The following is a 57671-nucleotide window of genomic DNA, read 5'->3' as shown; positions in this document are numbered from 1 at the left end:
ATTAAATTCTGTTTTCTTAACAGCTAACCCTTTATATCCTAACTTAATAAAAGGCTTTACAGCCTGTAAAAATTCTAAAGTGGCAGTAAACTTGGTTCTTTGGTTTACTTGACCAACAGTTCTTGGATTGGCTACACTTGAAGGCTTAATTCTAATGTAATCAATTCCTTTCCAGCTTCCACCGATAACGTTACCAACCTTACCTGAAAGACCTCCTAAAATACCTTGAGCAATTTTACCCATAACATAAATAATTTAAATGAAACATAATTTTCTTCGGACTTGGTACGGACTTAACACGAAGTTGTACCTTCCGCTGAAATATATGGCAAGTTTTATGCTATTCTTTTGATATGGATTTTGTTGCTTTAGATTGCTTCTTTTTGCATTTTAGAAAATAAACTTTGGATATATGATACTTTCAAATCTGCCATTTTTGAAATAATTTTATGAAGCTCCTTTTCCTTTTTATTAATTGCTGACACAATATTAATATGTTTTTGCAACTGAATTGCATCATAAAACAATGAGCTGTAGCTGTTTTTCAAAGTGTTCCTACAATCATCTATTGAAATAAACGGAATAACACTACCTTTTAAATAGTAAGCGTAAAAACCGCCTATTTGCAACATCATAGATAAGTGAAAAAGTGTGTGTTTTACCTCTTCTGTTGTAGTAGTGACAACGAAACAGTTAGCACAGGATTTTAAGAGTGGTTTTCCGCTGTTTAGACCTTTGTTTAGAATGAAAAAATGAGGGTTCGAGTAAGTCTTTCCGACTTGGTGTGTTTTTAGTTCAAAAGTTGACATAGCTATCCAATTTAAAATTGCTTCGCTACGCTTCGCGCCATTATTTTTTTTGAAAAGAAAAAAGATAGCCATAGTTGTTGTGGCGTGGGTAAGGCTGTCAAGGTTTTTGGATAAAAGTTTTTTGAGTTGAATGTCTAAATCAAAAGAAAAAGGGTATTGAAAAAAAGTTTTATTCAAAACCCGTAGGGCTTGACCTTTATAGCCTTGTGCGGTTGGCAGAGGTAGCCACATATATTTGCCATTTTTTTTTATTTTAATATTTCAAATCGGTTTAAACTTGATTCAATTTACTTTTAACTTTTCTGGGGAATTAACACTTAAAAAAATAGGTTTCAGTTCGTATTTGAGCGTTGGATGAAGCGTTTGTATATGTAGCGTTTTAAATAGTTGTTTGATAAAACAGCATTTAAACAAGCTACTTATACAGGACTTTTAGACAATAGCTTATTGCTTTTTTGAGGCACGATAAAAAGTAATGTGCTATGGCGTATTACTACATATTCTAAACCTATTTTTTTATATCCTATTTCTTGGGTGGTGGGGAAAAGTGGACATTAATATTTGTTAACGAAATGAAACAAACAAAGACTTGAGGTAAGGAATACTTGGACTTAACGATGGTTTTGTGCAGTTGAATGAGATAACGAATATTATAATAAATTAACGTTACCCTTTTGAATGTTCGACTGTTTAATGTTTGTTGAAAATGTAGTTAGAAGTTCGGATGTGAGCGTTGGAATAGCGGATATTTTACATAATAGCAGTTATAGCGACGAAAATATAATAAAACGCCGTAGGCAACCATTGAAAGGATTTTTGCTCCTATAACTTCTATTATGTAACATAGCTTGGGATTGGTTTTGTGGCGTAATAATTGTTTGAGCGTTGGCAATGGCTCTTTGCTTTTTTATTGTACCAATTTTATAAAATAACGACGTTTAAATAAAACAAGCAATGTGCCATTATAGCGTTGGCTACAAGTATTATGACATAAAACCAATTATGCATTGGCGCGCGGAACAATACAAAAGACAGAGGATTTTGAGGTACGAAAAAACTGGGTTTTGGGTTGTGGGGAATAAAAAAAGAGCCTTCCGAAAAAGACTCTTTCATTTTTGTTTAATGGTCGTGATTTGAATGGTCATCACTTTTTTCTTCACCAGATTGATTCATCATCATTTCGTGGTCGTATTTACAACAACCTGGTAAACCATCATATGCTTCTTCATCACCTGCTACTTTTTCGGTATCATATCCTGAAGCTGCGATTGCTTTATGGATTGCCATTGCATCGGTTTTTGTATCATCAAAAGACACATCAATCTTCTTCTTATCGACATCCCAATTAGCACTTGCTACACCTTCAACACCGTTAGCTGCTTTTTCGATAGTGTTTTTACACATTCCGCAATTTCCTCTTACACCAAAAGACAGGTCTGTCATTGCCATATCTTTAGACATTTCAGTAGTTGTGGTTTCTGTTTCTTTTTTGGTTTCGTTTTTACAACTTGTTAAACCTAATGCTGCTATTACAGCTACACTTAAAATTACTTTTTTCATTGTTTAAAAATTTAATTGTTATTATTCTATTACTTGTTTTACTTCTCCACAGGTTAGCATTGCTTCACCAAAATATGGGTTGATTACTTTTTCTTCTTTGCTCAACCAATATGCACCATTATTGTTATCTGCCATTGGACAAAATTCCACATAAACCTTTTCATTGACACCAAATAGTTGTACAGCATTGATTAGATGTGATGATAAATGTTTAAAATGGTCTCTTTGTGATTCTATATCGGACGTTTCAGAAATTGAAGTTGCAGAAGATTTTATTTCGCCTTCTAATGACATCCAATGGTTATGCGCCTTATTATCTGACAACAATTTCATATCTACTTTGTTCAATTCATTTAATAAAGTTTTTGTGCTTGTTGAAGTACTTTTTGAATCTTCTTTTACTAAAGCATCTTTTAAATTGATATACGCATTGAAAACAGCTTTTAACTGCTCTTGAAATTTCGCTGATACTTCCAAACGCTCATTCATATTAGTGTGGTCACTTTCTTTGTTAGATGCATTGTTATCCATACCTAAATGACCTTCGTGTCCAGTCATTACTTTACCACCATCTTTATTCATCATAGACTTTTTCCCTTGTAATTGTGCTGCTGCATCAACCGTAAATGTACCGTTAGTCACTATTTCATTTCCAACAAATAATCCTTCTACAACTTCATATTCATTACCAATTTGATTGCCTAATTTAATTTCACGCATTTCAAAAATAGGTTGGTCTGGATTTGTTTTAAGGTACACCACAGAACGTTCACCTGTCCATAACACAGAAGATGAAGGAATTGTTAATAGGTCATCATTATTAGCTGTACTGCCTTCAATATTTGCGGTTACAAACATTCCTGGTTTAAATACATCGTCCTTATTGCTTAAAACAACACGTAAGGTTACAGTTCTTGTTTTCGTGTTTAAAACTGGGTCAATGAAATCTACTTTACCTTTAAACTCTTTATTAGGATAAGCATTGGTTGTTATCATCACTTCCTGTCCTTTTTTAAAGCGGTCAATCTGATTTTCATACACATCAAAATTTCCCCAAACCGTGTTTAGATTAGCAATTTTAAGTAAGGGTTGTCCTTGTTTAATGTAATCGCCTTGCTCTACCAATTTTTCTGTAACAGTACCCGAAACGGTTGCATAAACAGGAAAGTTTTCTTTTACTTTCCCTGTTTCTTCAATCTGATTGATTTGATTTTCAGAGAGCTTCCATAATTTCAATTTATTACGGACTGCTTTGTATAAAGCAGGTTGTGATTCTTTTAAAGATGCTGCTGTAATTAATTCTTGTTGTGCTGCATAGAGTTCTGGTGAATAAATGGTTGCCAATAATTGACCTTTACGAACTTCTTCACCTGTAAAACTCACATTCAAGCGTTCAATTCTACCTGAAAAGTAACTGACTTGTACTGCATTAGCTTCTTCGTTTTCAGCAATTTTACCAGATAATTTGATAGTATTGCCTTCAACATTGCCTTTACCAACAATAGATGTTTGAATATTAGCTAAAGCCATTGCGTTTTCAGTCAATTTGAATTGGTCTGCTAATAAACCATCACTTCCACCATCAGCAGGAATTAAATCCATACCACAAATAGGACAATCGCCTGATTCTGGTTGCATAATTTGTGGATGCATAGAACACGTCCACATTTGATTGGTTTCTGAAATGGCATCGTGATTATGTTCTGTATCTTTTTTTGATGAACCACCAAAAAGCAACCAACCCAATAACACACCTACTACGAGTATGCCAATATATATGACTATTTTATTATTTTTCATTCTCTAATCGTTTTATCATTGCTTTCATTTCTCCTATTTCTTTACGTTGTGCTTTTATAATGTCTTCTGCTAATTTCTTAACTTCTGGGTCTTGAATATCTGCTCTTTCACTTGTTAAAATAGCGATAGAATGATGTGGTATCATTGCTTTCATCCAAAGGACATCACCAATAATTGGTGCTTGTGTTCTTACCAACCCTAATGCACCTACAAACAGAATAAAACTACCTGCGAGTATGGCGATATTCTTCTTTTTATCATTATACATTTTTCGCATAAAAAACCACATTATTACTGCCATTGTTGAAATTCCTAAACACGTCATGTAGAATCGTGTTAAACTAAACCATACGTGGTCTATGGAATAGGTGTTTAAATACATTGTGATGTACATTGCTACAAATGAGCAAGCCAACATTATAAAGAAGGTTTTGTAATTTCCTTTGTTTGAGTGTTCTTTTGGATTTTTCATAATTATTTGATTTTATAGTTATACTTTAATTGTTCTTAATCGTAGTGCGTTACCTATTACCGAAACCGAACTAAAACTCATTGCTAAAGCTGCTATCATTGGCGAGAGTAGTATTCCGAAGAATGGAAACAACACACCTGCTGCAATAGGTACACCTAAAGTGTTGTAGATAAGTGCAAAAAATAGGTTTTGCTTAATGTTCTTCATTACAGCATTACTCAAATTTTTTGCTTTTACAATACCGTGTAAATCGCCTTTTACTAAAGTTATCATAGCACTTTCTATCGCTACATCTGTTCCTGTTCCCATTGCAATACCTACATCACTTTTTGCCAATGCTGGTGCATCATTAATTCCATCACCTGCCATAGCAACTACTTTTTCATTTTTTTGTAGTTTCTCTACTTCTTTGAGTTTGTCTTCTGGTAGCATACTGGCTTTAAAATCTGCAAGATTTAGTTCTGATGCTACTGCTTGTGCTGTATCGTGATTATCACCTGTTAGCATTATTACATCTATCCCTTTATCTTGAAGTGCTTTAATCGCTTTAGCACTTGTTTCTTTTATCTTATCGCCTATAACTACATATCCAACTACGGTTTTATCTATTGACAAATAAGAAACTGTTTTACCCTGTTTTTGGTAAGATTTAGCTTCGTCTTTCATTTTAGAGATAATATCTGCTTTGGCATATTCCATCATTTTAGGATTACCTAATGCTACTTTTTTATCTTTTATGGTCGCTTCAACACCTTTTCCTGTGACTGCACTAAAATCTTCGGACTTTAAAATTTCTGCGTTGTGTTCTTTGCCATATTTAACTGTCGCTTCTGCTAAAGGATGTTCGCTATTGGTATTTAATGAAACGATGTATTGTAACACTTCTTTTTCGCTTAAAGCATCATTAAAAGCACCAACGGTTTCAACTGTTGGTTTTCCTTCGGTAATTGTTCCTGTCTTGTCAACGATAAGCGTATTTACCTTATCCATTTTTTCAAGAGCTTCAGCATTTTTAATCAATACACCATTTTGAGCACCTTTACCCACACCAACCATTACAGACATTGGCGTTGCCAAACCTAAAGCACAAGGACAAGCAATGATTAGAACTGCAATTGCATTGACCAACGCATAGACGTAAGCAGGTTCTGGACCCCAAATTGACCATATAATAAAAGTGATTACCGAAATGATAACTACAACTGGTACGAAATAACCCGAAACTTTATCTGCTAAATTTTGAATTGGCGCACGACTTCTACTGGCATCATTAACCATATGAATGATTTGTGATAAAAGCGTGTCACTTCCTACTTTTTCAGCTTTCATTAAAAAGGTTTGATTCCCATTAATTGTTCCGCTACTTACTTTATCTTCTTGAGATTTGTTTACAGGAATAGGTTCTCCTGTAATCATAGATTCGTCAATAGTTGTTTCGCCTTCAGTTATCACACCATCCACAGGAATTTTATCTCCTGGTTTTACTTTTAGAATATCATTAAGTTCTATCTCGTCAATACTGACTTCAACTTCTTCGCTTTCTACAATTTTTATAGCCTTATTTGGCGCTAACTTTAGTAACTCTTTTACTGCCGAATTGGTTTTACTATGCGCACGAGCTTCTAACAATTGACCTAAAAGCACTAACGTTAGAATAACTGTTGCTGCTTCAAAATAGACGTGAACTGCGCCTGATTCAGTTTTAAATTGTTCAGGAAATACATCTGGAAACAACATCCCAAATACACTAAATAACCAAGCCACACCTGCACCGATTCCAATGAGTGTAAACATATTGAGATTCCACGTTTTTATGCTACTATAAGCACGCTCAAAGAACATCCACGTAGCGTAAAAGACAACTGGAATGGATAATGCAAATTGAATCCAATTCCAATTTTTCTGTTCCATTATATCATACAATGGATTGTTATTAAGCATTTCGCTCATTGCAATTAAGAAAATGGGTAATGTGAATACAGATGCTATCCAAAATTTCTTTAATAGCTTTTTATACGTTTTTTCCTCTGCTGAACTATCTGCTTCCATTGGTACTAAATCCATTCCACAAATAGGACACGAACCTGCTTCGTCTTTGACAATTTCAGGATGCATAGGACACGTCCATTGTTCCTTTGAAGTTGCTGATAGATTTTGTTCTTCCACCAAATCCATTCCGCAAACAGGACAATCGCCTGGTGCATCATAAGTTTTATCGCCTTCGCAATGCATAGGACAATAAAATGTCCCTGTGCCTTTACCTTTGGGTTGCTCTTTCTTTTTATCTTTTGAATGTTGATGCTGTTCACCTTGTTTATGAATACTGTATCTATCACCATCCTTTTTTAAGGCTTCTTGAAACTTTTCTATAGGAATATGCGGTTCCATTTCGATGGTAGCTTCTGCCTTTTCTAAATTGACTGTTGCTTTTAAAACACCTTCTATTTTAGAGAGCGTTTCTTCAACGTGACTGCGACAACCGTTGCAAGTCATTCCGTGTATGTGATATGTGTGTTTCATTATTGCTGTGTTAAATAATTAATGATTGTACTTTGCACATAGTAGGTCTTCACAGATTCTATTTGGTTCATTTGAAACTTTAGCTGCAACTCTTGAATATCCAAAACATCATTAAAATCAATCGTTCCTGTTTCGTAGCTTTTGATTAAAATGTCTTCTGCATCTTTAGCTTGCTTTAGGTTTTTGGTTTGGGTAGCATAACTTATTCTTGCAGAAATGCGTTCGTTAATCGCTTTATCTAAAAGCGTTTCCAAAGAATTTAAACGTTCCTGTTTTTGAGCTGTTATTTCTTGCTGTTGCAAATCATTTTGTTTGGTTTGCGATTTATATTTTTTATTGAAAATTGGGATAGATACCGAAACCATTGGCATTACAATATCCTTTCCATTATCACTGAAATCCATATTTGGTCTTTCGGAAACATTGATATAATCTAATCCAAAACCAATCATTGGACTGCTTTCTTTTTGATTTAATAATTCTGATTGCTCTATGGATTGATAGAGTTTATCATATTTCAGTAATTCAGGATGTAATGCTAAATTTTCAGAAGTAATATCAAAGTCTTCAGAAGGTATCATTAAACTATCTACCACATTCACGGTAACATCATTATCTCTATTCAATAGATTATTGAAGTTAGTTTGTTCTGCTAAAAATTGTTGTTGCAATACGTCTTTTAGTTGTTGCATTTCGTTTTGACGCATTTGCAATCGCAACACATCTACTGCGGATGCTTTACCAACCTCAACAGAAGTTAATGCCAACGTCTCATAAGTTTCTAATAGTTTAATGTTTTCAGTTATGACCTCTTGCTTTGCTTTGTTGGCGTATAGATTATAATAGGATTGTGATACCGAAGCCATTAGTTTTCGCTTTGCGATAACAATGTCCTCGTATTTAGCATCTGCCAATGAACTCACATAATTTTCCCTCGATGTAATGGTTCCGAACCACGGTAACATTTGTTTAGCAGATACTTTAAAGCGTTGTGCTCCTGTTCGTGTTTCTGGTTCACTTACAAAGTAACCAACACCAAATTCGGTATTAGGAATGGTATTGACTTCGTTTACTTTTTCAGAAGCTCTTTTGTATTGTAACTCAAACTTTTGAATCTCTGGGTTGTTCGCTACTGCTTCATTGATTAACGTTTCTAATTGCTGTGCATTTGCAATGAGACCCAAGAAACAAGTACCAAGAGCCAAGACGAATTTTATTTGTATTATTCTATGTTTCATTTTATAGTTCTTTTAAGTTGAACTTCCGCTTTCCAGCTATATAATACTGGAACAACAAATAAGGTTATTAAGGCTATAAGCATTCCACCAAAACTTGGTATTGCCATTGGTATCATTATATCGCTTCCTCGTCCTGTAGAGGTTAATACTGGTAATAATGCCAAAATTGTTGTAGCTGTAGTCATTAAACAGGGTCTGATACGTTTTTCTCCTGCTTCCACTATGGATGCTCTAATTTCCTTTTTATTCTCTGGTGTATTTCTATCGAATGTTTGGGTTAAGTAAGTTGCCATAACCACACCATCATCGGTTGCAATACCGAAGAGTGCAATAAACCCAACCCAAACTGCAACACTTAAATTGATTGGGTGCATTTGGAATAAATCGCGTAGGTTTTCACCAAAGAAATTGAAGTTTAAAAACCAACCTTGACCATAGAGCCAAATCATTATAAAACCACCTGCAAACGCTACTGCGATACCCGTGAATACCATTAGTGATGTCCCTACAGAACGGAATTGGAAATACAGAATTAAGAAAATGATGGCTAATGCTAACGGTACAACAACCGATAAGGTTTTTTCTGCGCGTAACTGATTTTCATACGTTCCTGTGAATGCATAGTTGATTCCTTTTGGAACTATCAATTCACCAGAATCTATCTTTTCTTGGATTAGTGCTTGTGCATTTTCTACGACATTGACTTCTGCAAAACCATCCATTTTATCAAACAAGACATAGCCTACTAAAAAAGTATCTTCACTTTTAATGACTTGTGGACCTTGTTCGTATCTTATAGTTGCCAATTCGCTTAATGGCACAGGACTACCCTTTTCAACTGGTACATAAATCTGTTGTAAGTCTGTTGGGTTTGCACGTAATTCTCTTGGGTATCGTACTCGAACACCATATCGCTCTCGACCTTCTACCGTTTGCGTTAATACCATACCGCCAACTGCTACTTTTAATACATCTTGAACATCTTGTATCGAAATGCCATAACGTGCAATTTTCTCTCTATCAATATCAATTAACAAATAGGGTTTACCAACAATACGGTCTGCAAAAACAGCTTCTTTTTTAACACCTTCAGCTTCCTTGATGATGTTTTCTAATTGCACTCCAAACGCTTCTATTTGCTTTAAGTCTTGACCTTTAACTTTAATTCCCATTGGTGCTCGCATTCCTGTTTGAAGCATTACTAATCGGGTTTCAATAGGTTGTAGTTTTGGTGCAGATGTAACACCTGGTAACTTTGTAACTCTTACGATTTCATTCCAAATATCGTCTGGTGACTGTATTTCTGGTCGCCAATTACGATAGTACTCGCCATCATCATCTGGAATGAGTTGTTCTTTTGCATTAAGAGATTGCCACGCTTCACTCTGTTCCGCTCGCAATGACATTCCATTTTTTAACACATATTCACCATCATCATTGACTTTATAGCGTTGACGCTCTCTGTTTTCATTCAGCATATATTCTGGTTTGTACTGAATGATATTTTCATACATTGATAAAGGTGCTGGGTCTAAAGCTGATTCTGTACGACCTGCTTTACCAACTACGGTTTCAATCTCTGGAATACTGGCGACAGCCATATCCAATTGTTGTAAAACCCTTTTATTTTCTTCTATACCAGAATGAGGCATCGAGGTTGGCATTAGTAAAAATGAGCCTTCATTTAATGATGGCATAAACTCTTTACCTGTGTTTTTCATAATGAAAAAACCTGCAATCACAATTGCTGTTGGAACAGACAAAAAGAGCAACTTATTATCTAAACACCACTTTAAAATGCGTGTGTAATATTTGATGAATAATGAGAAAACACCCAATAAACCAAAGCAAATAACACTAACAAAAATGAGATTCCAGAAAATGCTTTTATCAACGCCTAACGGTCTCCAATATTCGGCTAACAAGAACACAATAGCTGATACAGAAATGATAATATTAATAAGGTTAGCTTGCTTGTCTGTTATCTTACTTTGAAGATTGAAAAGTGCTGTAATTCCAAACGCAATTAAAATTAATCCTAACCAATATCCATAGACTGTGGCTACGATTCCCAATGCTATTAAAACAACATTTAAAACATATTTAAAAGTGTTTTTGATGTTTTTCTTTCTGAATAAAAATGCAGCAAACGGTGGAATTAAAAACAACGCTACTATTATAGAAGCTGTTAGTGCAAAAGTTTTGGTGAAGGCTAATGGTCTGAATAGTTTTCCTTCCGCTCCAATCATTGTAAATACAGGAATGAAACTGATAATAGTTGTCATAACTGCGGTTACGATTGCGCCAGACACTTCAGCTGTTGCGTTATAAACTACCGTATTAATGGATTGAGTTCCATCATCTTCATCTAAATGCCGAATAATATTTTCTGATAGTATGACACCAACATCGACCATTGTACCGATAGCAATAGCAATACCTGATAAAGCGACAATGTTGGCATCTACACCAAAGAGTTTCATTGCAATAAATACCATTAAAACTGCAACAGGTAATAGTCCAGAAATTAATACGGAAGCTCGTAGATTAAACACCATAATGATTATAACCAAAATGGTAATCAATATTTCAAGAGTTAAGGCTTCGTTAAGTGTGCCTAATGTTTCTTGTATCAATTCTGTTCTGTCATAAAAAGGCACTATGGTTACTTGTGAGGTTCTACCATCCGCTAATACTTTCGAAGGTAAACCTGCGCTTAACTCGTTAATTTTCTCTTTTACATTATTAATGACTTCCATTGGATTTGCGCCATAACGAGCCACCACAACAGCACCAACAACCTCTGCACCTTCTTTATCTAATAAACCACGTCTTGTTGCAGGACCTAATGAAACTTTACCAATATCCTTTATCCTAATTGAAGTATAATCTTCTGAAGTGACTACTGCATTTTCGATGTCTGAAATGGATTTCACATAACCCAAACCACGAACTAAATATTCGGCTTGGTTAATTTCCAAAGTCTGTGCACCAATATCCTTATTACTTTCCTTAACCGCTTTTACAACGTGATGCAATCCAATATTATACTGACGCATTAGTTCTGGATTTACGTCCACTTGATACTCCTGAACATAGCCACCAATAGAAGCAACCTCTGAAACACCACTTGCAGAGGACAACGCATACTTCACATAGTAATCCTGAATACTGCGTAACTCTTGCAAATCCCATCCACCAGTTACATTTCCGTTTTCGTCACGACCTTCTAAAGTGTACCAAAATATTTGTCCTAATCCTGTGGCATCTGGACCCAAAGCAGGATTAACACCTTCGGGCAATAAACCACTTGGTAAGGAATTAAGTTTTTCGAGAATACGACTTCTACTCCAGTAAAATTCTATGTCTTCTTCAAAAATGATATAGATACTTGAAAAACCGAACATAGAGGAACTACGAATGGTTTTTACACCTGGAATACCGAGTAAAGATGTTGTGAGTGGATAGGTGATTTGGTCTTCTATATCTTGTGGTGAGCGACCATCCCATTTAGTAAAAACGATTTGTTGGTTTTCGCCTATATCTGGTATGGCATCTACAGCAACAGGATTGCTTGGTAAGAAACCAGTATCCCAATTGAAAGGTGCATTAACCGTTCCCCATCCTACAAAAAGGACGAGTAGCAGAACTGCTACGAGTTTGTTTTCTATTAAAAATTTGATGCTTTTATTGAGCATTGGCTTTGATTATTAAACAGTTAGACATTGGTGTAAGAAAAACACCGAATACAGCAAATTATCCTTACGACATTGCAGTCATAGGATAAAAAAGTCTATTGTTTAAAAATCAAATTAAGTATGTTTCGTCAATCTTGTAGAGTTGCCTTATGACGAGTGGCGGTTTATATTCTTCGTAAGTAGAAACGTTATTTTCTAAACCTTCAAAAAGGTTAATGTAAGTGTAAACAAATGAAGCTATAAATACTTGTTGCTCAAACGTGATTTTGTCAACTTGCAATTGCAATTCGTCTTGACCTTCAATTGCTAATTGTTCATCATCACAACAATTTTTCTTGGTAATAGAACATCCTTCGGTTGAAGGCTTTTCCATTTCCATACCGCAACCTTTAGCTTTATGGAAAATAGCAGTTTCTACTAAAGTATCTCCGCAATAATGCATATTCACAGTAAATGACATTGTAGAGAATAACACTACAAAAACCATTGCTAAAGACATTATTTTATGGAAAAATTGCTTCATATTGATTGCGAAGTTACGAAATTTTAACAACTATTGATTTTGTTTAACAGAAGTTTAATTGACTAATCTGCTTAATCCCAACTCATTCGTTGTAATCTAACTGCATTTAAAATTGCTAATAATGCTACTCCTACATCTGCAAAAACTGCTTCCCACATTGTAGCTAAACCACCTGCTCCTAAAATTAAGACAATAACTTTAACACCAAATGCTAAAATGATATTCTGCCAAACAATTTTACGTGTAGAACGACTTATTTTAATGGCTCTTACTACTTTTGAAGGTTGGTCTGTTTGAATGATAACATCTGCTGTTTCAATAGCTACATCGCTCCCTAAACCACCCATTGCAATACCAACGTTACTTGCTGCTAAAACTGGTGCGTCATTAATACCATCACCTATAAAAGCTACTTTGTTTTCAGGATTTTTCTTTAAAATTTCAACTTCGTTTAATTTATCTTCTGGTAGCAAACCACCTTTAGCATTTTCGATGTTCAACTCTTTAGCGACTTGTTGCGTAATGGAATCTTTATCACCGGAAAGCATCATAATATTTTTAATGCCTACTTTATGTAAATTAGTAATTGTTTCTTTTGCATCTTCCTTTAATTCATCTGCTATTACTACAAAACCTGCAAATTGATTATCGATTGCTACCAACACTATCGATTCTACAATAGATTCCGTTTCCGTTGGAACATTAATATTATTCGCAGTCATTAAGGCTTTATTACCTACTAAAACTGTTTTACCATTTACAATGCCTTTTAAACCTTTACCTGCAACTTCAGAAACGTCTTGTGCTTCAAAATCTTCACCTTCAGCTTTGTACTCTAAAATGGCTTTAGCAATTGGATGCGTGGATTGTTCTTCCATCGCCATTAAGTATTGCATAAATTCGGTTTCATTCCAACCAATTGCTTTTACTTCTTTGATTTTAAAAACACCTTTGGTAACGGTTCCTGTTTTGTCCATTACCAAAGTATTTATCTTGGTCATTGCATCTAAAAATGAAGCACCTTTAAATAAGATTCCATTTTTTGAAGCTGCTCCCAATCCACCGAAATATCCTAATGGAATTGAAATCACTAACGCACAAGGACAAGATATTACCAAGAAAATTAATGCTCTGTATAACCAATCTCTAAACACATAATCATCTACAAAAAAGTAAGGTATAAAAGTAACACCAATAGCTAAAAACACTACAATTGGTGTGTAGATACGAGCAAACTGTCTGATGAATAATTCTGTTTTAGATTTACGTGCTGTTGCATTTTGAACCAAGTCTAATATTCTCGCAATAGAACTGTCTTCAAACTTATTGGTTACCTCAACTTCAATAACGCTTTCCAAATTAATACTACCTGCGTAAACCTTTGCTTCTTTTTGAATGGAATCTGGTTTGCTTTCTCCTGTTAACGCAGCTGTATTTAAAGATGCTTTTTCGGATAATAAAATGCCATCCAATGGAATTTTTTCACCTACACGAATTTGAATTTTCTCTCCAATATTGACAACTTCAGGCGAAACACTTTTATAATCTCCCTCACGAAATACATTGGCTTCTTTAGGTCTAACATCTAATAATGCTTTTATATTTCCTTTTGCACGATTTACAGCAGCACTTTGAAATAATTCGCCTACTGCATAAAATAGCATTACTGCAACACCTTCGGGATATTCACCAATAACAAATGCACCAATGGTTGCTATAGACATTAAAAAGAACTCTGTAAAAACATCACCTTTTTTAATACTAATCCAACCCTCTTTTACAACAGGAAACCCTACAGGAAGATATGCAATACCATACCAAGCAATACGAATCCAATCCTTAAAGAATGAAACATCAAAATAATCTAAACCTATACCAATGATAAGCATTGTAAAACTTATTATTGCAGGCACGTAGGTTTTGAATGCACTTCCATTACCGTGATTATGACCATCATTATGCGTGTGTTGCACTTCTGAATTTGGTTTTAAATCTCTTAAATTGACTTTCTTTTTTTTCATTTAATATCTAATAATTTTTCAATGTCATTGGGAATAGGCATTCGTTTTAATGGTGGCACGTTTGCTCCACCAGTATTACCAAGTGGAACGTGATTTATAAATGATTTCCAGCCACCCACAAGCAACCTAATTATTTGACCTATTACTTCTTTCGTATCTTTTTGTCTAAATCCAAACTTTAGCATAAGCCAATGTGAATAGGTATGTTCTATAGGATAAGATTGTCCTATTATATGACTACGTTCTAAATGATACCAAGCATTACCAAACTGCTTATTTTCTAAACAGAAACTGTATTGTTTTAATTCTTGGTTATACGCCTGTTTTAGATGTTTAGGTATTTTAGTATTAAACTTCATATCCTCTAATTTTGGATAAATGTACTTTAATAGTAAGTGCAATGGAAGTGCAATAATTAGACACTACACTTGTCGCAAATACCTTTTACCACCAAATTTACATTCTCTGACACAAAACCATCTGGCACTTTTATTTGAGGTATTTTATGTTCTGTTAAGCAAATGGTTTCATTGCAATTATTACAATGGAAATGTAAGTGCAAATCGGTTTCAATTTCACAATTACATCCCTTTTCACATAATGCATATTTTGTAATCCCTGTACCATCGTCTATTTGATGCACAATAGCCTTTTCTTCAAAGGTTTTAATAGTTCTGTATAAAGTGGTTCTGTCTGCTTTTGAGAAAGCATTTTCAATATCACTTAAAGTAACAGCGACCTCTTTTTCTGCAAGAAACTTATATATAAGCAAACGCATTGCTGTAACACGAATATTTTTTGACTCTAATACTTGTTCTATTGTTTCCATAATTAATGTGCGTGTTCTGCTTCTCCTTTTTTCATTTCTGCGTTAAGATAATAAGCATTGTTATAAGCAAATTTTGTATTACTTTCTATGTTTTCAGTAAATTGAACCGATACCCAATCACCATCTTTAGTGCCTAACACAACTTCGATAGGTTTAAAGCTCCAATCGTCATTTTCTTTTTCTACTGAAAACACATAATATCTTTCGCCTTCTTTTATAATTGCACTTTCTGGTAAAGCTTTTGTTTGGGTATTATCTACTTGAATTTTACCTTGAATATACATACCAGGAATTAAGTTACCTTTTTTGTTTTCTATTTCTGCGTGAACGTGGACTGCTTTTGGGTTGTCCTCAAAGGTTTTGCTTACGGAATAGATTTCTGCGATAAGCTCTGCATCTGGTATGGATTGTACCGTAAAGTTAACTTTCTGACCTTTCTGTACTTTATAAACATCTTTTTCAAAAACCATTAAATCGGCGTGAACGTGATGCGTATTTACAATTTCAAATAATTCGGTTTGTGGCTCTACATATTGACCTGTTTTTACTTCAACTTTTTGCACAAAGCCTTCTATTGGACTTCGCAATGCTATGCGCTGTGCAATTGTTCCATTGCGAACTGATGTAGTGTTAACGTTGAGTATTCTTAATTGCGCTTCTAAACCATTAACCATTGCTTTTGATGCTTGATATTCTGCTTCTGCTTTCTGGAAATTAGCACCAGAACCAACACCAGCATCGTATAATTTTTGTTGACGTTCATAATTTTTCTTTGCAAGCTCGCTATTGCTATAAGCGTTTAAATAATCCGTTTGCGCTTGTATGATATTTGGGTGCGATAGATAAGCCACAACTTGACCTTTATTAACCTTATCACCTTCAATCACTTCAATTGAAACGACATTTGCACCAACAACAGTAGTAATAGCTGCTTCGTTTTGTGGTGGTACTTCTAACGTTCCGTTTGCTTCTACATAGCCGCTCATATTACGTAATGCTAACGTATCTATTTTCATTTTCAATGCATCGAATTGCTGTTGTGAAAGCATTACTTCGTCTTCATCGTGATGCTCTTCGTTAACTTCTGTTTTTTCTTCCTCATCGTGGGAATGACCATCATTCTCGTTATGATTTTCTTTATTTCCGCAAGCTGAAACAAATATGGCTAACACCATTACGGTAAGGATTTTATATATTTTGTTTTTCATTGTCTTATTTATTAAAATATTGTAATTGAAATGTGCTTTCTAAATAGTTTACTAATGCAGTCTGTGCTTCCAGTTCCGATTGAATTGCTTCTTTTATCAACTGCGTAAATGCAGTATAATCAATTTCGCCTTCTCTATATGCCAGTAATGCACCTGTTTTTTGCTCTTTTGTTAATGGTAAAACTTGGTCTTTGTAAAACTCCCAAGATGTTTTCCATTTCATATAATTTTCTTTAGCCTGAACAAACCTTGATTGTACTTCCTGTTTTTTGAACGCTACATTGGTTTCCGCTATTTCTTTATCAATTCTGGCACTTCTAACTTGTGCTTTGCTAGAACCTGATAAAAACGGAACTGAAATTCCTGCTTGATAGGTGTAAAATCCTGAATTGCCATTTACTTTTTGTAAACCACCTTGAAGATTGAACTTTGGCAAATTATCTGCTTTTGCAGCTTTATATTTAGCTTCCGCTTCATCTACAATGTTCTGCGACATACTGTACAATGGATGACTTTCAATACTGAATGTTTCCATATCACTATCTATCGCTACCTCAAATTCATCTGAAACTGTAAAAATTTCTTCTGATACCAACCACAAATTGAATTGCTGTAAGGCAATAAGATAATTACTATAGGCTTGCGCTTTTTTATTCTGAATTTGAAACGCTTGATTTTTTGCTGCCGAATATTCTAATTTAGAAATAGCTTCGACTTCATAATTTAAAGCTACTGCTTGCTCGAATTTGGAATAAATGGAATCCAATTCCTTATACAAATCATAGTTTTGTTTCATTTGATAGCAATTAGACCAAGCTTTTTTAACTTCCAATTCTAATTCCAACTCGGAAAGTTGAAAGGCTTTTTGTGCCAATTGAATGCGTTGTTCTTGTAGCTTCTTTTTAGAACCAATGCCAAATACATCGATATTTGATTGACCAATACCAATGGTTGTATAGATGCCATTTCCATTATCAATTTCTTCTCCACCTGTAAAAATTTGAGTCGTTCCGAAATCATAGGCAGTCGATTTTAATTGTTCTTGTTTTGTAATTTCCAACTGCTTTTGCTTCAATAATGGATAATTACTTTTTGCGAGTTTAACAGCTTCCTGTAATGAAATTTCGGGAATTGTATCATTCAACTCTTGTGCATTACTTTGTGGTGAAAAGCCAAATAGTAATAATACAACTGCTGTTGCTGTTACTAACTTTTTATTTGGCTTAAACGTAAAAGATTTGTTTTCTACCCAATGATATAAAATTGGTAAAACAAATAAGGTAAGCAAAGTTGAAGTTAATAATCCACCAATAACAACCGTTGCCAATGGACGTTGTACTTCTGCACCAGCTGATGATGAAATAGCCATTGGTAGAAAGCCTAATACATCTGTAAAAGCAGTTAGCATAATAGGTCTGATTCTTCGTTTAGTACCTTCAACTATTCTATCCTTTAGATTGGTTACACCTTCTTCTTTTAATTCGTTGAGTCCGCTTATCATTACCAAACCATTTAAAACTGCAACACCAAACAGCACAATAAAACCAACACCTGCCGAAATACTAAATGGCATATCACGTAACCACAACGCCACAACACCACCAATAGTTGCCATTGGAATAGCTATGTAAATCATTAAGGTCTGTGGTAAAGATTTTAATGCAAAATATATTAGTATAAATATGAGTAACAATGCAATAGGCACAACGGTTTGTAATCGGTTGCTGGCACGTTCTAAATTTTCAAATGCACCACCATAACGAATAAAATAACCTGATGGTAATTCTAATTGTGCATCTAATTTTGATTTAATTTCAGTTACTAACGATTTTACATCACGTCCTCTAACATTAACACCTACATAGGTTCTTCTATTGGTGTTATCTCTACTGATTTGCATTGGTCCTGCTTTATAGCTTACATCTGCAATTTCACGTAAAGGAATTTGAGCACCCGAAGGTAAATTGATATACAGGTTTTGAACATCTGAAATATCCTTACGGTTTTGATCGCTTAATCGTACTACTAAATCGAAGCGTTTTTCACCTTCAAAAATTACACCTGCTGTACCACCTGCAAATGCAGATTGTACGGTTTGATTAAGCGTATTTATTTGAAGACCATATTGCGCCAATTTATTCCTGTTGTAATTGATTGTCATTTGTGGCAAACCTGTTGTGGCTTCCGCTTTCATATCACCAATACCTTCAGTACCTGCGATAATTTTAGATATTTCTTCGGCTTTTTGAGATAGAATATCAATGTCTTCACCATAAAGTTTTATAGCAATATCTTCACGAACACCTTCTAATAACTCGTTAAAACGCATTTCAATAGGTTGTGTAAACTCATAATTAACACCAGGAACCATTTCAACTGCTTCTTTCATTGCTTCAATCAATTCATCTTTTGATTCTATAGTAGTCCATTCACTTTTAGGTTTCAGAATTACAAAAACATCGGCAATATCCATAGGCATCGGGTCGGTTGGAATTTCGGCAACACCAATACGACTCACAATTTTATCAACTTCTGGAAATTTTGCTTTTACTATTTGTTCTATTTTGGTAGTAGTTTCAATAGTTTCTGTAAGTGAACTACCTGGTTTTAAAATAGCGTGAAATGCAATATCACCTTCATCGAGTTGCGGAATGAACTCGCCACCCATTCTTGAAAACATAAAAACGGTTATTCCGAACAACACAACTGCAATACCAATTACCCATTTCCCTTTTCGCAAGGCTCTAACCAATAAAGGTTGGTATTTATCTTCAACCCAATGCACAAATCTATCTCCATAAGATTTTTTATCGTTTTTAGGTGCTCTTAATATTAAAGCTGACATCATTGGCACATAGGTTAAACAAAGTACCATTGCACCAATCATAGCAAAAATAAAGGTCAAAGCCATTGGTTTAAACATCTTTCCTTCAATACCTTGTAAGGCTAAAATGGGTAGAAAAACGATAAGGATAATCAACTGACCGAAGAAGGCAGCATTCATCATCTTTTTTGAAGCATTAGAAGCAACTTTATCTCTTTCTTTAGATGTAAGTTGTTTCTTTTTCAAAACTTGTGATGCTATAAGAAAAACAGTGCTTTCAACAATAATTACAGCACCATCTACAATGATTCCGAAATCAATTGCTCCTAAACTCATTAGGTTTACCCAAACATCAAAAACATTCATTAAAATAAAAGCAAATAATAAGGATAATGGAATAGTAGAGGCAACTATTAAACCTCCTCGCCAATTACCTAACAAAAAGACCAACACAAAAATGACGATTAATGCACCTTCAATAAGATTAGTTGTTACTGTAGAAGTTGTTTCGCCAATTAATTTACTTCGGTCTAATAATGGTTCAATAATTACGCCTTCTGGTAACGACTTTTCAATTTGAGTCATTCGCTCTTTTACATTGGCAATAACATCATTGGAATTAGCTCCTTTTAGCATCATTACCAATCCACCTACAACTTCTCCTTCACCATCTTGGGTTAATGCACCGTAACGAATTGCAGAGCCAAATTGTACCGTAGCAATATCGCCAATAGTGACAGGTATATTATTAATATTCTTGACAGTGATTTTTTTAATGTCCTCTAAACTTCTCACCAAGCCTTCACCACGAATAAAATTGGCTTGATGGTTCTTTTCAATATATGCACCTCCTGTATTTTGATTATTGGCTTCAAGTGCATTAAACACATCTGTAATGGTAAGGCCAATAGCATTTAAATCGTTTGGGTCAACCGCTACTTCGTATTGTTTTATTTTTCCACCAATAGCGTTTACTTCTACCACACCAGGAACCATTGCCATTTGACGCTGTACAATCCAGTCTTGCATTGAGCGTAAATCTGCAATGTTGTATTTGTCTTTAAACTCTGGTGCAACTTTTAGTGTGTATTGGTAAATCTCTCCTAAACCTGTTGAAATAGGACCCATTGTAGGTTCGCCAAATCCAGCAGGTATTTGCTCTTTGACTTTGTTTAGTTTTTCGGCTACTAATTGGCGAGGTAGATATGTTCCCATATCATCATCAAATACAATAGTAACCACAGATAAGCCAAAACGAGAAATTGACCTTATTTCCTGAACATCAGGAAGATTGCTCATTGCCACTTCAATTGGATAAGTAACAATTTGCTCAATATCTTCAGTACCTAAATTGGGGGATTGTGTAATAACCTGTACTTGGTTATTGGTAATATCTGGAACAGCATCTATTGGCACTTTGGTCATACTCCAAATACCTGTTCCGATTATGGTAAGCGTAAGCAAACCAATAATGAATTTGTTATTGATTGAAAAATCAATGATTTTATTAATCATAGAAAATGTATTAATTCAGTTAAACTATTCGATACAATTCTGATATAAGAAAATAGAATTACACAAAATGAAATGAACCCTTTAGGCTCAAAATTGGATATAGCTATCCATTAAAAAACTGAATTATACTTTAGGTGGCTGGAAAAGTGATTCCAAATATCTGGAAGTGAAGTTTACTTTATGTAAATTATATTGTTTTTTCTCTTCAAACTTTAATAGATTGGTTAAAGCCAAATTATTGTTCGCAATAATTAATACCAAAGGGTGACAACATTGATTATGGGAATGGACTGGTGTATTCTCCTTATCTGGGTTATGATGATGCTCTTCATTTTTAGCATCGCTCTCAATGTAATCTTCAACTACATATTCAAAGAAAGAGTCTCCATAAACTTTATGGTCTTGATAATGGGTAATTACATTTGAAATTTCTTTAATTGGACCACAAAAGTCCATATCTATGCTTATCCCTTGAAAAAAGAATAAAATAGACATTGATATGGAAACAAATATTTTCATATAATTTATACAAATATACAAATTATTGAATGCAATGGTGTTGCAAATAAATTGATTGGTAAATTACAAAAACCATAGAGCATCTTTAGCATCGTCTGGAACGCCATTATTAAAATGTGGTGCTATTTGTGCTACCATTTCTGGATATTTTATTGTGATTGGTACATTTTGTTGTCGAAGCGATTTCCAATATAATCTGCTAAACTGATACACTTGTGTTAATAATTCTAACACTACATCTGCATCTTCAAAAGCATCTTCATCTGGACTGCTTACCTTAATTTTTATTGGGAACGGATAACCATCTGTATCTGCATACCGCTGTGAATTAGGGTAACGTGCATTATTAAACAACAAAAAATGATTTTCGCTAATACGTATGTATGTACCACTTACAGGCATTAACTTTTTGTTCCAATTAAGGTCGTAAGCAATAATATCTTCTGCTTCTGTTTTATTGATATTTAGAATGTAGAGCGGAATTTTTAACCCTAATGTATGCATCCCTCTAATAATTGGTTTTAGTTCCTCGTAACTCATTTCCTTATAGAAGTGAATGACTACTTTATCTGCTTCTGCAACCGATGTAAAATCTCTAATGGCTTTACATATACTTCCTGCCAATAGGTCTGTTTCGCTTTGGTCAAAATATTCGAACTTTCTAAATAAGCCATTGTTTTGAAAGCTAAAAGCACTTGCTATATAACGTCTGTTTTCGCCTTGATTGGTAAATGCACCAACACCTATTACTAATTCTTTTTTATCGGTTACTGCAAGTTTCCAAGGTGCGCCACCTAATTTGGCGTGAATAGCTAACGCCATATTTTGCAATGAAAATTGGAAGTTGTATTGATTCTCGATATTGACCACCATTTTTTCATAATCTACCACTTGTGTAACAATGCCTTCATTTAAAAACAGTTCTTTGATTTGAATATAGATTTCGCGGTCTTCGGGATTTTGTGTGAACTTATCGAAAGGACTTAAATAAAAAGCTGCGTAAAGCACATTATCGTGGTCGAAGGTTAAACTCTCTAACTTTTCAACTATTTCTGGTATTGGGTTGTTTTCGTTAGTAAATTCAATAAAATGTTCTTTAGAAGTTGAAGCCTTAATATTTACATAAGCCTCAATCCCTTTAAAATACTTTTTATCCGCAGTAACACCAGTTTTGAGGTTATTGTAAAAGGTTTTAATTGCTTCTTTATGTGAGGTATGGTATACAAAGAAAAACTTAATGTTTTGGTTGTTGGGTCTTTTGTAAGGGTTGAGGTTATTCATTGCCAATTTAGGCACTAAATGTGTTTTTTTATTACCATATTGGTCTTTACCAAATTCTAATAAACCTACTTGTGGGTCGATATGGTTGATACGATTGAGAGGCACATCTATAAAAGCATCATTCTTAAATGGAAATATGGCTTTAAAATCTTCTGTAAACAGATAGTTGGTTGCAAAATTATTGATAAGTGCTACATATTTTTGGTATTTATTAATTGGTCTTACAGGTTCTTCAATAGGTATATTTAATGCTCGTGCTAATGGTAAACTAAATATTGGGAATGCTTGGTCAAACTCAATTGCATTATAAAATTCTTCTTTCTCCTCTGTATCGAGTTTCATTTGGTAATTAAAAGTCTTTTGTCCATATACACAACGCTTAATATTCTCTGTTTCCTCTATATCCTTAACAGATGTTGTAAGGACTTTTGATGTGCCATCATACGATACAATAAGCTCTGGTAAGTCTGTGAGTTTTGCAAATTGTACCTTAAATGAGAATTTGTAATACAAATTATAATGTTCTGTATTGCCTTTAAGAGAAGGCATCCACACTTGTACATCACCAACAAAGTTTTTTACTACTATATAGTCTTTTGATTGAAAATAGCTTCTTAATTGGTGTTTAAGGTATTGTTTATATATTCTCAATTCTCTACCATTTACTAAATTCAGCTTAATGCTTGGTGCATTAGGTGTTTCTGTTGTAAATGTTGTAAATATTTGGTCTGTATTAGATAGGTCTGTGTCTGGAAACACCTCTTTAATCTGTCTTGAAAATTTAGATTTATGAATGGGATGACTGCCTTCAATATCCTCTAATGATAAAAATATTGTAGGCGCACTATTAGGCCATTTAAAATTAAGTATGTTGGTTTTGAGGTGTTCTTGCATAAATGAAATTATATTGTAATTTTACATAGAAGGTTGAACTTTATTATTGTTATCAACTAATAAATCTTTGTTTAGTAGTCTATTTACAGACTGCATATCTTGGTATGTAGATTTAGCACGCTCTATTATTTTTTCAATAATTTTATCAGAAACTTCCATTTGTTTCACCAAGCCTAAACCAACCAAATAATCTAATAAAAAGGATATATACAATAGTTCAAACTGTGAAAAAATATTGTTTTTTGTTTTAGTGCGATGTATTAAATAATCTCGATGACGAACAATCTTTGATACATATGTTTTAATATCATCTTCTGGAATATTAGTTATATCGACTAATAATTGCTTTTGTTCTAATAAATCTTTGGCAAAAGATGAGTTCTTAATCTTATTACCAAATTTCAAACTATAAGCCTCGAAAGCTGTATAGGAATTTGTAAATCGCCTACTATGACTCGTTTTAACCGAGAGTAAATTTTCGATAATAATATCAGCACAATAACTTATGCCTTCATTGTTATACCAATGCTTAATTATATTGGACAAATCATCTTTAATAGTATCATAGTCAAGCGCTATAAAACCAGATATGTTTTCTTTGTTGAAATCATCCTTGTAATATAACGAAGCCCAATTACCACAGCTTAAACATTTAAAATTAAAAGATTTAAATTGTACAGACTTACCGTATAAAAAATGAAATAATTTTTGAAATGAATTATATAAATCTATACTCTCAAGAATACTCAATTTTTTTTCTGATATAAAATCGACATATCCAACATTGTCCATTCTAAAAAAGTCGTGGTTAGAAGTATATGATGTTGATTTTGTGATTTTAATAGATAAGTCTTTAGTAATATTCGTATTGTGGACTACGTCATCCTCTTTTTCAAGTTTGTCTTCTAAAGAATTATACCAATGCATTTTTCTAACCCAACTCACTATTGCTAAATTGTCAATTTGAAATTCATTAATTTTCAAACCTATAGGTTCAATTAAATGATATGCACAAGCAAACGTATATTTAGGCTTATAAGTTTTAGTCTCTACTATTCCATTGCTACTGTTTTTAATCTTGCAGTTTACAAAAGTTAAATAGCCTAAACCTGTAAAAACCCCATAAATTAACTCTATTTGATAGGCAGGTAATCTTTCTGACAAATTGGTCGTTATGTGCACTTCATCATTAATTAACTCTAATACACAAAAGCACTTATTATCCTCTGCAGATTTAAACCATACCTCGCCATAATATTTATTCTCTTTAAACATAAATTACTTTAAATCCTTACCCTTTTTAACAATCTTACTAATTTTTTCTTCAGCTATTTTGAGGATTTCCGTACTCTCTTTTTCATTTTTGAGCATTAGTACAATTTGTTCGGACATCCATAGCTTAATTAATTCGTTTTCGTCTTGTTTTAATGCTTTAGCGAATGCAACTACTTGTTCGCGTCTTGCCATCCGATTTCCTCGTTCTATTTTGCTTAAATAGGCAACGTCCATATTTAGGTTTGCAGCCATTTCTCTTAATAGCAAATTGCGGTTTTCACGCAATGAGCGTATGTACTCTCCAAACTCCATAATAGAATTATTTAGACTTGTCAAATTTTGTCTAATTTAAGTAAAGGAAACTAAAGGAAAAGAAAAAGATATTAGTAGTTATTAACAGATAATGAGGATATTAAGGATTTGAGGAAGTCATTTAATCATATCCCTAAATCCTTAAAATCCTTAACTACGGCTTTGCAGGATTTGAGTAGTTATTGTGTGCTTCTCTGTGTATTAATCCTGCTTCTACAAATTTGGTAATATATCCTTCTGCGGTTTTATGTGGGATGTTCTGTTTTGTGGCTAAATCTAAATACACTTGTCTGATAAATTGTTTTGGTAAACTTTCTAAAAAGCGTTCTTTTCTATTTGAACGTTTTGTTGCTTTCTGCTCTATTGGTAAATCATTAAATACTTTACTACTGTGCTTCACTAAAATTGAAATTATGGTTATAGCGTTCTCAAAATCTATATCCTCACATTCTTTAGTTCCATTTACATCACCATCTTCCATAATGCGGAATGCTGTGAATAGCATCATTACCCTAAATGCAATTAAGCCTAATCTCCTTATTGTTGCAATATACTCTTCGGGTTGTAGGTTGATGTATTTGGTCTGTAAGGATTCAAAAAAGGTATTGAATTGCTGTTGTTGAGTTGTGGTTAATCGTATTTCAATCTCTGGATTGTTTTTTAGCGTTTTGTACAGTTCTAAAAACTCACTACCTAATTGGTTATAGTAATCATCTAAACCTACTTTATTGCTATTTTGAAACACGTTTTTCCAAGTTGGTTTTATATTCATATAGTAAAACATAAAGCGACTAAATAAGCCATTTTCTGCATTGGGTATTAGAGTCGCCACTTGTTTAGGTGTACCTGATAATACTGTTGATAAACAGGGTTTTTCAATATCTACGTATTCTCTATCCGTTCTGCGATAATAGCTTATAGTTTCGTGATGAAAGGCTTTCCGAAAACCATCGGAATAATTACCATAATCGCTTTTAAAGGCTTGTGCTAACGTATCGCCTTCGGTTTCAAAAATTAATCCTCTGCCTTTATTATCAGAAATTAATTGATATACGCCTGTTACACTATTGTTAGCAGGAATGAATAGCATTCGCTCTGGCGGTTTACTCGGTTTTTCTAAGTTTTCATCTTTGCCTTTGTTCATATTGTAAGTAGCGGTTTCTGATTGAAATTGCTGCTTTAATACTTTGGCTTGTTCTCGTTTTAATTTGTGAACGGGCTCTACCAAATTTTTAATTTGGTTAAGCCTTCCTTTTCCTGCAGAAGCAGGTGCGGTTACAAATAAATATAAGTTGCTGAATACTTTACGTTGGTCATAGATTCCGAAGAGTTTAGGAAAGCACGCACTAAATGCTGTTAATGCGCCTAACAATAAAATGTCCTTTTCTTCCTGTCCATTAGCAGGGTTTACAACTTGTTGTAAAAACTGTGGCAAATTCTCATATACCGTTTCTGGTATTGTAGGCATTGCTTGGTTGGGTGTATCGACAACAGTTACAACGTTTGTTGCAACTTCGTTGTTATACTGTTGTTTAGTCGGTTTTATACCTGACTGATGTGTGTAATGGTAAAAGGTAGCAATTGTAATTCCGTGTCCTTTTGCGTTTAAGCATTTATCGAATTGTGCATCACACTCTTTAGCATCGTAACCTGCATAATTTTTACTTATTCGGTGGAAATAATCTCTTCCTGTTTCTCTGTATTCTTCTGCTAAAGCAAAGCCTAAATCTCTCCAAGTGGCATAACTTCCTGTTATGTCTGTACCTGATTGCTCGATTGCTGAAATGTAGGATTCAATGTCGTTATCAGCAACAGCAACAACATTAGTTGTTGCTGTGTTGCTTTTTGGTTTTGTTGGCTCTTTAGGAACTTCTAACCAATCTTTTGGGTTAAATATTTTAGTCATAATGCTTGATGTCTTTTATGTAAAAAGGCTGTTGGGTCATATGGTAAAAAACACGCTCTGGAAACGTCTTTACCTGACTGGTCAACCTCAATGTTATAATTGTGTTTAATGTAATTTGCTACTGCTGTGAAATATTCTGAATGCGATACTTCTGAAATATCTATTCTAATAATCCATTTTAGGCCATCGCCAGATGGTGATATGAATAGCATTTCGGTTTCAAAATATTCATCATTTAAGAGCTGTGTTCTTAACTCTTGTAGATTCTCTAAATGGTCAAAATCAATGGTTAATAAATTAGAATGCTTTAGCAAATTGTTATCGCTTCGTTTTTCAAATGTTCCTGAAAGTGTTACGTAATCAAAGCGATTCGCTTTGAATTTACGTGCTTCTTTTACATTGGTAATTGCTCTTAATTCTTCAGTAATCTTTTTGTATTTATTACTTGTGATTAATGCAAATACTTGATGTAATCGCAAGGTTTCCGAAGGAAACACATTGCGAACAGGTGCTTTAAAAAAGCTACAGTTGGCATACCACGTATCGTCTGGTTCATTAAGCCATTCCAATTCGTCTTTTTCCTTGACTTCTAAATTTAGATGTAGCTCTTGATTTATCTTCTGGTACAAATCTTCTTCATCGGTTATTCTAAAATGATATTGTGCAAAATCGAATACATCACCTTTAAAGGCTTCTAATTCTGTATCTCGATGTGTTGCTATAATACCATCAATATGAATCCGTAAGGTTTCTTTACCACCATTAAAAGGGTTTCGAGTTATCCCACAGTCCCTTCCTTTTACAGAAAGGACTGTTTGATTAGGATAATACTGTCTCAACACATAGGCATAGATTTTTAAACCATAATGTGTTTTGTCTAAAATTGCTTCTCTACTTATTTCCATCTTGCTTGAAATTATGGTTGTAGTAGTTGTCTTGAAGCAATTGCTCTATGTCAGCAACTTTATAGTAAAATTTACCTTTTACTTTGCTGTAAGGCAAAGTGCCATTGGTTCTTAAAGTTTGTAGCGTTCGCTTACTTATATGTAAGGTCTGCAATACATCTTGATTGTCTATCCACGTATCTTTTAATACTTCTGCTCTCGATTGTCGTAACAATTCGATACGTGCTTTAATGTCCTTTATTTCTTGAGAGAGCGTTAAGAGTAAATCGATTATTTCAGTCATAACTTCACCGCTCCTTTCTTAATAAGGTAATCGGCAGCTTGCTGTTCGATTTCGTCTCTTGAGTTCATACGGTTACGCAGTAACCAATGGTCTAACTCTTCTCTTTGGAAATAAATCTTTTTACCATTCGGTTTATAATGTGGAATGGTTCCCGTACTTGTGAGTTTATACAAGTGCGATTGGGATAATTCTAAATACTTGCAAGTTTCATTAAAGTTTAATACTTGCTTTTGCATTGTTTGTTGCTCTAATAAGAGTTTTTCAATGCGGTCTAACTTTTCGATGATATTTGTGTCCATCGTTTATTTTGTTTTAAATAAATGAGGACATCTGGCCAAATGTCATTCTTGGTTTTCAAGAACAGGACAAAGGTTGAAAATTGGCTTCCCGATTTTAGTAAGAGTGTAAAACAAGGGTAAGACAACAGTAAGGTTTCTTACTATTCTTACTGTTTTTTATTGCAGTTGTTGGATGATTTTATCTATTTCTTCCTTTTCTTTTGGGTTGTGAATTTTGTTTTTGTGAAGATTATTCGCCTTTAATAGCGTACCTGTTTTAGTAATAAATTTTCCAGAACGTTCTATTGAGGTAGGATTGAAACCATTAAAAAATGGTTTAAGTTTTGTTACAAGGTAACTAAACTGTGTAGTTTCGCATTGAAGATAAATTTGCGATTCTGTATTTGCAAAATCTTTTGCTAATAACAATTGGTGCAAATGTTCAACAGTTGTGCGGTTATCTAACAAATCGATTTTTAGATTTACTTGTTTAAGTACAGTTAGCAAAGTTGAAGTGTCATTACTTTTATATCCAAAAGAAGTCTTGGGTGTTGCTTTCGTTTTTGATGTTTTTTTGGTAGCAACTTTTTTAGTGGTGTTCTTTTCTATTAAGCTAACATCAAAAGTTTCATCATTAAAGTATTTTTCTGCAATTTCAGAAATTGAGAATTTTGTATTTTCCGAAAATTGTCCGTATTGCTCTTGTAGTTCAGCATACAACCTTATTACAGATACTTTTAAGTAGTTTATGATATAATTGTCATCATTATTTAAATCTGTTGTTATACCTCTTTTATTGATATAAGTTGCAATGTCATTTAAGTACTTATCAAATTTATTAAGTAGAATGGTATAGCTGTATTTATTTTCTGGTGTAGTTGCATTTTTCGGAAATTCCTTTACAAATGATGCTACTGTATTTTCTGTTTCATTAATTATTAGCTTTTGATAGTATTCTTTTTTCGCATTTAAAGGCTTTTTAAAGTTTACTTTAAAAACTGCGTTATTAGCTTTTTGGTTCAATTTAAAATCAGACAATAAGTATTTAAAATCCTTTTCCTGTCTATTATCTCTATGTAAGCCATTGGTTATAGAAACCAAACTTGAAAATATACTTCCTTTCATTATAAATCCAGTTGAATACGGTTAGCAGCTTCTTTCTTTTTATCGTCAATTACTTTGGCATATATCTGTGTAGTTCGTAACTCTTTATGACCTAATAATTTTGATACAGTATATATGTCTGTACCCAAAGTTAATTGTAAGGTAGCGTAGGTATGACGCGCACAATGAAACGTAATAGTTTTAGTAATACCTGCCTTCATCATCCATTGTTGTAATTTTAAATTAGACCAGGCACTATAATGTAAGCCATCAAATACTTTATCGTCTGGATTACCTTTTTCTCCTAATAGATTTCTTGCTTGGTCTGATATTGGTAAGGTTTCGACACCTTTAGTTTTCTTTTGTCTAAATCGGATATAATATCCCATTTCTTTTGAGTGCTGGATTTCTGACCATATCAGTTTTTCAATATCTGACCAACGTAATCCGGTTAAAGCTGAAAAAATAAAAGCATTCTTTAAGATAGGCAGTTCACATTCTGTATTAACTGCTTTTTGTAATTCATCAAGCGTTAAAAATTCTCGTTGAGGTTCTCCTTGTTTAAAATACTCTACACCATTTGCAGGATTTACTTTTAAAATTCCATCCTTGACCGCCTGTTTTAATGCCGCTGAAAATTTACCATAATACGAATATTTTGAATTTTGAGACAATTGCTTACCTGCTCTACCTATTGCTTCTTTATCTAAATACTCTTTGAAACGCTCAACAAACGATTTGTCTATATCTTGAAAACTAACATCTGTTGGACAAAACTTTTTTAAATGTTTTAGCATACTATTCCAATTACCATAATTGCCAGAGCTTGTATTTTTCTTTTCTGCTAAAGCTGTGATATAAGTAATAAAACTACCTTTTAGCTTTTCAATATCTTGAAAGCCATAAATACCATTTTGAATTTCTATTTGTCGCTGTGCACATATAGTTTCAGCCAATTGTTTGGTTTTCTTATTAACCTCTCTTTCAGTTTTGGTTTTAGGATTAGGTGTAAGGTATAAGCGTAAGTATTCTGTTTTACGTTTGCCTTTATGATAGTAATCTAAATACAGACTTATTTTGTCGTTCTTCTTGCGTTGTCTTAATGTTACTTTCATAATGGAATTAATTAAAAAGGTTTTCTATTTGCCATCTGGCCACAATACGCTTTCTACCAAAAGGAACTGCTTTTAAACGTCCTTGTTGAATCATTCTTTGAATGGTCCATCTACTCACGCCAATCAGTTGTGAGGCTTCTGTTACGCTTAAAAAATCTTTGTTATTTACAGCATTAGGATTGCGAACTTCAACAACTTGTTTTTGCTGTTGCATATCTTCAGTAAGAGTAGCTTGAATTTTTTCTTGACGTTTGCGTGCCTTATAAGCTCTTTTTGCACAAGTATCGCCACAGTATTTAGTAACTGTTGTACGTGCTGTAAATGCATTACCGCAATGCTTACAAGTTTTAGGAATGAATAAATTACTGCTCATAAATGGTGCTTTATGTAGCGTAATGGTGCAACGTGGTGCATCATTTCGCCAATATCTTCGCCAACAGAAATGGGCAACAATTCTATATTTCAGGCAACAGATATACAACAAATTTAATCAAAAAAGAGCAAATAAACAACAAATAAAAGAAGATAAAACACTATAAAGTCAACAATAATAAGGGATTAACAAATAAAAGAAAGTAAGTTACTTCCCGATACAAAAATTTGCAAAAATATTGCCTAGTAAGTCATCATTGGTTATCTCACCCGTAATTTCACCAAAATGATACAAGGCTTGTCTTATATCAATGGCTAATAAATCACCTGACAAACCTGTTTCTAAACCATGTTGCACTTTTTGAATTTCTTCAAAAGCTTTTAATAAGGCATCATAATGACGTGTGTTTGTAACTATGGTTTCATTATTACGTAAAGCACCTGTATTAATTAAATTTAATAAAGAGTTAGTTAATTGCTCAACACCAAACCCTGTTTTTGCAGAAAGTAATAAAACATCTGCGATAGTAGAATTAATCTTTGCCAATTGTATGTCATCCAAGCGATCAATCTTATTGGCAATAACCAATAATGGTTTTTGAGGATATTTATTTCTGATTTTTTCAATTTCTATCCTCACATCCTCAAGTGTATCTATAGCCTTACTTGCATCAAAAAGATAAATTGTTACTTGAGATTGTTCTATCTTTTCAAAGGTCTTTTTAATACCTATACTTTCAACAATATCCTCTGTTTCTCGTATACCTGCAGTATCAATAAAACGAAAACCTATACCTCCAATGGAGATTTCATCTTCAATAGTATCTCTAGTTGTACCTGCGATTTCAGAAACAATAGCACGATCTTCGTTTAAAAGTGCATTTAACAATGTAGATTTGCCAACATTTGGTTCGCCTACAATCGCCACAGGAATACCATTTTTAATGACGTTACCAACTGCAAAAGAATCAATTAGTCGTTTCAATACAAAAGTGATACGCTCAATAAGTGCTTTAAACTGTGTTCGGTCTGCAAACTCAACATCTTCTTCGGCAAAGTCTAACTCTAATTCAATTAAAGACGCAAAGTTTAAAAGTTCTTCGCGTAGCTTAGCAATTTCAGAAGAAAAACCACCACGCATTTGTTGCATGGCAATTTGGTGTGATGCTTCATTATCACTGCTTATTAAATCAGCTACAGCCTCTGCCTGACTTAAATCTAATTTACCATTTAAAAAGGCACGCAAGGTAAACTCACCAGCATTTGCCATTCTACATCCTTGTCGCAAAAATAATTGAATGATTTCTTGTTGAATATATTGCGAACCATGACAAGACACTTCGATAACATCCTCACCAGTATACGAATTAGGGTTTTTAAATACAGAAACTAATACTTCATCTAGAGTTTTATTCCCATCAACAATATGTCCTAAATGAATTGTATGAGTAGATTGATTACTAAGATTCTTACCAGAAACAGATTTAAATGATGAAGAAGCTATTTTAATAGCATCTTTACCTGATAATCTTATAACAGCAATGGCACCACTGCCAGAAGGTGTTGCCAAAGCCACAATGGTATCGTTATGCATAGTCATTTGCTTTGTTACAAAAGTATTGCAAAAATATGGGATTCTTAAAAGGTTAAAAGTTCTATTTAAGATTTAATTCACATTGAAATACTAGAATAATTACCCTATGTTATTATATTTGCTATTGCAAAAATTGAAAATGACTGAAATGAAAAGAATACTGATTTTATTAGTTATCGGAATTACTATAGCAAGCTGTAATCAACGAAACACAAATGAATATCTTATAAATGGTAATGCTGAAGGTGTACATAATGGTATAAGAATTCGTCTTGCTCAAATTGATGAAAAAGGACAGCAAATCATTAAAGACTCTGCTGTTGTAATGGATGGAAAATTTACTATCAAAGGTAATGTCGAGGAACCTGGAATATATTTTTTATCTGCGGATGGAAGCCCAGGAAATGTGGTATTTATGTTAGAGAATAGTGATATAACTATAGATTTTAACAAAGATATTCCTATGGAGTCCAAGGTTACAGGTTCTGAGTCTAACAAGAGTTATGAAGACTTTCAAAACGGTATGATGGCATTTAAGGAAGAAGGTGAAGCTATTATGAGCAAGTTTAGAGAACTTGGACAAGAACCTGCACCAAAGCAAAGAGATTCCATTGGTAAAGTCATGGAAGCGTTAAGGGAAAGACAAAGAGCATATCCACTTCAGTTTGTACAAGAAAACAGTAATAGTTTCTTTAGTTTAAACCTTATTCAACTAGAATCTAGTAGAGCTGGTTTTGATATTCTAAAATACAAAGAAGCATATGAAAGTTTCCCAGAAGATTTAAAAGAGTCTAAACGAGGACAAGTTGTAAAACAAAAGCTAGATGAGTTGTACAAGGAGTATGAAAAAACCGCTTACCTAGAAATTGGTAAAATTGCACCAGACTTTGAGTCTCAAACACCAGATGGTGAAACTGTAAGCTTAAATAATCTAAAAGGAAAAGTAACTATAATAGACTTCTGGGCAGCGTGGTGTGGTCCTTGCAGAAGAGAAAATCCTAATGTAGTTAAGGTATATGAGCAGTACCATGATAAAGGATTAGAAATCATTGGTGTATCATTAGATGGTGCCCCAAACCAAAAAGATCCCAAAAAAGCTTGGTTAGCCGCTATTGAAAAAGATGGCTTAAAATGGAATCATGTCTCAAGCTTGATGTACTTTAATGATCCTGTTGCTAGACAATATAACATCACGTCCATACCTGCAACATATATATTAGATGAAGAAGGTAAAATCGTAGCTAAAAATCTTAGAGGCTTTGCATTAGAACGTAAAATAAGACAGTTGCTAGGCAACCCTTAAACTTATAATGATTAATAAGATTTTAAAGCCTGCAAATCGCAGGCTTTTATTTTAGTGTAATTTACCTGTTTTATAAAGTACATAAAGAATAACAATTGGTATTGCCAACAAACCAATGTGTCCCAAATCTGTTTTAAATAAACTTGGCATTAATATTAGCGTAACAGCATAGCCGCCTACCGCACCACCGAAATGCGCATCGTGTCCAATATTTCCGATTCTGTTTTTCATACCGTAGATAGAGTATAATAGATACCCAACTCCAAAAACATAACCTGGTATAGGAATAGGAATAAAAAACATGTACAAACTCATTCCTGGATCTAATAAAATTGCCGAATATAATACTCCAGTAACAGCACCACTAGCACCTACAGCTGTGTACCAAAATTCGTCTTTATGAAAATATAAAGACAATAAATTTCCAAAAATTAGACTCGCAAAATAGATGATTAAAAAATTATAAGTTCCTAGAGGACCTATAACATATCCTGCAAAAAAGTAAAGCGTTATCATATTAAACAATAAATGTGTTGTATCTACATGCAAAAAACCGGAACTAAACATTCTTATTTGCTCACCACGCTTTATACTACCAACGTTAAACTTATACTTTTCAAAAAATAAACGATCATCAAAACCTTTTAAAGACATCACAACATTAGCTGCAATAATTATAATGGTAACAAAATCTAAATTGTACATAAAAAATTTCTATTGAATCAAATATAATATATTTGCGCTTCAGAATGAACTCGCTTTTATGCAACTTATTGCCTACATTATTATTTATCCCTTTTTATGGTTGATATCTATTTTACCATTTAGATTACTCTATGGTCTCTCAGATGTATTATATATTTTTCTTTATAAAATTTTCGGATATAGAAAGTCTACTGTAAAAGAAAACCTTCGTCTAGTATTTCCAAATAAATCCGAAAAGGAGATAGTGACTATTACTAGTCAATTTTATCATCATTTATGCGATATGATTGTAGAGTCAATTAAGTCAATGACAATATCTGAATCTGAAATGAAAAAACGCTACAAGTTTAGTAATGTAGAATTAATAAATGATTTAGGGAACAAACAAAGAAGTATTGTGCTTATGTGTGCTCATTATGGTAGTTGGGAGTGGATTTTTATACTTCAAACATACATTAAACACAAAGGGTACGCTATCTATAAACGCTTAAGAAATAAACACTTCGATAAACTTGTTAAGAGAATTAGAGCCAAATACAACTCACACTTAATTACAACCAAAGAAACATTTACTGTTTTAGCAGAATCAAAGAAAAAAGGCGAACTTACCATTAACGGATTTGCCTCAGATCAATCTCCAAAAGCAAATAAAGCCTTTCACTGGAATACATTTATGGGTATAAAAGTACCGATGCACACTGGTGCAGAAATGCTTGCTAAAAAGCTTGATATGGCTGTGGTATTCTTTAGTGTAAAACGATTAAAAAGGGGATACTATGAAACCACATTTCAGACAATTATAGAAAACCCAAAAGAATATAAGGACTACGAAATCACAGACATCTTCTTTAAACTAGTTGAACAACAAATTTATGAAGCACCGCAATATTATCTGTGGACGCACAAACGCTGGAAACATCGAAATAGAGTTCCAGATAAGTTTAAGGATTAAAAGATTGTTTAATCTAAATTAAACCAACCATCTACATTAGTAGCATTACATGGCTTGTCGATTAAAGACTTATGGATAAATTCATTATTACATCGGGAGTATTCATAATCTTTAGCCCATTCTTGGTGATTTTTGGCTAAGTCAACAATACTATTACAAACATACTCAATCTCTTCATTAGTAGTAGTTGGGTGAATAGACATACGAATCCAACCTGGTTTACGTACCAAATCTCCAATAGAAATCTCGTCGGTAAGTTCTTTAGAGGTTTGCTGGTCTACGTGCAATAAAAAATGTCCATACGTACCAGCACAACTGCATCCTCCACGAGTTTGTATACCAAATCTATCGTTCAGTAATTTTACACCAAGGTTGTAATGCAAATCATCGATATAAAACGAAATAACTCCCAAGCGGTCTTTATGCTGTCCTGCTAGTATGTTTATGTTTGAAATCGGTTGAAGCTTATCAAAAATAATATCTATAAGCTCATGCTCGCGCTCAAGGATATTACTAACTCCCATTTGTTCTTTCAGCTTAATAGATAAGGCTGTTTTTATAGTTTGAAGAAATCCTGGTGTACCACCATCTTCTCTGTCTTCAATATTATCGATGTATTTATGTTCTCCCCAAGGATTTGTCCAACTCACAGTACCTCCTCCCGGACAATCTGGTACCATATTATGGTATAACTTTTTATTGAAAACCAACACGCCAGAAGTTCCTGGTCCTCCTAAAAATTTATGTGGTGAGAAAAATATAGCATCAAGCTGTTCGTCTTCATCTTCTGGATGCATGTTGATGTCTACATAAGGTGCAGAACATGCAAAATCAACAAAACATACACCTCCGTGCTTATGCATAAGCTTAGCTGCTTTGTGATATGGTGTTTGTATGCCTGTAACATTAGACCCACCAACAATAGAGCAAATTTTTAATGTTCTGTCTTTGTACTGTTCTAGTAAGACTTCAAGATGATTTAAACAGAATAAACCGTTATCGTCTGGTGGCACTACTTCTACCTTGGCAATCGTTTCTAGCCATGAGGTTTGATTAGAATGGTGCTCCATATGTGAGATAAAAACAACAGGTCGCATTTCATCTGGCACAGTTGTATAATCTCTTAGGTTTTCAGGGATTTTTAGTCCCAAAATACGTTGAAATTTATTAACCACACCTGTCATTCCATTACCAGTAACAATCAACACATCGTCTTCGTTGGCATTAACATGGTCTTTTATAATATGTTTGGCTTTGTGGTACGCTTTTGTCATGGCTGTACCAGAAACTGTCGTTTCGGTATGCGTGTTGGCCACAAAAGGTCCAAACTCATTGAGTAACTTTTCTTCGATTGGTCTATACAAACGTCCTGAAGCCGTCCAATCTGTATAGATTATTTTTTGTTCACCAAAAGGAGACACAAAGGTTTGGTCTTGACCAACAATATGTTTTCTAAATTGCTCAAAATAAGCTTCAAGCGTTGATGTGTTATGCGTCGTTGCTTCAGAAATCATAATTTAAAGATACTAAATATTAGCGATAGCTTTTATTTCAGCAATAAAACGATCTGCTAAATCATCTGCAGCCTCTTGTGACTGCGCTTCAGTATAAATACGAATTATTGGTTCGGTATTACTCTTTCTGAGGTGTACCCAACTATCGGCAAAATCAATCTTCACACCATCTATGGTTGTTAAAGTTTCATGACTGTAATTGGTTTCCATAGTCTTCAAAATGGCATCAACATCTAATTGTGGTGTTAATTGAATTTTCTTCTTACTCATATAGTAATTTGGATACGTGGCGCGCAATGCACTTACCGAAATTTTCTTCTCTGCTAAAAGGCTTAAAAATAAAGCCACACCTACTAGAGCATCTCTACCGTAATGCAATTCTGGGTAAATAATACCACCATTACCTTCTCCACCAATCACTACGTTATTTTTTTTCATTAATTCTACCACATTTACTTCACCAACAGCACTGGCTTCATAGGTTCCGCCATGCTTTTCGGTAACGTCACGTAAGGCACGTGTAGAACTCATATTACTTACGGTGTTCCCTGGATTTTTACTCAATACATAGTCTGCACAAGCGACTAAAGTATACTCTTCACCAAACATTTCGCCTTTTTCATCCATAAACGCCAAACGATCTACATCTGGATCGACCACGATACCAAAATCGGCATGCTCCTTTACTACAGCTTTTGCTAAATCACCTAAATGCTCCTTTAAAGGTTCTGGATTATGTGGAAAATGACCTGTTGGCTCACAATATAACTTTACAGGCTCAACACCTAAACGCTCTAATAATAATGGAATCGCAATACCACCAGTAGAATTTACACCATCAACTACAACCTTAAAATTTGCGGCTTCAATTGCCTTTTTATTTACTAATGGAAGGTTTAAAACCTCATCGATATGTAAATCGATGTAAGCATCATTTTTAGTAATCTTACCAAGGTCATCCACCTCAGCAAAAGTCATATCATTAGAAGCAGCTATATCTAGAATCTTCTTGCCCTCTACACCATTTAAAAATTCACCTTTATGATTCAATAATTTTAAAGCATTCCATTGTTTTGGGTTATGGCTTGCGGTTAAAATAATACCACCATCTGCATGTTCCATTGGTACAGCCACCTCAACAGTTGGTGTGGTTGATAAGCCTAAATCTATAACATGAATTCCCATACCAACTAAGGTATGCATTACTAAACTCTGAATCATTTCGCCAGAAATACGTGCATCTCTACCAACCACAACTCTGTAGTTGTCTTTATTGCGTTGTTGCTTTAACCAAGTACCGTAAGCTGCTGCAAATTTTACAGCATCAATTGGCGTTAAATTGTCCTCAACAGCACCTCCAATAGTTCCACGAATTCCTGAAATTGATTTAATTAAAGTCATAGATTTTTGATTTTGAGCAAATATAATATCTTAATCCTATTTTGTTATTACGAATTTGTAAATTCGGACCTATGAATTTTCTAGCCCACATTTATCTATCAGGAGACGACGAACTCTTAACCATCGGAAATTTTGTTGCTGACGGCATTAGAGGTCGTAAATACAAATTGTATCCAGAAAAGATTCAGGCTGGGATTTTATTGCACAGAGCTATTGATACCTTTACAGATGCACATCCAATCTTTAGGCAAAGCACCAAGCGATTACACAAAAATTATGGGCATTATAGTGGAGTTATCGTCGATATTTTCTACGATCACTTCTTAGCAAAAAACTGGAGGCACTACTCCAACATACCTCTCGCAAAATACATAGACCATTTTTACCAAAGTCTTAATGACAATTTTGAAATTTTACCAGATCGCTTTAAACATTTAGCACCATTAATGATAGAAGGCAACTGGCTTTTGAGTTATGCTAAAATTGAAGGGATTCAACAAGTTCTAAACGGTATGAACAGACGCACAAAAGGCAAATCTAAAATGAATGAAGCTACTAAGGAGCTAAAAGAATACTATTCAGAATTTGAACATGAGTTTACCCTGTTTTTTGAAGAATTAAGAGCCTACAGCAACTCAAAACTAATTGAACTAAAAAAGCAATTCCAACTATGAAAAACCGCTTAGTAACATTATTAATTTTATTCAGTTTTATTGCTTGTAAAGATGCAGTAAATCAACATAAAACAGAGGTTAATACACGCGGAACTATTGCAGAAAAAGCAATGGTTGTTAGCGCCAGAAAAGAGGCTTCTGAGATTGGTGTGCAAGTTCTAAAGATTGGCGGCAATGCTTTTGATGCTATGATGGCAACAGAAATGGCTTTAGCGGTAACCTATCCTTATGCTGGTAATCTTGGTGGTGGTGGATTTTTGGTTTTTAGATTAGCTGATGGCACAAAAGGTGCACTAGATTACAGAGAAAAAGCTCCACTGGTTGCAACAAAAGATATGTATCTCGATGACAATGGTAATGTGATTAAAAACCTAAGCACTGTTGGCAGCATGGCAATTGGTGTACCAGGAACAATTGCTGGTATTTTTGAAGCCCAACAAAAATACGGTAAGCTCGATGTAAAAACCATATTAAAACCAATCATAGAACTAGCAAATAACGGTTTCATTGTTACCCAAAAACAAGCAAAGCGATTCGCTGCATACGATAGCATTTTCACTGAAGTAAACAAAAAACAAATACTATTCAATAAATCTATTAAAGCCGGAGATACAATAAGAAATAAAGCTTTAGCGCAAACACTTCAGCGCATTTCTGATCATGGAAGAAATGAATTTTACTTAGGAAAAACTTCAGAAATACTTGTATCATTTCTTCAATCTGAAGGCAGTATCATTACACTTGAAGATTTAAAGAAATATGAAGCCAAATGGCGAAATCCTGTAACTTTTGAGTATGACGATTTAACCATGACGTCCATGTCGCCGCCATCATCTGGTGGTATTTGTTTAGGGCAAATCATGAAAATGATTGAACCCTTCGATTTAAACGATTATGGTCACAACACTTTAAAAACCATTCAGGTTATCGTTGAAGCCGAAAAGCGTGCCTATGCAGATCGAAGTTACTATTTAGGAGATCCAGATTTTGTAGACATTCCTACAGAAACCTTATTGAGTGATGTCTATCTTCAAGATAGAATGAATAATTTCTCATTTGAAAAACCGACTCCATCTGACTCTTTATCGCATGGTAGTATTGTCGGTTATGAAAGTGATGAAACCACGCACTACTCTATCGTAGATCAATTCGGTAATGCTATTGCTGTAACAACGACACTAAATGGCGCTTATGGTTCTAAATTGTATGCCGAAGAATTAGGGTTTTTTCTTAATAATGAAATGGACGACTTTAGCAGCAAGCCTGGCGAACCTAACTACTTTGGGCTTATTGGTGCAGAAGCAAACAGCATTGCTCCAGAAAAACGAATGTTGAGCTCTATGACACCTACTATTGTAGAAAAGGAAGGAGAACTCTACATGACGGTGGGCACACCTGGTGGATCTACAATCATTACCTCTGTATTACAAACCATTCTTAATGTGCACGAATTTGGACTTACAATGCAAAATGCAGTTGATGCTCCACGTTTTCATCATCAATGGTTACCAGATGAAATACGAATGGAGCCAAATGTTTTTGATGACAAACGCATTAAAGAATTAGAAGCCTTGGGCTATACCGTCAACTTAAAGCGCTCCCCTGTTATCGGTAAAGTGGACGGTATTTTAGTTTTGGATGATGGCACACTAGAAGGTGGTGCAGATCATAGAGGCGACGATACTGCAGTTGGTTATTAGTCCTTCTATCATTCTTAAATACATATTTTAAGACATACCTAAGTGTCTATTTTAATGCCTACCTAATCATAATTTAATTGGTAGTCACCCAGTAATCTTAACGTGAAAAATTTTAATTTTTTTCTCAGATCATTTTTTTGTAAACATTCAAATAAAATTATTAATATTGCTCAACCCAAACTATTTTAAATATTAACAGTTGTATACTTAATACAACACAAAACCTACTTATTTATGAGAAAATTTTACCTTTTAACGTTTGCACTCGTATTTGCATTTTATGCAAATGCACAATTCAGTGGGGATTTTGCCCCAGCTAATTGGACACTTACAGGTACTTCTGCTGCTAGTGATGCCTCTGTTGACACCACAAATGCACCTACCTCTATTACTTTCAATGGAAACGATAGTGATTTTGGGGACTGCTGTGGTTTACAGGACGACTACACTGTTACCGTGCCTTCTGATGGATTAATTTCATTTACTTACGACTTTGTAAATCCAGATATTGAAGAATTTTATTATGTTATTAATGGTACGCAATCCCTAATAACTGTTAATACTGAAACTGGTACAGTTAGTGACATTACAGTATCTTCTGGTGATACTTTTGCGTTTAGAATCTACACTGACGACGATTGCTGTGGTAGAGGCATTGCTACCATCAGTAACTTTAGTTTCAGTAATACACTTGGTACTAATGATAATAATTTGTTAAGTAATACCGTAAAATTATATCCAGGTACTACCAATGGTACATATAATTTAGAATATAATGGTAATACGAACCTAGATAGCTTTAGCGTGTATAATATCACTGGTAAATTAATAAAAGTTATTAGCCTTAAAGATATTGAAACTACGTCCATTATCGACCTAACCAGCTTAAGCACGGGTGTTTATTTGGTTAATATTACTTCTACGGAAGGCGTTATAACTAAAAAGATTGTTCTGTAAATTAGTTTTAATTACGTTATAAATTAAAAGGAGCTTCTCGATGAGAAGTTCCTTTTTTTTTAAAACACAACTCAAAGATTTCCATTAATATCGTTTGCTTCAAAAAATTTATATTTCTGTTGTCTTAAAATTTTCGAAAAGATGGCCGCTAATTACTTAACTGATAAAATGTCTCAAACTTATATTAGAATTTTCATAAACCGTTTTAACGTTCTTTAAGAAAAAAATCAATTTGAAATTGTATCTTTAAGCTTCCCCATCACTACATGTTAATACACCAATAAAAAACCAACCAAAAATGAAACACGTTATCGTTACTCTGGCATTCTGCTTCTCATTATTTACATTTTCTCAAGGCACACAATTATTAAGACAACCAACACTTCATGGAGATGATGTCGTCTTTGTATATGCTAACGATCTTTGGAAATCATCCCTAAACGGTGGCATAGCAATACGATTAACCAGTGATGAAGGCTATGAATCCAACCCTCATTTTTCTAACGATGGAAAACTAATTGCCTTTACAGCGCAATACGACGGCAATGTCGATGTATTTGTGATGCCTGCTGAAGGTGGAGAACCAAAACGTCTTACCTATCATCCTGGTGGTGATTTTGTGCAAGGATGGACACCTGATGGTAAAGTGTTATTTCGTTCAGGGAGAGAAGCCCAGCCAACCATGACCAATAAATTTTTCACAGTCTCTACAGATGGTGGTTTACCGGAAGCGTTAGATATTACAAGAGCAGCTTATGGTGAAATGTCCCCAGATGGCAAATATCTCGCTTATACTCCTATTACAGGTTGGGATGCCGAGTGGAGAAACTATCGTGGGGGACAAGCAATGCCTATTTGGGTTGTAGACTTAAAAACAAAAGACCTAGTAAGAACATCGCAGCCAACAAAGGAGCGTCATTTAGATCCTGTTTGGTTAAACGGACTGGTATATTTTATGTCCGAACGCGATTATACCATGAACATCTGGTCCTTTAATCCTTCAACTAAAGAAGAAAAACAAGTAACGTTTCATAAAAAGTTTGATGTAAAAAGTTTAGACGCGAGTAACGATAAATTAATTTACGAACAAGGTGGTTATCTTCATGTTTACAATCCTTCAACAAACAAAACAAAGCAATTAAATATTGATGTTAAAGCAGATCTCAATTTTTACAGAACAAAATGGGATAATGTTTCTGCCAGACAATTAATAAACCCAAATGTTTCACCGACTGGAAAGCGTGCTATTTTTGAGCATCGTGGTGAAATCTTTACCGTACCAAAAGAAAACGGTACGTGGAAAAATATTACCAACTCTCCTGGTGTTGCTGATCGTAATCCTATCTGGTCGCCAAATGGTGATAAAATTGCGTGGTTTTCGGACAAAAGTGGCGAATACCAATTAATGTTAGCAGATCAAAATGGTGATAATACTGAAGCGATTTCGTTGCCAAATCCAACATTCTACTTTCAACCAGATTGGTCTCCAGATGGTAAGCACATCGCCTATACAGACACACATTACAACGTTTGGATTATAAATTTAGATACTAAAAAAGCGAAAAAGATTGATACAGATCGATATGCACACCCTAACCGTTCTATGAATCCTGTTTGGTCTCCAGACAGCAAGTGGATAGCATACGCAAAACAGCAAGACAATCATTTTAAAGCCATTTTTGCCTATAATATAGATTCTAAAAAAGTGATTCAGATTACAGATCCTATAGCGGATGCCATCACACCAGTTTGGGACGAATCTGGAAAGTACCTTTACACGCTGGCAAGTACCAATTACGGATTGCAAAGTGGTTGGTTAGACATGAGTAATTACGATCCTGCAGCCAATCTTACCAGAAGTTTATACGCCGTTGTTTTGAGTAAAAATGACAAGACACCTAACCTTCCTAAAAATGATATGGAAGAAGCTAAGAAGGAAAATGATGATAAGAAAGAGGATAATAAATCATCTGATGGTGTTACGGTAACAATTGATGAAGATGGCATTTTCGATAGAGCTGTAGCATTAAGCTTATCTGATAGAAACTATGTAGCATTGCTTAAAGGACCTGAAAACAAGGTTTTTATTGCTGAGGCTATTCCAAATGCTAGAGGACTAAAAGTACATGAGTATGATGTTGAAAAAGAAAAAGCCTCGGACTTTGCCGATAGCGTGTCTCAAATGGTAGCCTCTAACGACAGAAAATCCATTTTGCTTTCTCAGAATGGTAATTGGGTATTAACAGGTACATCAGCTCCACCAAAACCTGGAAAAGACAATTTAAAAATTGATATCAAAATAAAGTTAGATCCTAAAGCTGAGGCACATCAAATTTTTAAAGAAGGCTGGCGCTACATGAGAGACTTCCTCTATGTAGATAATGTGCATGGTGCACCTTGGGACGAAGTATACAAATGGTACGCACCTTGGATAGACCATGTACGTCACAGAACAGACTTAAACTACGTTGTGGATATAATGAGTGGTGAAGTTGCCGTTGGACATTCTTATGTTTCTGGTGGTGATTTCCCTGATGTAGATCGTGTAGCTGTTGGGTTGTTAGGTTGTGATTTTGAAAAAACAAATGGCAACTTCAAGATTTCTAAAATATATACAGGTGAACGTTGGAATCCTAATATTGATGCTCCTTTAGCAAAACCAGGCATTGCTATTAAAGAAGGGGATTACATATTAGCAATTAATGGAAAAACACTTGACAGTAAAACGAATCCTTATGCCTTACTAGAGCAAACGGCAGGCCGAGAAATTACTATAATGGTCAATTCAGAACCAACATTGACGAATGCTCGTAGCGTACTTGTAAAACCTGTAAGTAATGAACGCGGCTTAAGAAGTATAGATTGGATTGAAGGCAACCGTCGTAAAGTTGATGAACTATCTAATGGTAAACTCGCTTACGTCTATGTACCAAACACTGGTGGCGGAGGTTTTACAGCGTTCAACAGATACTACTTCGCTCAGCAAGATAAAAAAGGGGTGGTTATAGACGAACGAAACAATGGTGGTGGTTCTGCTGCAGATTATATGATGGACATTATGTCTAGAGAAATATATGGTTACTTTAATAGTAAAGCTGGTGATAAACGCCCTTGGACCACACCCATTGCAGGTATTTGGGGACCAAAAGTAATGCTAATTAACGAGCGTGCTGGCTCTGGTGGTGATTTATTACCATACATGTTTAAAATGAGAAACTTAGGGCCATTAATTGGCACAAGAACTTGGGGTGGACTTGTTGGCACTTGGGATACTCCGCGATTTATTGATGGTGGACGCATGGTGGCTCCTCGTGGAGGTTTCTATGATGTAAATGGCGAATGGGCTGTTGAAGGTGAAGGCGTGGCACCAGATATTGAAGTGATTCAACACCCTAAAGAAACCTCTAAAGGAAATGACCCACAATTAGAACGCGCAGTACAAGAAGCTTTAAAACTTTTAAAAGGCAATGAGTTTCAACTAAAACCAGAACCAAAAGCTCCTGTACGCTGGAAACGACCTAATGGTTACAAATCTGACAATTAATAGTACAACACATTACGGGTAATTCCGTTTTTTTCAAAACAACCTACTTTGAAAAAAACCAATTACTCGTAATGCTAAAAACCTTAAAATGTCAAAATCCTCAAAGTCCAAACGTATCTTTAAAATTATAGGAGGACTCATCGTGTTCTTTACATTACCTACCCTACTTTTCTTTGGGTTTATGTACCTCAAATACAACGAAGATCTGCCTCAAGGACAACAAGGGGCTAAAGCAGATCAATTGGCAACAACAATGCTCAATGCGTTAAATGAGGAAGCTTACCTTAATACGGATTATTTAGAATGGACTTTTAAGGGAGGACACCATTATAAATGGTACAAAACAGATAATACCTGTGAAGTATCATGGGATGCCATAACGGTAATTCTAGATTTTAATAATTCAGACAACTCAAAAGTCTTTGCTGGCCAACAAGAATATAACGGTGTAGAAAAACAAGATTACATCAATAAAGCTACGGACTATTTTAATAACGATTCCTTTTGGTTGGTGGCACCATACAAAGTGTTTGATAAAGGAACTGAACGTAGATTGGTAACATCCGAAGAAGGCAAACAGTCCTTACTGGTTACCTATACAAAAGGTGGCACGACTCCTGGCGATTCTTATCTTTGGCATTTGGATGACAACGGACAACCTCAAAGCTTTCAAATGTGGGTAGATATTCTACCTATCGATGGTCTTGAAGCGTCTTGGAACCAATGGACTACAACAGAAAGCGGTGCTAAATTACCAACAACACACAAGTTCTTAGTCTTTGACCTTGATATGGGAGACGTTAAAGGATTAAAGTTTTAACCCATTAGTACTACTGTATACTTGTACCATATTAATGAGACTACCAACTTATGTAAGGATTACTAGCTACCCAACACCAAGTACCCAACACCCAGCATCCAACACCTAACACCTACTTAGACCGCTGCCCTACAAACTGTTGGCTTTTCAGTTTAAACAACACATTAAAGCTCGTTAAACTTCCGTAGCTTCTGGTAATGTATTGCTGCAAATCAATTTTCTCTTGTTCATCAAGGCTACTAGAATTGATTTTCTGTTCCATCACGCGTAAGCGGTCACGTACCATGGTAATCTTGTGAAAAAAGGTATCTATTGGCAGTTCTTTACCTTGTAGATTAGTGTCACCAGGTTCAAGAATTAGCTTTCCACCTTTCCATTTATCGGCAATAGAGACCAACTCAGAGACATCAGACCATTTTTTCAGAATAGACTTCAGGCTTTTTTCAACCTCATAAAAACTTACGGTATCTACATCATCTTCCGCAGCTTCAATAACTTCAAAGTCGTCATCGAGCTCTAAGGTTTCTAATCCTTTATCTATAAACGTCACCCAATAGTGTTTTGACGTCACATTGGTTACGACTCCTTTGCCATGTTCTGAATGATTAATACGCGATCCTATTCCTAGTAATTTCATAGTCAACTTTATTTTTATCCGTTGTTTATTTTGATAAAACTCGTCAATTCGAGTGGATTTTATGATTGATAGAGCGTAAAATCTGCATCGAGAATAGAATGGTTCACTTTAAAATGGTTCTCGATACAATTTTTCGTGGCTCAAAATTACGCGAACTGATATTTGATTATAGTTTTGAAATCAAATGCAACGGGTTCATCATATGATTTTGTACAACAAGTATACTAAATCTCTATTACATTTCCACGTTGTATCACTGAATCTTACGTTACAATCCCCATTTTGTTTTTAGTCCAAAATCCACTACTTTTAAACATCCGCTATAACCAACTAATTATTAGCCGTATCCCGCAACAACAACTGATATGGACTACCACATTACATTCTGGAATTTAGAAAACCTCTTTGATATTGAACACTCTCCCAGGCGCACAGAAAAATTGCAACGTGCCATCGGCAGTGATGTTAAAGGTTGGGGACCAACCCAACTGAATCAAAAGTTGGAACAACTCAACCGTATTATTATACAATTAAATGATGGCAAAGGTCCTGATATTCTTGGGGTTTGTGAGGTTGAAAATGCCCATGTGCTTCATATGTTGATTCAGAAAATGGGTATGTTAAATCGAAATTATGCCTTAGTGCATGCTGACTCGGATGATCGCCGTGGTATCGATGTGGCCTTTATCTATGATGCGGATCTCTTTAGCGTGGAAGAAGAAAACGGTGAGCCTAAAGTTTTTGACCATTTTGTGCTACGTCGAACAGCCACCAGAGATATTCTTCAGGTTAACTTTTTAACCCACCATAGCCAAAGCCAACAACGTTTGGTATTGATAGCCAACCACTGGCCTTCACGCAGTGGTGGACAGTACGAATCTGAAGGGTATCGACAGATTGCTGGTGAAACGCTGAGTTATTTCCATCAGCGTATTAGGGAAATTCATGGTGATGATACGCCTGTAATGGCTATGGGCGACTTTAACGATGAGCCTTTTAATGAATCGCTCACACGTTTTGCAATTGCCTTACGCAGTAGAGCACGTGTGGTGCGTGGTCGTATTCCTTATTTCTTAAACCTTATGTGGTCGTTGATGGACTATGGTACTGCCAGTTTTTATTTTGGAAATAAGCCTAACATGCTAGATCAGTTTTTGGCTAACGAGAATATGCTAAAGAGCAACAGTACTATTAAGGTAGTGCCAGATTCTGTGAGCATTGAGCGTTTTCCAGAAATGATAAAACCTGGTGCCTATGGTGTCCCTGTTCACTTTGGTGGTATGGGTAAAAAGATGAACCTTAACGGGTTTAGTGATCACTATCCTATTTCGGTAAAGCTCAGAGAATTGTAGTGTTGCTCTAGTTACATACTAGATAAACATAAAGGCATCATCGTCCTTAACCGTCTTATTGGCGTCTTTAGCTTTTGGTGATAATTCCACCTTTGGCTTTGGTATATTTACGGCCTGAGGCCTGGACTTTAACAGTCTTAATCTTAATTTTTGTAATGAGTTCATAGCACTTGTTTTTAATATACTAAAGATACGGCTATAAAGGCACATCTAGACGTCTTAAATCATTAGAAATAATACATTTAGCGTTTTGTTAACATTAGAGTATTTCACAATTACTGATGAGTTATTGTACGCATTTATTTTATGGCAAAAACAAAACTACTTCTCAATACATTCAAAGGTTTGTAGTCGGAACACCTGTCTGCACTCAAACAGGGACGGATAGCTCAGTAACTACCGTCACTTCGAGTGATTTGCGAAACTATCGAAATCAAAATACATTTTGATTGAAGATACCTAAGCGAAGCTTAAGCAAATTGTATCGAGAAGCGAGTCATTTGCTAAACTATCAAAATCAAAATATAGTTTTAATGATAACACCTTAAACACCCCTACCGTCACTTCGAGTGATTTGCGAGGCAACGAGTAAATTGTATCGAGAAGCGAGTGATCTACGAAACTACCAAAATCAAAATATAATTTTAAGATAACACTCTAAACACCCCTAGCGTCACTTCGAGTGATTTGCGAAGCATGAGCAAATAGTATCGAGAAGCAAGTGATTTACAAAACTATCAAAATCAAAGTATAGTTTTAACTGACAATACCTTACAAGGTAAACCGAAGTGTCATTACGAGAAGCGCAGCGACGCGGCAATCTGTTTTTTATTAACTCAATTACGCTTTTGTCATTCCGTACTGTCCCACTGAGCGCAGTCGAAGTGTGACACGGAATCTGGTTTTGAGTTTATAGCTTTACTATCTATTTCTTAACGTTCATTTTGTCTTGACACAAAACGAACCAAAAAGTCAAAACGATTTGTAGGAAGTTGCTAAAGCACCATTCGCTGATAATTGAATATATCTATCCTTATTAGAATATAATGTTCAATACTTGATATAAATCTCAATTATACTTCGCGCTCATTACTTCTTAAAATCGTTGTTTCCGACCTTGTCGGAATCGCAAGTACGATGCTATTTTGATAATATACTCATAAAGCGTCATTGCGAGCAAGGCACGAACACGGCAATCTAACCATCTAATAATCTAAACCCTAAACACCCCTTAGCGTCACTTCGAGTGATTTGCGAAGCATGAGCAAATTGTATCGAGAAGCGAGTGATTTGCGAAACTATCAAAATCAAAATACATTTTGATTGAAGATACCTTACAACTTAACCCAAACCGTCACTTCGAGTGATTTGTGAGGCGACGAGCAAATTGTATCGAGAAGCGAGTCATTAGCGAAACTATCAAAACCAAAATATAGTTTTAAGATAATACCCTAAAAAAGCCTAGCGTCACTTCGAGTGATTTGCGAAACTATCGAAATCAAAATACATTTTGATTGAAGATACCTAAGCGAAGCTTAAGCAAATCGTATCGAGAAGCAAGTCATTGGCAAAACTATCAAAATCAGAATACATTTTAAATAATGATACCTTACAACGCAAACCGAAGTGTCATTGCGAGAAGCGCAGCAACGCGGCAATCTGTTTGTTATTAACTCAATTACGCTTTTGTCATTCCGTGCTGTCCCACTGAGCGCAGTCGAAGTGTGACACGGAATCTAGCATTGAATTTATAGCTTTGCTCTCTATGTCGTTACGTTCATTTTTGAAGCACCAAAAATGAACCAAAAAGTGCTTCGCTGCAAGAGGAAATCACTGCGTGCCACTCGCTCTAGTACATGTAAGGCATAGAGTTAATTGTAACCCTAACTTTCAATCCTTGATATTGCTTACAAATTTGGTTTTACAGCTCGTTATTTCTGCTTTCAGCGGTTTCCGACCTAGTCGGAAGTTCAAGTGCGATGAGGTGTTGATTATATATTTATGAAATGTAATTGCGAGCAAGGAACAAACACGGCAATCTAACCATCTAAAAATCTAATAATCTGGCAATCTAAACCCTAAACACCCCAACCGTCACTTCGAGTGATTTGCGAGGCGACAAGCAAATTGTATCGAGAAGCGAGTGATTTGTAAAGCATAAGCAAATCGTATCGAGAAGCAAGTCATTTACGAAACTATCAAAATCAGAATACATTTTAATTAATGATATCTTACAACGTAAACCGAAGTGTCATAGCGAGCAAGGAACAAACACGGCAATCTAACCATCTAATAATCTAATAATCTGGCAATCTAAACCCTAAACACCCCAACCGTCACTTCGAGTGATTTGCGAGGCGACAAGCAAATTGTATCGAGAAGCGAGTGATTTGCGAGGCGACAAGCAAATCGTATCGAGAAGCAAGTGATTTACGAAACTATCAAAACCAAAATATAATTTTAAGATAATACCCTAAATACCCAAAGCGTCACTTCGAGTGATTTGCGAAGCATGAGCAAATTGTATCGAGAAGCGAGTGATTTGCGAAACTATCAAAATCAGAATACATTTTAATTAATGATATCTTACAACGTAAACCGAAGTGTCATAGCGAGCAAGGCACGAACACGGCAATCTAACCATCTAAAAATCTAATAATCTAACTACTAATACCTAACACCTAATACCTAATACCTAACAACTAACCACTAACTACTTCTTCCGACTACGATCCGTATTACAACGTCTACAACGCGACAAATAGGTCATAGACAACTCATACACCCCATCAGTACGACCAATATTTGAGGTATTCTTATCATAGGAAAAACCAAATCGAAAGGTTTGATACTCAAAACCTACAAAGGCATTAACCGAAGTCAATAAATGAGCATTACCATCATTACGCGCAGGATTCGTTGCTGCCGTGAGGCCTAACAGAATAGCATCAAGCTGAAATATAGTACCAACATCCAATCGGTTATAAGGCCCTTGCACCATAAGGTTAGTCGTCATCATAATGGTATTATCATGTAAAAACGGAAACAGAACATTTCCATGAAACGAATAGAAAATATCAAGCGGTAACTTTTCACCTTCAACAATGGATATATTAGGACGATTAAGGTGTCTTACCGAACCTCCAATCCAATAGCTGATATCATTAAAAGTTTGGCGTTCAACAATAAAACCTGCATTAATATCTAAAAAGTAAATACTATTCAATCGGCTTGCTAGTGGATCAACCGAAACAGGATTGATAAACCCTGAATTAATATTAATCTGATCGGCTAAGGTAAGATTCCTAAAGCGGTTACTCTTATTCCCTACTCCCACCTCTATAGCTGGTCTAAAATACCAGCCATTATTAAGATTAATACGATGGGCATAGTTAAGGTTAACCTGGGCGTAATTATAATTATTAAACGATTCGTATTGCCAAACGGCATTGATACCAACACCAAAGCCAAGACTTGGACCATAATCATACGACTTATTCACATAGGCATACTGTGTGTGTATTTGCAAATCGAGATTAGGCCATTGCACACGACTCAAAATACCAGCCGCAATACGGTCGTTATCCTCAAAACCAGAAAAGGCAGGATTTAACGTTTCTTGTATATAATTAGACTGTGTAAAAACCGGATCTTGAGCGCTAACGGTCCAACAGAATATAAGTATAATAAAGGTAAATATGGGTCTTAAAGTCATAAGGTTTATTTTATAAATACAAAGGCGCCTTGGGCTGTGATGGTTTTACCATAAAAGGTTTTGGCACTAAAGGTGTAATAATAATTGCCGTTTTCAGCAACCTCATCATTAATCTTACCGTCCCAACCCGTAAAATTAGCATCGTCTTCAGTATAGATAAGACTGCCCCAAGTATCGTAAATATTCAATTCTAAACTATTGAGGCCTTCATACACAGGCCCAAAGAAATCATTAATGCCATCCTCGTTTGGTGTAAAGGCATCTGGCATAATTAGTTTATAACCTTGCTCTATATACAAAGTAATGACGCGCTCATACACACATCCAAAAGGATACGTTACGGTTTGTGTAACCACATACGAACCTACAGCACTGTAGGTATGGGTTGGATTTTCCTCTCCTGAAAAACTACCGTCACCAAAGTCCCATAAAACACTGAGATAATCACCTGTAGCCAAATTGGTAAAGCTAATAGGATCTGAAATTGAATACACACCAAAATTGCTAAACCCAAATGAAGACAACTCAAAATCAGGATCACCAAGTACAGGAATATCTACATTAAGACTATAATTGGTGGTACAACCTTGTGCGTCGGTGACTTCAAGCAGTACCAAACCATCAGCATCGGTTGTCATAAGTTCATTATTAGCACCACTCACAGTACCACTAGACCAGTTATAAGTAAATGGTGGTACTCCACCACTGGCCATAGCCACAAAGGTTTGGTTTACGGTTTTGGTATCACAATCCACTTCAGATTGGGTATCCACATCCAAAGTTAAAGGCTCAAAACGGTTAACATCCCAACTGCCCTCGATGCTACAAGCATTAGCATCTGTGACCGTAACTACATAGGTGTTTGGTGGTATAGCCGTTAAATCTTCCGTAGTCGCTCCATTAGACCAAGATACTGAGAATGGTGGTGTACCGCCTTGTATTAATAGGTTGATAGCACCACTATTGGGATCATCACAATCTAAAGCATCGGTAACATTGGCAGACAATTGTAAAGGTAAGATGTTAAAAATGGTAAAACTTTCCTGAATCACACAAGGAGTACCATCCGTAATAGTAACACTATAGGTACCTGGTGCTAAGTTATTACGCTCTACTCCTGCTGAAGTATCATCGTCCCAAACCACTGTAATAGGATCTAAGCCGCCTTGAAAATTAAGTACGATACTGGCATCATCTTCACCAGCGCAGGATATCTGTGTCACTACAGGGTCAATGAGAAAAATTGGCGCTTCATCTATAACAATGGGAAACGCACGCACGCAATCCTCAGCATCGGTAATGGTAATAGTATACGTACCTGCGGAAAGGTTGGTCTGACTCATGCCTGTACCAAAATTACTCCAAGCCACATCATAAGGTGCTACACCTCCTGAAATATTATTAATGGTTATAGACGCATCATTGTCACCATAACATTCTATTTCTGTAGTCGTGACATCGATAGTGATTTGATCATTCTGAATAATTGTAACACTTAACGTATCTGTACAGTCAGAACTATCGGTTACCGTTAATGCATACGTACCTGCTAACAAGTTAGCGATATTAGCTGTAGTGCTTGTAAATCCATTAGGCCCTGTCCAACTATACGTATAATCTGGTCGACCACCAACAGTTGAAACCTCAATGGCTCCTGTAGCATCACCAAAACAAATAACATTAGTCTGACTTTGTAAAGTCACATCCAATAATGGCGGTTCTTCAATTACAAAAGTTGAACTGATAGGTCCACAAGTATTGGCATCGGTTACCGTAATAGCATAAGTGCCAGGTTCTAAACCGCTTAAATCTTCATCACTAGAAAACGGATTACCATTACGTGTCCAATTATAGGTATAAGGTTCTGTACCTCCACTGACGTCAATACTAATCTCGCCATCATTGGCGCCAAAACAAGATATGGTTTCTGGATCGAAATTAACGGCACTAAAAACAAGTTCATCAGGTTCGGTAATTGTAAAGCTTTCATTATATGGACAACCACCATCATCAAGAATATCTAAAGTATATGTTCCTGCTTCTAGGTTTGAAATGTTTGTCGCACTACTAACAAAACCGTTAGGACCAGTCCAACTCACTTGATAGGGATTCCCTGATGTAAAAGGCACTCCACCCGTAATTGTAACACCAATAGAGGCATCATCCGAATTGAAACAACTGTTGTTAAACACTGTTGAAGCCACCGAAATGGAAGGGTTAACTGTTACTACAACTTCAAAATCAGCACCAATACAACCATTGGCATCTGGTGTAACCGTATACGTCACTGTTGCCGGATTAACCGTTGTATTTTCTAAAAATTGAGAAATAGTAGCACTTGCTGTGGGTTGTGCTGATGCACCTGTAATACTACCAGCAGGATTCACAACAGGATTAGACCAAGTGTACGTTGTCCCTACCGGAACCACATTAGTAGCAATAGTTTCTGGCAAAAATTCAAACGTATTGCCACTACATATTAAGACAGATCCATCAGCAATACTTGGTGTATTGTTTACAATGATTTCAGAAACATTTGATATAATTTCAGAACAACCACCTGTGTTAAACGTGATGATAACATAGTAATAGGTTGTACCTACAGTATCTACTATAGGCTGATATGTATCTGTTGTTGCACCAGCAATAGCAGTACCTGTGGTTGTATCATTCACGGTATTAGCATACCATTGATAACTCGGTGTACCTGTGCCATTAGTGTAAGCCGCACTCAACGCTGCTGTGGTATCGCCTAAACACAACTCATCAGAAAGTGGTTGTGTTGTAAATTGAGCAGCTGCAGTGACCTCAACTGTGGCGACTGAACTCGTCACCTCACAACCAGATACATCTTGGGTTACAATACAGTAATAAAAAAATGTACCCACCACATCCGAAGGTGGTGTATACGTCGCTGCTGTCGCACCTGCAATCGGTGTTCCAGTCGTTGTATCATTAACAGTGTTAACATGCCATTGGTAAGAAATAGTCCCTAAGCCACCAGACACCTGAACGTCTAAAGGATCGACATTGGTATTCTGACAAACACTTTGCATTCCAAAATCAGGACTTGTAATCTCTGGATCGTCTACCACAATAACTTCGGAGACTGCACTCACTAAGCCCGAACAACCACTACCTGTAAAACTCACCTCAACATAATAATAAAATGACCCTGAAGTCATAAAAACAGGCGGAGTATAACTTGCTGATGTTGCACCTGCAATAGCAGTACCTCCTGTATTAGTATTGGCAGTATTACTGTACCATTGATAAGTTATAGTCCCTGCTCCTCCAGTAAGATTAACCGTAAGCGCTTCTGATGTTCCACCTACACAAATAGACTGTGTCGGTATTGGCTCTGTATCGATTTGCGCAATGGCTTCTACTGTAATTTCAGCAGTATCGGAAATAATTTCATTACAATCTCCTGTAGTAAACGTAATTACCACATAATAATATAGTGTACCAACACTATCAGTTGGTGGTGTATATGTTGGTCCATTAGCTCCTGCTATGGCTGTACCACTTGTATTGTCATTAACTGTATTTTCATACCATTGGTAACTTGGAGTACCTGTACCTTGATAGCTTACTGATAAATCATTTGGTGTACCATTAAGACAAATGTCTTCGGGTTGCGGTTGCATATCTATAAAAGGTGCTGGCTCTACAGTGATGGTAAAATTCACGGATGGCCCAACACAACCATTGATATCTGGCGTTACAGTGTATATGAGATCTATTGGAGTACCCAAAGTGTTGATAAGTGTTTGTGCCGGAATAGTATCTCCTGTGCCATTTGGAATGAAGCCTGTAAGACCTGCTGGATTGTTAGACGTCCATGTATAAGTCGTATTCACATTATCTGACGTAAGAACTATGGCACTACTATCATTACCAGAACACAACGTTTGATCAAAATCGGTATTGGTTAGCGTTGGGCTTTCATTGACTGAAAAGTCTTCAGTAACCGTAGCAGTACCACAAGCATTAGTAACACTAAACGTCACGGTATAGTCGCCTGGTGTGGCGTAGCTAATCGTTCCTGGATCTAAGAGATTAGATGTGGCTGGTGTACCGCCAGGAAACGACCAACTATAGGTTATGGTATCGGTGGTTGGCGCACAGGTAGTCACCATAGCTGTTGGATTAAAACTAGCCGCACCACAGGCATCAGCGATAGGATCAATACTAGCAACTGGAGGTGATTTTACGATAATTTCTACAGGAACACTATCAATGGTACCACATGAGTTTGTACCTTGTAATATAACCTCATAAAGCCCTGCATTATTAAATTGTATTTCAGCATTTAAAGAATTTTCATTTGTTCCATTTATAAAACTATAATTACTCCCTACTCCACAAAAATCTGGGGAATAATTTATTATCCATTCATACTCTGGTACTCCACATTGATTTGCTTCATCTGTTGTATTATTAAGAGCAATACTGAATGGTGCACATCCCTCCATAGTATTTGAAGTAAAAGAAGGAGCAAGAGGTGGTTCAATACATATATCCTGAGAATACTGAGACTCATCACAAGAAAAATTATCTCCCAAAAGTGTTACTGTATAATTTCCTGGTGAAGTATACGTATGGTTGACACTTTCATAACCATTTGTAATCATTGTATTTCCATCACCAAAATCCCAGGTAAATCGAACATTTTCAGCACAATTAAAGCCGAAACCTCCTTCTGAGGTGTTATCAAATTGTACCGCATTATTTACACATGCTATATCTGGAGCATCAAAGTTTGCTTCCGGACTAATAATAATTAAAATATTTGGCAAGGTTGCTGGGTTGGGATTGGGTGCACAAGCATTCCTGATCCACATTCGCACCACAAACTCGTTAGGACAGCTAGATTCTTCATAGGCATGCGGTATTACCGGGAAAGGCGCTACTCCACTAGGATCAAAAGCTAGTAAGTCTGCCTGAGTGTATGTTACGGTATTACCATCACCAAAATCTACTTCGTAGGTCGTATCCGATGTATTATTGCCCCAATTAGTAATTTCAAACTGAATGGGTTCGGAAGGCGCACAAAGATTTTGAGTATTCCCTGGACCAGAAATACCTCCAGAAGGATTTGTTGCATTTCTTACAATGTATCGTTCCGTTGTACTACAACCATTATCTCCAATTGCTGTAATATCCATGTTATATGTCCCAAAACCAACATAGTTATGAGAAATTGGAAACGTAACATTAGTTTCGGTATTACCGTCTCCCCATTCAATATTGTAAGAACTGATACAAGCTAAAGAACTAGAGTTGTTACCAACCTCTACTAAAAATTCAGTACTAGTACTAGTATTCCCACAGTTGTTAAACTCACCAGCAACACCAGGATTTGTGTCAAAAAAAGAGATATCTGGTGCCTCAAGAATAGTTATCGTTTGTACCAAGGTTGCTGAGTCGCCATTATCATCTGTAACAGTAAGCGATACATCAAAATTTTGAGTACCACAGCCCTCGGCGGAAAAGGTATGCGTTGGATTTGCCGAAGTTGAGGTTTCACCATCTCCAA

The 57671-nt window shown here is 35.3% G+C and carries 41 protein-coding genes (2 of these 41 cut by a window edge); 8 read left to right on the top strand and 33 right to left on the bottom strand.

Features of this window, described 5'->3' with window-relative positions; translation table 11 throughout:
- From FC091_RS11660 to mnmE, 26 genes are all read right to left on the bottom strand, one after another.
- On the bottom strand, window positions 1-243 hold the start of the coding sequence (locus tag FC091_RS11660; protein WP_013622785.1) for a DUF6266 family protein. Its footprint begins 399 nt before the window's first position; the window shows 243 of its 642 coding nt (coding positions 1-243); it begins with the start codon at window positions 241-243; its stop codon lies beyond the left edge, outside the window.
- A gap of 125 nt (window positions 244-368) precedes the next feature.
- Window positions 369-809: a DUF6943 family protein gene (locus FC091_RS11655; RefSeq protein ID WP_038507644.1), complete on the bottom strand. Its 441-nt coding sequence runs from the start codon at window positions 807-809 to the stop codon at window positions 369-371.
- 1119 nt (window positions 810-1928) lie between these two features.
- Window positions 1929-2369: a heavy-metal-associated domain-containing protein gene (locus FC091_RS11650; RefSeq protein ID WP_138434447.1), complete on the bottom strand. Its 441-nt coding sequence runs from the start codon at window positions 2367-2369 to the stop codon at window positions 1929-1931.
- A 21-nt stretch (window positions 2370-2390) separates the two neighbouring features.
- Complete coding sequence (locus FC091_RS11645) at window positions 2391-4169, bottom strand: efflux RND transporter periplasmic adaptor subunit (RefSeq protein WP_138434446.1); 1779 nt, start codon at window positions 4167-4169, stop codon at window positions 2391-2393.
- Entirely contained in the window at window positions 4159-4641 is a 483-nt protein-coding gene (locus tag FC091_RS11640; RefSeq protein ID WP_138434445.1) for a DUF305 domain-containing protein, read from the bottom strand. Before FC091_RS11640 ends, FC091_RS11645 begins: the two co-directional genes overlap by 11 nt.
- 18 nt (window positions 4642-4659) lie before the next feature.
- Window positions 4660-7161 (bottom strand): heavy metal translocating P-type ATPase, encoded by a 2502-nt coding sequence (locus FC091_RS11635; RefSeq protein WP_138434444.1) that lies wholly within the window; start codon window positions 7159-7161, stop codon window positions 4660-4662.
- On the bottom strand, window positions 7161-8399 hold the full coding sequence (locus FC091_RS11630) for a TolC family protein (protein ID WP_138434443.1): 1239 nt from the start codon (window positions 8397-8399) through the stop codon (window positions 7161-7163). Before FC091_RS11630 ends, FC091_RS11635 begins: the two co-directional genes overlap by 1 nt.
- The gene (locus tag FC091_RS11625; RefSeq protein ID WP_138434442.1) at window positions 8396-12097 is read right to left on the bottom strand and encodes an efflux RND transporter permease subunit; all 3702 of its coding nucleotides are present in this window, start codon (window positions 12095-12097) and stop codon (window positions 8396-8398) included. The genes FC091_RS11630 and FC091_RS11625 overlap by 4 nt, the downstream gene beginning before the upstream one ends.
- 109 nt (window positions 12098-12206) lie before the next feature.
- The gene (locus tag FC091_RS11620; protein ID WP_246035893.1) at window positions 12207-12620 is read right to left on the bottom strand and encodes an HYC_CC_PP family protein; all 414 of its coding nucleotides are present in this window, start codon (window positions 12618-12620) and stop codon (window positions 12207-12209) included.
- A 71-nt stretch (window positions 12621-12691) separates the two neighbouring features.
- Window positions 12692-14641, bottom strand: coding sequence for a heavy metal translocating P-type ATPase (locus FC091_RS11615; RefSeq protein ID WP_138434441.1), 1950 nt, complete (start codon window positions 14639-14641; stop codon window positions 12692-12694).
- Window positions 14638-15000: a DUF3703 domain-containing protein gene (locus tag FC091_RS11610; protein WP_013622781.1), complete on the bottom strand. Its 363-nt coding sequence runs from the start codon at window positions 14998-15000 to the stop codon at window positions 14638-14640. The genes FC091_RS11615 and FC091_RS11610 overlap by 4 nt, the downstream gene beginning before the upstream one ends.
- Window positions 15001-15056: 56 nt before the next feature.
- Window positions 15057-15470 (bottom strand): Fur family transcriptional regulator, encoded by a 414-nt coding sequence (locus tag FC091_RS11605; protein ID WP_013622780.1) that lies wholly within the window; start codon window positions 15468-15470, stop codon window positions 15057-15059.
- Window positions 15471-15472: 2 nt separating this feature from the next.
- The gene (locus FC091_RS11600; RefSeq protein WP_013622779.1) at window positions 15473-16678 is read right to left on the bottom strand and encodes an efflux RND transporter periplasmic adaptor subunit; all 1206 of its coding nucleotides are present in this window, start codon (window positions 16676-16678) and stop codon (window positions 15473-15475) included.
- A gap of 4 nt (window positions 16679-16682) precedes the next feature.
- Window positions 16683-21017, bottom strand: a complete 4335-nt coding sequence (locus tag FC091_RS11595; protein WP_138434440.1) for a CusA/CzcA family heavy metal efflux RND transporter — start codon at window positions 21015-21017, stop codon at window positions 16683-16685.
- 123 nt (window positions 21018-21140) lie between these two features.
- Window positions 21141-21473 (bottom strand): hypothetical protein, encoded by a 333-nt coding sequence (locus FC091_RS11590; protein WP_246035891.1) that lies wholly within the window; start codon window positions 21471-21473, stop codon window positions 21141-21143.
- 126 nt (window positions 21474-21599) lie between these two features.
- Window positions 21600-23711 (bottom strand): Piwi domain-containing protein, encoded by a 2112-nt coding sequence (locus FC091_RS11585; RefSeq protein WP_138434439.1) that lies wholly within the window; start codon window positions 23709-23711, stop codon window positions 21600-21602.
- 21 nt (window positions 23712-23732) lie between these two features.
- Window positions 23733-24986, bottom strand: a complete 1254-nt coding sequence (locus tag FC091_RS11580) for an ApeA N-terminal domain 1-containing protein (RefSeq protein WP_138434438.1) — start codon at window positions 24984-24986, stop codon at window positions 23733-23735.
- A 3-nt stretch (window positions 24987-24989) separates the two neighbouring features.
- Window positions 24990-25322, bottom strand: coding sequence for a helix-turn-helix domain-containing protein (locus FC091_RS11575; RefSeq protein ID WP_171032515.1), 333 nt, complete (start codon window positions 25320-25322; stop codon window positions 24990-24992).
- A gap of 130 nt (window positions 25323-25452) precedes the next feature.
- Entirely contained in the window at window positions 25453-27204 is a 1752-nt protein-coding gene (locus tag FC091_RS11570; RefSeq protein WP_013622773.1) for a DUF3987 domain-containing protein, read from the bottom strand.
- The gene (locus FC091_RS11565) at window positions 27201-28109 is read right to left on the bottom strand and encodes a BT4734/BF3469 family protein (RefSeq protein WP_013622772.1); all 909 of its coding nucleotides are present in this window, start codon (window positions 28107-28109) and stop codon (window positions 27201-27203) included. The genes FC091_RS11570 and FC091_RS11565 overlap by 4 nt, the downstream gene beginning before the upstream one ends.
- Entirely contained in the window at window positions 28096-28392 is a 297-nt protein-coding gene (locus FC091_RS11560; protein WP_013622771.1) for a helix-turn-helix domain-containing protein, read from the bottom strand. Before FC091_RS11560 ends, FC091_RS11565 begins: the two co-directional genes overlap by 14 nt.
- Window positions 28389-28691, bottom strand: a complete 303-nt coding sequence (locus FC091_RS11555; RefSeq protein WP_013622770.1) for a helix-turn-helix domain-containing protein — start codon at window positions 28689-28691, stop codon at window positions 28389-28391. The genes FC091_RS11560 and FC091_RS11555 overlap by 4 nt, the downstream gene beginning before the upstream one ends.
- 156 nt (window positions 28692-28847) lie before the next feature.
- On the bottom strand, window positions 28848-29795 hold the full coding sequence (locus tag FC091_RS11550) for a DUF6617 family protein (protein ID WP_013622769.1): 948 nt from the start codon (window positions 29793-29795) through the stop codon (window positions 28848-28850).
- Window positions 29795-30889 carry a site-specific integrase gene (locus tag FC091_RS11545; protein WP_013622768.1) on the bottom strand — a complete coding sequence of 365 codons (1095 nt, stop codon included), beginning with the start codon at window positions 30887-30889 and terminating at the stop codon, window positions 29795-29797. The genes FC091_RS11550 and FC091_RS11545 overlap by 1 nt, the downstream gene beginning before the upstream one ends.
- Window positions 30890-30896: 7 nt before the next feature.
- Window positions 30897-31262, bottom strand: coding sequence for a helix-turn-helix domain-containing protein (locus tag FC091_RS11540; protein ID WP_013622767.1), 366 nt, complete (start codon window positions 31260-31262; stop codon window positions 30897-30899).
- Window positions 31263-31469: 207 nt separating this feature from the next.
- Window positions 31470-32855, bottom strand: a complete 1386-nt coding sequence (mnmE, locus tag FC091_RS11535; RefSeq protein ID WP_138434437.1) for a tRNA uridine-5-carboxymethylaminomethyl(34) synthesis GTPase MnmE — start codon at window positions 32853-32855, stop codon at window positions 31470-31472.
- Window positions 32856-33003: 148 nt separating this feature from the next.
- Between mnmE and FC091_RS11530 the strand changes: the two genes are divergently transcribed.
- Complete coding sequence (locus tag FC091_RS11530; protein WP_171032514.1) at window positions 33004-34158, top strand: TlpA disulfide reductase family protein; 1155 nt, start codon at window positions 33004-33006, stop codon at window positions 34156-34158.
- 51 nt (window positions 34159-34209) lie between these two features.
- On the opposite strand, the gene FC091_RS11525 is transcribed toward FC091_RS11530, so the two are convergent.
- Window positions 34210-34863 (bottom strand): rhomboid family intramembrane serine protease, encoded by a 654-nt coding sequence (locus FC091_RS11525; RefSeq protein WP_138434435.1) that lies wholly within the window; start codon window positions 34861-34863, stop codon window positions 34210-34212.
- A gap of 58 nt (window positions 34864-34921) precedes the next feature.
- Between FC091_RS11525 and FC091_RS11520 the strand changes: the two genes are divergently transcribed.
- A complete protein-coding gene (locus FC091_RS11520) occupies window positions 34922-35815 on the top strand; it encodes a lysophospholipid acyltransferase family protein (RefSeq protein ID WP_138434434.1) in 894 nt (297 codons plus the stop codon).
- A gap of 8 nt (window positions 35816-35823) precedes the next feature.
- Here the strand turns inward: FC091_RS11520 and FC091_RS11515 are convergent, their stop codons facing one another.
- Both FC091_RS11515 and glmM read right to left on the bottom strand, forming a co-directional pair.
- On the bottom strand, window positions 35824-37329 hold the full coding sequence (locus FC091_RS11515; protein WP_138434433.1) for an aminotransferase class V-fold PLP-dependent enzyme: 1506 nt from the start codon (window positions 37327-37329) through the stop codon (window positions 35824-35826).
- 12 nt (window positions 37330-37341) lie between these two features.
- Complete coding sequence (gene glmM, locus FC091_RS11510) at window positions 37342-38730, bottom strand: phosphoglucosamine mutase (protein ID WP_138434432.1); 1389 nt, start codon at window positions 38728-38730, stop codon at window positions 37342-37344.
- A gap of 71 nt (window positions 38731-38801) precedes the next feature.
- Here glmM and FC091_RS11505 point away from each other — a divergent pair, with 71 nt between their 5' ends.
- The 5 genes from FC091_RS11505 to FC091_RS11485 all read left to right on the top strand — a co-directional run bounded on the left by FC091_RS11505 (window position 38802) and on the right by FC091_RS11485 (window position 46425).
- On the top strand, window positions 38802-39404 hold the full coding sequence (locus tag FC091_RS11505; RefSeq protein ID WP_138434431.1) for an acyl carrier protein phosphodiesterase: 603 nt from the start codon (window positions 38802-38804) through the stop codon (window positions 39402-39404).
- The gene (ggt, locus tag FC091_RS11500; protein ID WP_138434430.1) at window positions 39401-41104 is read left to right on the top strand and encodes a gamma-glutamyltransferase; all 1704 of its coding nucleotides are present in this window, start codon (window positions 39401-39403) and stop codon (window positions 41102-41104) included. The genes FC091_RS11505 and ggt overlap by 4 nt, the downstream gene beginning before the upstream one ends.
- Before the next feature lie 234 nt (window positions 41105-41338).
- Window positions 41339-42061: a T9SS type A sorting domain-containing protein gene (locus FC091_RS11495; protein ID WP_138434429.1), complete on the top strand. Its 723-nt coding sequence runs from the start codon at window positions 41339-41341 to the stop codon at window positions 42059-42061.
- A gap of 298 nt (window positions 42062-42359) precedes the next feature.
- Window positions 42360-45605, top strand: a complete 3246-nt coding sequence (locus FC091_RS11490; protein ID WP_138434428.1) for a S41 family peptidase — start codon at window positions 42360-42362, stop codon at window positions 45603-45605.
- Between the two features lie 88 nt (window positions 45606-45693).
- Window positions 45694-46425, top strand: a complete 732-nt coding sequence (locus FC091_RS11485) for a hypothetical protein (protein WP_138434427.1) — start codon at window positions 45694-45696, stop codon at window positions 46423-46425.
- Window positions 46426-46537: 112 nt separating this feature from the next.
- Here the strand turns inward: FC091_RS11485 and FC091_RS11480 are convergent, their stop codons facing one another.
- Entirely contained in the window at window positions 46538-47062 is a 525-nt protein-coding gene (locus FC091_RS11480) for a hypothetical protein (RefSeq protein WP_138434426.1), read from the bottom strand.
- 365 nt (window positions 47063-47427) lie between these two features.
- On the opposite strand from FC091_RS11480, the gene FC091_RS11475 reads away from it, so the two are divergent.
- Window positions 47428-48414 carry an endonuclease/exonuclease/phosphatase family protein gene (locus FC091_RS11475; protein ID WP_138434425.1) on the top strand — a complete coding sequence of 329 codons (987 nt, stop codon included), beginning with the start codon at window positions 47428-47430 and terminating at the stop codon, window positions 48412-48414.
- A gap of 18 nt (window positions 48415-48432) precedes the next feature.
- Here FC091_RS11475 and FC091_RS15225 read toward each other — a convergent pair whose 3' ends face one another.
- The 3 genes from FC091_RS15225 to FC091_RS11465 all read right to left on the bottom strand — a co-directional run.
- Window positions 48433-48579: a hypothetical protein gene (locus tag FC091_RS15225; RefSeq protein ID WP_171032513.1), complete on the bottom strand. Its 147-nt coding sequence runs from the start codon at window positions 48577-48579 to the stop codon at window positions 48433-48435.
- Window positions 48580-51127: 2548 nt separating this feature from the next.
- Window positions 51128-52129, bottom strand: coding sequence for a PorP/SprF family type IX secretion system membrane protein (locus tag FC091_RS11470; protein ID WP_138434424.1), 1002 nt, complete (start codon window positions 52127-52129; stop codon window positions 51128-51130).
- A 5-nt stretch (window positions 52130-52134) separates the two neighbouring features.
- On the bottom strand, window positions 52135-57671 hold the 3' portion of the coding sequence (locus FC091_RS11465; protein WP_171032512.1) for a PKD domain-containing protein. It continues 202 nt past the right edge of the window; the window shows 5537 of its 5739 coding nt (coding positions 203-5739); its start codon lies off the right edge, out of view; its stop codon occupies window positions 52135-52137.

This window comes from Winogradskyella algicola (assembly GCF_005869935.1).
Classification (GTDB): Bacteria; Bacteroidota; Bacteroidia; order Flavobacteriales; family Flavobacteriaceae; genus Winogradskyella; species Winogradskyella algicola.
This window is presented reverse-complemented; position numbering and strand designations above follow the sequence as displayed.

Excerpts from the sequence above, each read along its gene's own strand:
- FC091_RS11655 (WP_038507644.1), bottom strand. The coding sequence starts at position 809 with ATGTCAACTTTTGAACTAAAAACACACCAAGTCGGAAAGACTTACTCG.
- FC091_RS11650 (WP_138434447.1), bottom strand. The coding sequence starts at position 2,369 with ATGAAAAAAGTAATTTTAAGTGTAGCTGTAATAGCAGCATTAGGTTTA.
- FC091_RS11645 (WP_138434446.1), bottom strand. The coding sequence starts at position 4,169 with ATGAAAAATAATAAAATAGTCATATATATTGGCATACTCGTAGTAGGT.
- FC091_RS11640 (WP_138434445.1), bottom strand. The coding sequence starts at position 4,641 with ATGAAAAATCCAAAAGAACACTCAAACAAAGGAAATTACAAAACCTTC.
- FC091_RS11635 (WP_138434444.1), bottom strand. The coding sequence starts at position 7,161 with ATGAAACACACATATCACATACACGGAATGACTTGCAACGGTTGTCGC.
- FC091_RS11630 (WP_138434443.1), bottom strand. The coding sequence starts at position 8,399 with ATGAAACATAGAATAATACAAATAAAATTCGTCTTGGCTCTTGGTACT.
- FC091_RS11625 (WP_138434442.1), bottom strand. The coding sequence starts at position 12,097 with ATGCTCAATAAAAGCATCAAATTTTTAATAGAAAACAAACTCGTAGCA.
- FC091_RS11620 (WP_246035893.1), bottom strand. The coding sequence starts at position 12,620 with ATGAAGCAATTTTTCCATAAAATAATGTCTTTAGCAATGGTTTTTGTA.
- FC091_RS11615 (WP_138434441.1), bottom strand. The coding sequence starts at position 14,641 with ATGAAAAAAAAGAAAGTCAATTTAAGAGATTTAAAACCAAATTCAGAA.
- FC091_RS11610 (WP_013622781.1), bottom strand. The coding sequence starts at position 15,000 with ATGAAGTTTAATACTAAAATACCTAAACATCTAAAACAGGCGTATAAC.
- FC091_RS11605 (WP_013622780.1), bottom strand. The coding sequence starts at position 15,470 with ATGGAAACAATAGAACAAGTATTAGAGTCAAAAAATATTCGTGTTACA.
- FC091_RS11600 (WP_013622779.1), bottom strand. The coding sequence starts at position 16,678 with ATGAAAAACAAAATATATAAAATCCTTACCGTAATGGTGTTAGCCATA.
- FC091_RS11595 (WP_138434440.1), bottom strand. The coding sequence starts at position 21,017 with ATGATTAATAAAATCATTGATTTTTCAATCAATAACAAATTCATTATT.
- FC091_RS11590 (WP_246035891.1), bottom strand. The coding sequence starts at position 21,473 with ATGGACTTTTGTGGTCCAATTAAAGAAATTTCAAATGTAATTACCCAT.
- FC091_RS11585 (WP_138434439.1), bottom strand. The coding sequence starts at position 23,711 with ATGCAAGAACACCTCAAAACCAACATACTTAATTTTAAATGGCCTAAT.
- FC091_RS11580 (WP_138434438.1), bottom strand. The coding sequence starts at position 24,986 with ATGTTTAAAGAGAATAAATATTATGGCGAGGTATGGTTTAAATCTGCA.
- FC091_RS11570 (WP_013622773.1), bottom strand. The coding sequence starts at position 27,204 with ATGACTAAAATATTTAACCCAAAAGATTGGTTAGAAGTTCCTAAAGAG.
- FC091_RS11565 (WP_013622772.1), bottom strand. The coding sequence starts at position 28,109 with ATGGAAATAAGTAGAGAAGCAATTTTAGACAAAACACATTATGGTTTA.
- FC091_RS11560 (WP_013622771.1), bottom strand. The coding sequence starts at position 28,392 with ATGACTGAAATAATCGATTTACTCTTAACGCTCTCTCAAGAAATAAAG.
- FC091_RS11555 (WP_013622770.1), bottom strand. The coding sequence starts at position 28,691 with ATGGACACAAATATCATCGAAAAGTTAGACCGCATTGAAAAACTCTTA.
- FC091_RS11550 (WP_013622769.1), bottom strand. The coding sequence starts at position 29,795 with ATGAAAGGAAGTATATTTTCAAGTTTGGTTTCTATAACCAATGGCTTA.
- FC091_RS11545 (WP_013622768.1), bottom strand. The coding sequence starts at position 30,889 with ATGAAAGTAACATTAAGACAACGCAAGAAGAACGACAAAATAAGTCTG.
- FC091_RS11540 (WP_013622767.1), bottom strand. The coding sequence starts at position 31,262 with ATGAGCAGTAATTTATTCATTCCTAAAACTTGTAAGCATTGCGGTAAT.
- mnmE (WP_138434437.1), bottom strand. The coding sequence starts at position 32,855 with ATGCATAACGATACCATTGTGGCTTTGGCAACACCTTCTGGCAGTGGT.
- FC091_RS11530 (WP_171032514.1), top strand. The coding sequence starts at position 33,004 with ATGAAAAGAATACTGATTTTATTAGTTATCGGAATTACTATAGCAAGC.
- FC091_RS11525 (WP_138434435.1), bottom strand. The coding sequence starts at position 34,863 with ATGTACAATTTAGATTTTGTTACCATTATAATTATTGCAGCTAATGTT.
- FC091_RS11520 (WP_138434434.1), top strand. The coding sequence starts at position 34,922 with ATGCAACTTATTGCCTACATTATTATTTATCCCTTTTTATGGTTGATA.
- FC091_RS11515 (WP_138434433.1), bottom strand. The coding sequence starts at position 37,329 with ATGATTTCTGAAGCAACGACGCATAACACATCAACGCTTGAAGCTTAT.
- glmM (WP_138434432.1), bottom strand. The coding sequence starts at position 38,730 with ATGACTTTAATTAAATCAATTTCAGGAATTCGTGGAACTATTGGAGGT.
- FC091_RS11505 (WP_138434431.1), top strand. The coding sequence starts at position 38,802 with ATGAATTTTCTAGCCCACATTTATCTATCAGGAGACGACGAACTCTTA.
- ggt (WP_138434430.1), top strand. The coding sequence starts at position 39,401 with ATGAAAAACCGCTTAGTAACATTATTAATTTTATTCAGTTTTATTGCT.
- FC091_RS11495 (WP_138434429.1), top strand. The coding sequence starts at position 41,339 with ATGAGAAAATTTTACCTTTTAACGTTTGCACTCGTATTTGCATTTTAT.
- FC091_RS11490 (WP_138434428.1), top strand. The coding sequence starts at position 42,360 with ATGAAACACGTTATCGTTACTCTGGCATTCTGCTTCTCATTATTTACA.
- FC091_RS11485 (WP_138434427.1), top strand. The coding sequence starts at position 45,694 with ATGTCAAAATCCTCAAAGTCCAAACGTATCTTTAAAATTATAGGAGGA.
- FC091_RS11480 (WP_138434426.1), bottom strand. The coding sequence starts at position 47,062 with ATGAAATTACTAGGAATAGGATCGCGTATTAATCATTCAGAACATGGC.
- FC091_RS11475 (WP_138434425.1), top strand. The coding sequence starts at position 47,428 with ATGGACTACCACATTACATTCTGGAATTTAGAAAACCTCTTTGATATT.
- FC091_RS15225 (WP_171032513.1), bottom strand. The coding sequence starts at position 48,579 with ATGAACTCATTACAAAAATTAAGATTAAGACTGTTAAAGTCCAGGCCT.
- FC091_RS11470 (WP_138434424.1), bottom strand. The coding sequence starts at position 52,129 with ATGACTTTAAGACCCATATTTACCTTTATTATACTTATATTCTGTTGG.